The organism is Corynebacterium sp. CCUG 69979 (assembly GCF_024454095.1).
Classification (GTDB): Bacteria; Actinomycetota; Actinomycetes; order Mycobacteriales; family Mycobacteriaceae; genus Corynebacterium; species Corynebacterium genitalium.
In genome coordinates, this window is record NZ_JAGPZA010000018.1 from 1 (window position 1) to 42,940 (window position 42,940).

Consider the following 42,940-nt stretch of genomic DNA (forward strand, 5'->3'; position numbering starts at 1 on the left):
TAGCCGTGGCTTACCCCGACCGATTCGCAGACTACTTGTAAACCAAACCCCCACACACAAACAATCGGACACCCTCGATACGAAGGAAAGCGCTTATACCAGTCACTTTTGGCGGCTGTTACTGCTGAGGAGAAAGAAAGTACAGAGGTATCCTTCCTCTCCAAGGAAGAAACAAAGGCTTTAGAGTTCGCACCACCAGAGGATATCGAGAGGTACTTCTCCGATGTTGATATGGTTGTGAATGCAACTAACGATGACCAGCACCTTTCAGTCCTGAAGATTCTCCAACATACTAAATGTTTCATCTTATCCGAAAAACCGTTGGCAGCTCCTGGAGAAAGAATCCCCGAAGGATTAAATGAAAAATGGAGCACGGATAATACCTTTGCTCTCAATTGTATTGAACGCTACTCTGCAGCAGCTACAGAAGTAAAGCAGAAGATTAGCGAATCGGGATTAACCGTAAATCGGATTGATTTTATCTGGGCAAAGAACAGGTTCGATGATCCTCGCCCGACGGTGGGAGTGGTTTCAGAAATTATTCACCCGCTTGATTTATGCTGCTACCTATCAGGCAGTGACACCGCTAATTTGCAGCTCCTAGACGCATCGATTGTTGGGTCTAATTACGGTTCACCGAGCAAAGTCCTGCCGGAAACCGCCCAAGTTACTTTCTGCTTGGCAGATACTATTGTGACCGGTTCTGCTAGCTTTGGATACTCCAGTAGGATGCGGAAAGTAAATATAATAGCCTCTTCAACCGATGGCGAGCGTGAATACTTTGAATTAACTTTTGATGATCCTCGATGGGACTACGATCATCTATCTCATTGGTCCTCCGCAGGATCTAAGGCTTGCAAAACCACCGTTTATGAACCCACCCTAGGCAACTATCCGGAGGGCTGCGACAAGCTGGTTCGTTTCTGGAAGGAATTATTGACAAACGAAAGGAACCCGCGCTTTACGACATGGCGTGAAGCTTTAGATCTTCACCAATTTTTGACAGAAATTAGCAGGTACCAGAAGGGGGCTGTACTCTACCCGTCTGGGCCCCAAAGGTTTCAACTTGACAGAAGTAGTTCCGAAAGATTGGGATAGCCATTAACTATTCTGGCGGAAACCTTGGCCGACTGACCTTTTCGCTAACGCAATACCCTCAGCCTGGCGCTCACGGATAATGGCCCGCTCAAACTTCGCAAACGAACCAAAATGCCGAGCATTGGATCCGCACGCGGATCCGTGGTGCCTTTCGCAAACGTGAGATTCTAATGAAGAAAAGTAACAGTCACGCCCGTGTCGGTAAGTTCATCAACCATACCGCGCGAATCCGTGTGCGCGGTGGAAACTATTGCTGACAACAGCCTGACAGAATCGTTTAGCGTCACGCGCAAGCGTGAAGTACTGCGCGCTCGGAACGTCTAATCCAATCATGTGCTACCAAGGAGGTTTCCAATGGTGCATGCGCTACAGTACGCACCGGCGACACTCTTAGTGCGACTTTGAACCTCGATGATTTCAAAGCCCTCACTTCGGTAACGTTGGAGCAAAATCAATCCTATAATCCATCCTCGCCTTTATAAAAGGGAATAAACTGAAGTGACATCATAGGGCACACTCCACAACTGCACCTGCGGGAAAATTATCTTTTAGGCCACTGGCGGACGGCCGGGATGGACACCTTCTGCAAAACCAGCTTCGTAGAGGAGATCGAGCACCTCGACCCCAGCTAGGTAGGCTTCAATTTCCTGCGCGTACAGCGGGAAAAGACCCAAGAAGTGGACTGTCTCACCGCCGAACTGTGTCTTGAGCAGGTCGAACTCAGTATCCAGGGAAACCGCGCCACCGAGAACGAATCCAGAGAAGTCACTGCCCGGATAGGTTTCCTCCAGGGACTCACCCCACTGGGAAGAGGAGCCGTACGACAACCACGAGTTCGTGCTCCGGGGCAAGCGCGCAGTCATCTTCAGCAAGTCTAGCGGCCATGAGATCCCTTCTCGCCCTTCATTCGCACTCGACGTGACCTCATCTAGGGGCCAGTCACCCGGCAGAGTCATGATCAACTCAATGCGATCGAAGTCTTCTCTGCCCTGAGGCATCTCCATCTTGTGCCAGCTCATACCGGACGTGACCAGTGTCCATAATGGACGCTCTTCGGTGGGCCGCCAGCAGTAGATGTGGACCGGTTGCCCGTCCAGTCCGAGTATTTCGTGGTAGCCCCAGTAGTCCTCACCGAGGACGGGGGTGAAGCGCGAAGCGACGAGGTCGTCGGGATTGAACTCTTGTCCTGCAATGTTGTCCATGGCTGGGGTCCTTCTGTGTGTGAATTCAGGGGTCAGGGAGAGTTACCAGCCGTCCTCGCCTGCTTCGACCTTGCTGTCAATCAGCGCGCGGATCGGCTCGTTGTACCACTCCTCCAAGATCTCGGCTTCCGCCAGGCGCATGGCTTGTCCGTGGCAACGACCAGTGACTTCACCCGGTATCCACGGGTTGCCACCGTTTTCTTCGCGCGAAGTGATCATCGCAGCGCTCGCAGGCTGCTTCGTTTGCGTCCTCGAAAGCGGCTTGAATCGTTTCCTCATCGGTAGGTCGACCAAGTTCCTCGTGTGCCGCACGAATCGTTTCTGGGAGAATCATTGTGGGCCTTTCTCAGCGTGGCGGTGTCAGCGTCAATATGGCAGGTGTTGTGGGGTGGTGCTAGGTAATGAGCTGTTTCCTGCCCCGATCCGCTGCACAGGGTCGAATTCAAACAGGGGACTTAGCGGTTGATCGGGGTCGGCTCGATCTTCCACACCTCGTTCGCGTAGTCGCGGATGGTGCGGTCGGAGGAGAAGCGGCCGGACTCGCAGATGTTGATCCAGCACATGCGTGCCCAGTGCAGCGGGTCCGCGTAGTACTCGGCTGCCATGCGGTCGCGGGTCTCCTTGTAAGAGTCAAAGTCACCGAGGACGTAGTACGGATCGGCGGTGTTCCAACCGCCGTCGATAAGCAGGGAGTCGCGCAGGTCGGCGAACATACCGGTGCCGGAGTCATCGAGGGTGCCGTCGGTAAGCGCATCGATCGCACGCTTGATGGCGGGGTTGTTCTCGTAGACCTCCTGGGGCTGGTAGTTCTCCTTGAGCTCCGGCAGCTCCTCCTCGCGTGCGCCGAAGATGTAGGCGTTGTCCTCGCCGACGGAATCGACGATCTCCACGTTCGCGCCGTCCATGGTGCCCAGGGTCAACGCACCGTTCATCATGAACTTCATGTTGGAGGTACCGGAAGCTTCCTTACCGGCGGTGGAGATCTGCTCGGAGACGTCGGTGGCAGGAATGATCTGCTCTGCCGGGGAGACGTTGTAGTTCTCCACGAACACAACGCGCAGGAACTCGGAGACCTCCGGGTCGTTGTTGACTAGGTCGCCGATGGCGTTGATGAGTTTGATGATGCCCTTGGCGCGGTCATAACCGGGTGCTGCCTTCGCACCGAAGATGAAGGTGCGCTTGGGCACGTCACGCTCACCGTCGTGCTTGATGCGGAAGTACAGGTCCAGGATGTAGAGCGCGTTGAGCAGCTGGCGCTTGTACTCGTGCAGGCGCTTGATCTGGGTGTCGTAGACGGACTCGGGATCGATCTCCACGTGCTCGTGGACGCGGACCCAGTCGGCAAAGTCGCGCTTGTTGGAGGACTTGATCGCGCGCAGTTCCTTCATCACTGCGTCATCGTCAGCGTAGCGGCGCAACTCCTTGAGCTTGTCCATGTCGGTGACCCATGCGTCAGAACCGACGAGACGGTCCAGCAACTCCGACAGACGCGGGTTGCACATGCGCAGCCAACGGCGCGGGGTGACGCCGTTGGTCTTGTTGTTGAACTTCTCCGGGTACAGCTCGTGCCAGTAACCCAGGGTGTCGCGTTTGATGATCTCGGTGTGGATCGCGGCGACACCGTTGATGGAGTACGCGGCGTAGCAGGCGATCCACGCCATGTGCACCTTGTTGTCGTGCACGGGCGAGTATTGGTGAATCGTGTCGGGAGAAAGCTGGCGGGACGCCATGTCCTCGCGGTAGCGGCGGTCGATCTCCACAACGATCTCCCACACGCGGCCGAAGAGCTGCTGGAAGATGGATACATCCCAGGTCTCCAGGGCCTCCTGGAGGACAGTGTGGTTGGTGTAGGCGAACGTGTTGGTGACAACGTCCCAGGCATCTTCCCAGGTCATGCCGTGGTCATCGAGCAGAATGCGCATGAGCTCCGGGATGCCCAGCACCGGGTGGGTGTCGTTGAGCTGCACGGAGTTGTAGTCGGCAAAACCGCGCAGGTCGTCCCCGTGGTGCTCGATGTAGTTGTCCACCATCTCCTGCAGCGAGGCGGAGACGAAGAAGTACTGCTGGCGCACGCGCAGCACCTTGCCGTCGTAGGTGGTGTCGTTCGGGTAGAGCACGCGGGTCAGGTCGTGCACGGCCTCGCGCTCGAGGATGGCGTCAGAGAAGCGCTGGGAGTTGAATGCGTCGTAGTCGAACTCGCTCATCGGGGAGGCGTCCCACAGGCGCAAGGTGCCTACGTTGTCGGTGCCGTACCCGGTGATGGGCATGTCGTAGGGGATGGCACGGACGTGCATGTCGTCGAATTTGACGATGCGCTGCTGCGTGCCGCGGCGGACCGCGAACGGGTGGAAGCTCTCGCGCCACGCGTCCGGGTGCTCTTTCTGGAAGCCGTCGACGATTTCCTGGCGGAACAGGCCGTAGCGGTAGAGGATGCCGTAGCCGGTGACCGGGTAGTCCTGCGCGGCGGCAGAGTCGAGGAAGCACGCAGCCAGGCGGCCCAGGCCGCCGTTGCCCAGCGCGGCGTCGTGCTCAGCTTCGAGCACATCGAGGAAGTCGTGGTCATTCTCTGCTGCTGCGCGCTTCGCATCGTCCACCAGCCCAAGGTTGGTCAGGTTGTTCAGCAGCGCGCGACCCATGAGGAACTCTGCGGAGAAGTACGCCTGCTGGCGGGTGGCAGAGTACGCCTCGCGAGTAGCCTCCCACTTGTCGCCGATGTTCTCGATGACGGCCAGGGACAGGCCGGTCCAGAACTTCTTGCGGGATGCGGAGTCGGGGGCGGAACCAGAGACCGAGCGGACGTGGCCTCCAACAGTGTCAACGAATGCGGGCGGATGTGCTGGCATGTTCATTGCGGTGTTTACCTCAGTTATTCATCTGGTTTCATCAGGGTGCGCTTTCGTGCGCCTGCCACTGTACCGAGATTGCGGATACTGGGTGCCGCCCCAACTAGTGCACCCGCGCAACATCAGACGACATCGACCAGCACCGAGCAGCATCGGGTAATCCCGAGCAACGCAGGGCTACTGCAGCACTGGGTTGTAGCGCAACGCGTTGCGCACGGGCGAGCATTCTGTGGCGATGCGCAGCCTGTCGGCGAGTCGTCCCTCTTCACGCAACCGGTAGAGGTTGCTCACCATGCGGTCGCGGATATCGTAGGGGGACAAGGTGTTCACGTAGACTTTGGTGCCGCCTTCGAAGCCGGCCAGGGTGGATACACGCCATTTCAGGTTGATGTGCCACGGCATGGGCATGTCCAGGTCGATGGGTTTGTGGTGCCACTCTTCGTTGCTGGGCACTTCGGGGCCGGTCGCTGCGTGGGCGGCGTGAATGAGGTCGGACATCCCGCGCACCTCGTCTGCTGTTTGCAGCCACGGTTCCGGGGTCGCGGACTTGGAGTAAATGTTCATGGTGGGGTAGCGGTGGCCGATGCCCGCCGTCATCACTGCGTGATCGTTCTCCGCGATGATGAGGTTGTGGTAGCTGGCGTAGTTGATGCCCCACTCGTTGTAAATGTTGGGGTTCTGGCGCAGTTTGTCTATCTCAAAGTCGGCTTGCACACCGCGTTCGTCGATCGCAACGAGCTGCTTGTGCAGATGGTCGAACGAGGCACCGGCAGGAGCGAGCCAGTTTTGGAAGACGGACACGTACGGCGCGTAGCGGTTGCGTTCATAGAGGTCGCGCAAGGAATCGATGGTGAACGCAATGAACGCGTGGTGCTCGTCGGGCGTCAGGGTGCCGGAGGACGCGAGCTGGGAAGAGTCCTGCGCGCCGTCGACAAAGTGGCGGCTGCCGATGATCACGTCGTGTCCGCCGCCGAAGTAGGCGGGCACGTGCGCGAGCAATTCCTCTTCGGTCAGGTTGTCGTCGTGGCCGCCGGCTTTCAGGCGCATGCGCACGACGTCGAAGACGTGGTGGCGCCCGGCATCGTCGGCGAGGTAGCGCTCCATGTGGTCTTCGCGGGAGGTGTCCATGTGGAAGCCGTAGTTCTTCGCCCAGTAGTCGTAGGAGACGATCTCGAAGAGGTTAGGCACGCGGCGGAACATCGGCTGCGTGTCGTCTAATTCATGCGGCAACAGGTCGCGGAGGATCTCCCACCCGCCGTCGCGCTGGACAATGCGGGATTTCTCCGGCGGGGTCTTCAGCTTACGGTCCGCGCAGAAATTGCAGGAGTCGGTGAAGTCGTGCGGCTCCAGGGAGTGCGGTTCTTGCTTGGGTACGGCCAGCGGCCGGTTGCCGCGCCCCGGCACCGTCCACACCTGGGTGCCCGAGAACGGGTTGTACTGTTTGATGGTTCCGTCCGCCATGTGGCTGATCGGGTCGCGGTGAGTCATGCTCCTCAAGGCTATTAGCTAGTCTGTTTTCATGCCTGCTATTCAGTTTGACGTGCTTGTTCCCGACGATTCCGCCGCGCGCGAAGTGGGGGAGGCATTCACGCGTGCGGTGGAGATTTTGGTGCGGCGCGGCAAGCTTAGCGACGGCTCCGTCCGCCACACCGGCACACCCGACCTCCACGGGGACACCCTTGAGCAGCTGCGCGGCGCCTACCGCGAAGAGCGTGGGGAAGAGCCGGACGGGGCAGTCGTGCACCGCTACGTCATTGAGGCCGACGGGGCTAGTTCCATCAACAGCCTGGCCATGGGCTTGTCGCGCGTACTCACCCCGAAGGCGGATTTGCCGAAGGATTCGGTGGCGCTGGAGCGCCAGATGGACTTCGAGCTTCCGGCTGTCTATCCCTGGGCCGTGGAAGTGTTGAGGTAATCCACCGCGGCCTGGGCGCCGGCGCGAATGAGTTGATTGCGAACGTCCTCCTCGGACTCGCCGGGCTCACCGATCTCCACCGTGATCACATCGTCCGGCAGCTCTTCTTCGAAGCCGCCCGCGATGACTGCGACGGTAGCACCGGTGCCCTCGGCGAGCTCGGCGACGACGGAGACCACCTTGCCGCCCGCGGACTGCTCGTCGTATGTGCCCTCGCCGGTGACTACGAGGTTAGCCCCAGCGATCTTCTCCTTGAGGCCGTAGGAAGAGGCGACGGTGCGGGCACCGGAGACGACGTGGACGTGCTCGTCGTTGCCGTGCAGGAACCGCGACAGCCACGTGATGCCCACGGGCAGCGCGCCGGCGGCACCATAGCCGAGCTGGTCCGGGTCGATGCCGGCGAACTCGCAGAAGTGGTGCAACGCGGCGTCGACACGCTCGATGTCTTCGTCGCTGGCACCCTTCTGTGGACCGAAGATGCGGGCAGCGCCACGTGGGCCGGTTGCGGGGAACTCGGAGTCCGCCAAGAGCACCCAGTCCACAGACGCTGCCGGAATGTTCAGCTGCGCGGTGTCGATGTCGTGGAGGTCGCCCAAGTTCCCGCCGCCGTGGCGCAGGGGATGCCCGTTGGCATCCATCGGGTTGGCGCCTAGGGCAACGAGGATGCCGGTGCCACCGTCGATCGTGGCAGATCCGCCCATGCCCAGCACGATCGTTTTCGCGCCGCGGCTCTGCGCGTCAGCGATGAGGACCCCAGTGCCGTAGGTGTCGCCAGTGAGTGGGACAGGCTTGTCCTTGACAGCGGGTAGGCCTGTTGCTGCCGAGACGTCGATGTACGCGGTTTCCTCCGCGGCGTTGTAGACGTAGCTCGCCTCGGTGAGACGTCCAGCGGCATCGGTGGTGGGGAGAGTGACCACGGTGCCGTCGAAAAGCGAAGAAGTGCCTTCGCCCCCGTCCGCCATAGGCATGTGCTCAATGTCACAGTCGATGATGACGGACCGGATTCCTTCCGCAATCCATTCCGCAGCGTCGGCGGCAGAGGCCGTGCCCTTGAACGAGTCTGGGGCGACGATGACGCGGATGGTCCGCGCATCTGGCTGAAAATTAGCAGGTAGTCCCGCGTTGCCTTCGTCGTCGTTACGCGGGCCGAGGGCGGGGTAGGAGTGCGTCATCGAGGTCCTTTGTTCTTTGCTCATCCAGCTGGGTGTTGCCGGACGCGGTAGGTTCATTGCTGCTAGTTCACCGAAGACGATAGCAACGGGATGGCAGGAAAGAAGCGCGGTCGGCCGAGGCGGGACTATAGTGCTTACCTGTCAACCGTTAGAAAAGGAAAGGATCCAGCATGGCTAACTACGACGATGAAATGTCCGGTTACTACGACAAGCTGCTCCGCCGCAACGCCGGCGAACCCGAGTTCCACCAGGCAGTCGCTGAAGTCCTCGACTCCCTGAAGATCGTCCTGCAGAAGGATCCTCACTACAACGACTACGGCCTCATCGAGCGCCTCTGCGAGCCGGAACGCCAGATCATCTTCCGCGTGCCGTGGGTCACTGACTCCGGCGAGGTACGCGTTAACCGCGGCTTCCGCGTCCAGTTCAACTCCGCACTGGGACCTTACAAAGGCGGCCTACGCTTCCACCCGAGCGTGAACCTCGGCATCATCAAATTCCTCGGCTTCGAGCAGATCTTCAAGAACTCCCTGACCGGCCTGCCCATCGGCGGCGGCAAGGGCGGCTCCGACTTTGACCCGAAGGGCAAGTCCGAGCAGGAGATCATGCGTTTCTGCCAGTCCTTCATGACAGAGCTGCACCGCCATATCGGTGAGTACCGCGATGTTCCGGCGGGTGACATCGGTGTCGGCGGCCGCGAGGTCGGCTACCTATTTGGCCAGTACCGCCGCCTTTCTAACGAGCACGAGTCCGGTGTCCTCACCGGCAAAGGCCTGACATGGGGCGGCTCCCTGGTCCGCACCGAGGCCACCGGCTACGGCGTTGTCTACATCACCAACGAGGCCATGAAGCACAACGGTGACTCCTTTGACGGAGCTAAGGTCATCGTCTCTGGCTCCGGCAACGTAGCCACCTACGCCATCCAGAAGGCGCAGGAGCTTGGCGCCACCGTCATCGGTTTCTCCGACTCGTCCGGCTGGGTGGAGACGCCGAACGGTGTCAACCTTGAGCTGCTCCGTGAGATCAAGGAAGTCCGCCGCGGCCGCGTTGACGAGTACTGCAAGGAGGCAGAAGGTACCTTCCACTCCGACGGCTCCATCTGGGACCTGTCCGCCGATGTCGCTCTGCCGTGCGCAACCCAGAACGAGCTCGACGGCGATCACGCCCAAAAACTCGTGGACAACGGCGTGAAGTACGTCGCCGAGGGCGCGAACATGCCGTCCACTGCCGATGCCATTGAGGTCTTCCGCAAGTCCGGCACCCACTTCATTCCGGGCAAGGCCGCTAACGCCGGCGGCGTGGCAACCTCCGCCCTGGAGATGCAGCAGAACGCCTCCCGTGACTCCTGGTCCTTCGACTACACCGACGAGCGTCTCAAGCGCATCATGGAGAACATCTTCCGCAACGTTTCCGACACCGCGGCAGAGTACGACCACGAAGGTGACTACGTTGTCGGCTCCAACATCGCCGGCTTCAAGAAGGTCGCCGACGCTATGCTTGCTCAGGGCGTTATCTAGCCTGATCTAGGCTGCGCCACCTGCAACACACCGCCCCGGCCTGCCGGGGCTTTAGTGTTTCTACCAGTACTTTAGAAGTCATGTACCGCGTATTTGAAGCATTGGATGAGTTGGTCACCACTGTCGAGCAGGCTTACGGCGTGCCCATGACATCGAACTGCATGGTTCCCCGTAACGAAGTGCTCGCGCTGCTTGACGACATCCGCAACGCCCTCCCCGTCGAAGTCGACGATGCACAAGACGTCCTGGACAAGCAGGACGAGATTCTCCGCGGCGCTGAGGAGCGCGCAGACGAGATGATTGTCGAGGCCGAAGATCAGGCTCAGCGCCTCGTCTCCGATGCCCACAACGAGTCCGAGTCGATGCTGGGTGAGGCGCAGCAGCGCGCCACCATGCTCGTTGCCACCGCCGAAGACGACGCGAACACGCTCGTCGACCGCGCACGCGAGGAGGCCGACACAACGGTCGACCGCGCCCGCCGCGAGTCCGAGCGCCTGATCGCCGACGGTAACGAGTCCTACGAGCGTTCCGTCGCCGAAGGCCGCGAAGAACAGCAGCGTCTTGTTTCCGAAGCTGAGGTCACCCGCCGCGCCGACGAGGAAGCGCACCGTATCGTCGAAACCGCCCACACCGAGTCCAACCGCCTGCGCACTGAGTGCGATGAGTACGTCGACTCCAAGTTGGGTGAGTTCGAGGAAACGTTGACCAGTGTGCTGCGCACCGTCTCCTCTGACCGTTCCGCTCTGCGCCACGGCGCCGGAGCATCCGGCCGCGCTACGCACGCCGACGGGTACGCTCGTTACGACCGTGAGCGCGCTGAGCGTCCAGAGCGCCCCGACCGTGCCGATCGCGCCCGTCGCCCGCGCTCGAACTAACGCATCACGGCCCCTGCCACCTGCTCTGCCTGAATCTGTCGCGGGGGCGGGGACGCGGTAGGCTTGTGCGCGTTATGGCTACGAATCCGTTTGTCTTCGATGTAGCCGACGTCCTGCGCGGCGACGGCCTTCCGAAAACTCTCACTTATACCGGCCCATCCCCTTCACGCATCGGTCCCGAGATGATCGCCATCCCGGAAGGCGCCGAAGTTGAGGTGGAGGCAACGATCACGCCACTGGGCAGTGGCGTGATCGTTGATGCTACAGCGACCGCTCAGCTCCAAGGCCAGTGCGTTCGCTGCCTGCGTCCCCTCACCCCGACCGAGACCCTGACCGTCTCCCAGGTCTTTTCCGGTGGCGACGACTTCATCACCGGCGACGCTGAGGATGACGCGGATGCCGGCTCCGGCGACGATGTGCCCCGCATTGTGGACGACACAGTTGATTTGGAACAGGCGTTTGTCGACGAAGCAGGCCTGAACCTGCCGTTCAACCCCACCTGCCAGCCGGAGTGCCCGGAAGATTCCGAGGTTCCCGCGCCCGACGGTATCTCCGAAGAAGAGACGGACCGCGTCGACCCGCGCTGGGCCGGTTTGGAGAAGTTCCTCGGCGACGGGGACAGCGGGAGCAAATAGTGCCGCGGGCGAAGAAGAACAAGATCTCGGGTTCTCAGGCGTGGGCTGAGGCGTTCGCGGGAATCGATCACGCTTCACTGCTCGAGCGTCTCGGTGTTGACGTTGAGCCTGATCTGCTGAAACTGGCGCTGACTCACCGGTCTTTCGCGAATGAGCACGGGACCCTACCGAACAACGAGCGTCTCGAGTTCGTTGGTGACGCCGTGCTGGGCCTCACGATTGCCAACGAGCTGTTCGACCGTTTCCCGTCCCGGCCGGAGTCTGACCTGTCGCCCATGCGCGCCCGCATCGTCTCGCGCTACGGGTTGGCGGATGTTGCTCGCAGCATCGACCTCGGCGCACACGTCCTTTTGGGGAAAGGCGAGGAAGCCACCGGTGGCCGCAAGAAGGACTCGATCTTGGCGGACACGACCGAGGCTGTGCTGGGTGCGATCTACCGGCAGCACGGCTTTGATGTGACCCGCGACGTGATTACCCGGCTCTTCGACGACAAGATCGAGAACGCGCATTGGATCCAGGACTGGAAGACGGAGCTGCAAGAACGCGTCGCAGAGCTCGGCGGCAACCCGCCCGTCTACACCGCCACGGCCAAGGGGCCGGAGCACGAGCAGATCTTCACCGCCGAAGTCGCCATCGACGGGGTTCGCCGTGGCGTAGGCCGCGGCCAGAACAAGAAGACAGCGGAGCAGAACTCGGCCCGCGAGGCATTCTTCTTCCTCAAGGAGCACCCTGAAGCTGTCGCGCTGAGGCAGAAGTAAATGCCCGAACTCCCCGAAGTCGAGGTGGTCCGGCGGGGGTTGGACACGCACATCGTCGGCAGCACCTTCGACACCGTCGAGGTGCTTCACCCGCGCGCTGTGCGCGGCAACGATGTCGATCTCACGGAGATCCTGCCTGGCCTGAGTGTCACGGGCACAGGTAGGCGCGGCAAGTTCATGTGGCTCGAGCTTTCCGACGGCGCCGCGGTCATGGTCCACCTCCGCATGTCCGGCCAGATGATCGTCGGGGAACCAGGGCTCGTCGACAGCCCTCATCTGCGCATCCGCGCGCTCATGCACGGCGTGGGTTCCGCGCCATTCGAGCTCGACTTCATTGACCAGCGCACATTCGGGTCCTGGCAGTATACGCAGCTTATCGACGGCATCCCCGCCGCCATCCCGCATATCGCCCCGGACCCGTTCGAGACGGATTTTGACCCAGTGGCTACCGCCCGTGCGATCCGGAAGAAGAACGTGGCCATTAAGACGGTTTTGCTGGACCAGTCGGTGGTCAGCGGCATCGGTTCTATTTATGCCGACGAGGCGATGTGGGCTGCATGGATCAAACCCACCCGCAAGGGGCGCGCCCTACGGCAGCGCGACGCAGTCCGGTTGCTGGAGGAATCTCGCGCCGTGATGGCCCGCGCGCTCCAGGCAGGCGGAACGAGCTTCGATTCGCTCTACGTCAACGTCAACGGCGCCTCCGGTTACTTCTCCCGATCCTTGAATGCGTACGGGCAGGCGGACGAGCCGTGCGCCCGCTGCGGTACCCCCATCGCCCGGACCGTGGTCAATGGCCGATCCAGTTATTTTTGCCCGGTCTGCCAGGTGCTTTAGGCACTGCTCCAAGTAACCGTTACGTCGATGGGGCGGGTTGCCGATAAACTCCCCGGCATGGAAACCGCCTTAAACGTTGTTGACGGCACCATCAACGACATTCTCTGGACATACATCGTCCCATTCTTCCTGGTGCTGGGTGGGCTGTACTTCGGCCTGCGCACGATCTTCGTGCAGATTCGGTCTTTGCCGGACATGTTCAAAGCCATTACCGAGTCCCCAAAGGGCAAGGACCGGGAAGGGCGCGACCTGGATGAGGAATACGGCGGGCTCTCCGCGTTCAAGTCCTTCACCATCTCTGCTGCCTCCCGTGTGGGCACCGGCAACGTCGCCGGTGTTGCCCTGGCTATCTCTGTCGGCGGTCCCGGCGCTGTGTTCTGGATGTGGATGCTCGCCCTTCTCGGCGGAGCGACGGCGTTCGTTGAGTCGACGCTTGCCCAGCTGTGGAAGACCAAGGACGAGGACGGCAACTACCACGGTGGTCCGGCCTACTACATGACCCGCGGTCTCGGCTGGGCACCGCTGGCCACGATCTTTTCCGTCTTTCTCGCGTTGACCTACGGGTTCGTCTACAACGCCATCCAGACCAACTCGATCGTTGAGGCAGTCGGCGGTTCTTTGGGCACCGACTCCCTTGTGATGAAGGGCGTTGTCGCAGCCGTTATCGCGGCGCTGACGGCAGTGGTCATTTTCGGCGGTGTCACGCGCATCGCTAACTGGACCCAGGTCATCGTGCCGTTCATGGCCGGCGCATACATCATCATGGGTGTCACCGTCGTTGTGTTGAACATCGGCGAGGTCCCTGGCATGGTCAGCCTCATCGTGGGCCACGCCCTCGGCTTCCAGCAGGTTGCTGGTGCCACGGTCGGCTTAGCGCTCATGCAGGGCATGCGCCGCGGCTTGTTCTCCAACGAGGCCGGCATGGGCTCCGCCCCGAACGCCGCTGCGACTGCAACCGTGTCCCACCCGGTCAAGCAGGGCCTAGTGCAAACGCTCGGCGTGTACTTTGACACCCTCATCGTCTGTTCCATCACGGCCTTCGTCGTGCTGCTCGGCCCGGCGGTGAGTTACGGAAAAGACGACATCCAGGGCGCCGCGTTGACCCAGTCCGCGCTGGCTGATTCCGTCGGTGCATGGGGCGCCCACGCGATCACATTCATCCTGTTCTTCCTGGCGTTCTCCTCCGTGCTGGGCAACTACTACCTTGCACAGGCCAATGTGGAGTACCTGACGGAGAACAAGACCGTCATGCTCGTCTTCCGCCTTGTGGTGATTGGCTTCGTCATCTTCGGTGCATTCGGCTCCGTGCCGCTCGTGTGGGCGCTCGGCGACACCATGGCTGGTCTGCTGGCCGTCTTCAACATCGCGGCAATTGTTCCGCTTGGCGGAGTGGCCATCAAGCTGCTGAAGAACTTCAACGAGCAACGCCAGCAGGGCATGGATCCGGTCTTCCACCGCGACATGCTGCCTGAGGTGAAGAACGTCGAGTTCTGGGACGGCTCCGACCCAGTCACCCGCCGCAGCATCGAAGATCGTGTCACCGCACGCGATGCACGCCGCTCTGGCGAAAGCAACGACGAGGGCGGGCTGACAGAAGCACGCTAATCTGGTCTGCATGGCAGACACACGCATGACAGCCCACGTTCACGGACACGTCCAAGGCGTGGGCTTTCGCTATTGGGTGAAATCCCAGGCGAAGAAGCACAACATCACCGGTTACGCGAAGAACCTCGAAGATGGCCGCGTGGAGGTTGTGGCTGAGGGGGAAGAGGCGGACGTCGATAAGCTTCTGGCGCTGTTGCGCGAAGACCCGTCGACGGCCGACCGCCCGGGGAACGTGACTCACGTGGAGGCGCAGCACAGTGAGCCGAAGGGCGCGCAGGGTTTTGAGGAGCGGTAGGTACTCCGTCAACTAACTGTCGACTAGAATCACCCGAATGCACCTCAGTTCGTTGACGCTTAAAGGATTCAAGTCCTTCGCGTCGTCGACGACGATGAAATTCGAGCCGGGCATCTGCGCGGTCGTTGGCCCGAACGGTTCTGGCAAGTCGAACGTGGTCGATGCGCTGGCGTGGGTGATGGGGGAGCAGGGGGCCAAGAATCTCCGCGGCGGGAAGATGGAGGACGTCATCTTCGCTGGTGCTGGCGAGCGCAAGCAGCTCGGCCGCGCGGAGGTGACGCTGACGTTCGACAACTCGGACCGCAAGCTGCCAATCGAGTACACGCAGGTGGCCATCACCCGCCGCATGTTCCGCGATGGCGCGTCGGAGTATGAGATCAACGGCTCCAAGGCTCGCCTGATGGATATTCAGGAGCTGCTGTCGGACTCAGGCATTGGCCGCGAGATGCACATCATCGTCGGCCAGGGCAAGCTCAATGAGATTCTCGAGTCGCGCCCGGAGGACCGCCGCGCGTTCATCGAGGAAGCTGCCGGTGTGCTCAAGCACCGCCGCCGCAAGGAGAAAGCACAGCGCAAGCTGACGGGCATGCAGGCGAACCTGGACCGCCTCACCGACCTCACCGACGAGCTGGGCAAGCAGCTCAAGCCGTTGGCGCGCCAAGCTGAAGCCGCGCAGCGGGCGGCGACAGTCCAGGCGGATCTGCGCGACGCTCGCCTGAAAATCGCAGGCCACAGGGTTGTCACTCTTCGCGCGTCGCTTATCGACGCCACTCGCGCAGCCGAACTCCACGCCCAGAAAGTCCGGGACGTCACCGCCGAGTTGGAAGACGCCGAAGGGCACCAGCAGACAGTAGAAGAAAACCAGGCACGCGCGACGGCCGCTGCTGACGCTGCGCAACAGCTCTGGTTCGGCCTGTCGTCGCTGGCAGAGCGAACGTCGGCGACACTGCGCATTGCCTCCGAACGCGCCCGTCATGCTGACGAGATTGTGGACTACCGCGGCCAGGATCCGAAGAAACTGATCGCGCTCGCCGAGCGGGCGGAGGAAGACCATGCCGCGAAACAGGCCGCGCACGACAAGGCCCAGGCTGCATTGAACGCTGTGCTGTCCGAAGTCGCGGAACTGAAGGAGAAAGCCGCCGCGGCCGAAGCTGAGCACAAAGCCCAAGTCAGGGCGATTGCTGACCGGCGTGAAGGCGTAGTCCGCCTGCTCGCCCAGGAGGAAAGCCAAGCAGGAGCGGTTGAGTCCGCCCAGCAAGAAGTGGAAAGGCTTGCGGCAGCGGCGGAGGAGACGCGCCAGCAGGCCCGCAATGCGGAGGAGCAGGCGGCTCAAGCTGCTGAGAAGCTGGCGTCCGTCGACAGTGAGCGGGAACCTCTCGTCCAGGCGCACACCCGCGCCGGGGCGGAAGCCGATGCGGCGGAGAAGCGCCTCGACCAGCTCCGTGAGGAGCAAAAACAGCGTGAGAAGACTGTCTACTCTCTATCTGCACGCATCTCCACACTCGCTGAAACCGCCCCGGTCGCCGACGCGGCCGATGTCTTAGGCCAAGGTTTCGCCCCGTTGGCCGACTGGGTCAAGGCAGAAGCAGGGTTGGAGAAAGCCTTGGCAGCGGCGCTCGGCCCGCACGCTGAGGCTCTCGCTGGCGAGGTCGGCGAGGAGGTTGCAAGTGAGCTCGGTCAGGCGACGCGCACAGTGGTGGTGGACACCCAGGCCGGTGGCCGCTCCTGGCGTCTCGACGGTGCACCCCCAGCCGGTACGACCTGGCTGCTCGATCACGTGACACTGGCACCGGAGATCACCGGCCCTGTCACGCGCGTGCTTGTCGATGTCATTCTGGCCAAGAATGTCACCTCCGCCCGTGCTGCGGTGCAGGATGATCCGCGCCTGCGTGCCGTGACGGCGGGCGGCACCGTCGTCGGTGAGGGCTGGATCGCGGCCGGATCCGGTGGTGCGTCGTCGGTTGAGGTCGCCGCCCAGATAGAACAAGCGACAGCGGAACTGGAACGCGCTCAGGCTGCGCTCGATGAGCTCTCCGGCACCCTTGAGGGCGCGAAGATCGCTGCGGAGGAAGCCCGGGTCGCAGCCGCCTCAGCGAAAGCTGCGCTCAAGGAGCATGACGCCCACGCCGCCTCGTGGAAACGCGACCAGCTGCGCCTGACCAGTCAGGCGCAGCAGGCGCGGCAGCAGCATGAGCGCGCCGCCAAACAAGCCACCGAGGCAGAAATCCGGCTCGCTGACCGGGTGAAGCACCTTGCGGAGACCCGCGACCGGCTATCCCGGGTCGAGCAGCCCGACACCGACGAAGAGGCAGATTCTACTGCCCGCGACGAGGCTGCTGCGCAATTAGCGGACGCCCGATCCCGCGAAATGGAAGCCACACTGGCCGCCCGTTCCGCCCAACAGGCGGTGGAGCAGGTTGCGGGCCGGGGCGCTGCGCTGCGTCGTCAAGCGGAAAGCGAACAGCAAGCCAAAGCACGTCATGAGGCGGCAATGGCGCGGAAGCGAGCCCAGGCACAGCTCGCGCAGACCGTGGCAGCGCACGCCGAAACGCTGCAGGAACGCATCGCCGACGCGCTCAACCGCGCGACCGAACAGCGCGACGAGCTCACCTCCCAGGTCAAGCAGCTCACCGTCGCGCAGTCACAGGCGCGCGACAAAGTCAGCGCGTTGCGCCAGCAACTGAGCCGGCTTGGTGACACCGCGCACGCCGCTGACATCGCCCGTGAGCAGGCGCAGGTGCGCATTTCCGAGGCGGAGGAGAAGATCGTCGAGCAGCTCGGCATCGCCATCGACGATCTTCTCGAGGGGTACACGCCCGGCGAAGACTTCGACAAGGATGCCGAAACCAAGCGCCTCAAGCAGGCCGAGAAGGATCTCGCCGCGTTAGGCAAGGTCAACCCGCTGGCGCTGGAAGAGTACAAGGCGATGGAGGAGCGGTACAGCTTCCTGTCCACCCAGCTCGCTGATGTCGTCCAGGCGCGGAAAGATCTCACCGGGGTGATCGATGACGTCGATAAGCAAATCCTGCAGCTGTTCACCGACGCGTGGCACGACGTGGAACGCGAATTCCCCCGCGTATTCCAGACGCTGTTTCCCGGCGGTGAAGCGCGCCTGTTGCTGACCGACCCGTCGGACATGCTCGCCACCGGGATCGAGATCGAGGCGCGTCCCCCGGGCAAGAAGGTCAAACGGCTCTCGCTGCTCTCCGGCGGGGAGAAGTCACTCACGGCGTTGGCGATGCTCGTGGCCATTTTCCGTGCCCGCCCGAGCCCGTTCTACGTGTTGGACGAGGTCGAAGCAGCGCTTGACGACGTCAACCTTCGCCGCCTGATCGCCCTCCTTGAGGAGCTCCGCGAGGACTCGCAGCTCATTGTGATCACCCACCAGAAGCCAACGATGGATGTCGCGAACGTGCTCTACGGCGTGACCATGCGTGGCGACGGTGTGACCCGCGTGATCTCCCAGCGCATGAGCCCCTCACCGCAGCCGCAGGAGTAGGGTGCCGTCCCGCCCGCCGTGATCTGGTGGCACTATGGGGGCCATGATGAATTCAACCGTTCTGTGGATCATTGTCGCCGTCATCGTGGTGCTGCTCATCATCGTGGGCATCATCGTGGTGGTAGGCAACAACCGCAAGAAGTCCAAGACCGTCTCCTTCGACAAAGTGGAGCCGGAGGAGCCGAAGGAACTCACCCAGCAGGAGAAGTCCGGTAACTACCAGGCAAAAGGCGGCTTCAACTTCGCTCCGGCGGGTGCGGCGACCGCGGAGAAAGAGCCCGTGCGTGTCGACGAGCCCTTGAACACGCCGACACCCGCCGAGCCTGAGCCGGCAGCTGTTGAGGCCAGCGCTGAGCCTGATGCTGTGGTGGATGTTGACGGTGATCCGGTCGCCGACGACGACATCGTCGAGGTCGACGAGCCTGTCGAGGTCGAGGAGCCGGTTGAGGAAGAGCTGGTTGAGGACGAACTGCTTGATGACGCACCGGCCGAGGCTGTTGATCCGGACGGTTTGAGCGTGGGTAAGCCACTCGGGGCGATGTCCGACGATCCGGAAGCTGGTGCGGCTGATGATGCAGCTGAGGATGCCGTGTCTGCCCAGGTGCACGACGACGCAGCCGATGTTGCCGAGCCGGCTGCCCCGGTCAACCAGACCCCGGAGGAGGAAGCAGAAGAAGCGGCTGAAATCGCCCGCACCACTGCGGATGTGGCTGAGGAAGCCCGTGCGCAGACCCCGGTGCCCGGAGGCGAACCTGCCCCTCAGCAGCAGCCAGTGGATGACATTGCCCCGGCAGCTGGCCGCATCGGCCGTTTGCGCGGTCGCCTGTCGCGCTCCCAGAACGCCATCGGTCAGGGCCTGCTGGGCATTCTCACCGCCGGTGATCTGGACGAGGACGCGTGGGAGGAAATCGAAGACACCCTCATCATGGCGGACCTCGGTGCAGAGCTGACCATGAAGGTGACGGAGAATCTGCGCGAGAAGATCGCTGAGCGCGGTGTGGCCTCTGAGGAAGAAGCTCGCGCCATGCTGCGTGAGACCCTCATCGAGGCAGGCCGTCCCGAGCTGGACCGCTCCATCAAGGCGATGCCGAACGAGGGCAAGCCCGCCGTCATTCTCGTCGTGGGTGTGAACGGCACCGGCAAGACCACTGCGACGGGCAAGCTTGCCCGCGTGCTCATCTCCATGGGCCACCGCGTTGTGCTGGGCGCGGCCGATACCTTCCGTGCTGCAGCCGCCGACCAGCTTGAGACCTGGGGTCGCCGTGTCGGTGCGTCCACGGTCCGTGGTGCTGAGGGTGCTGACCCCGCCGCAGTTGCTTTCGACGCCGTGAAGACCGGCGTGGAGGAGCAGGCTGACGTGGTCATCGTCGACACCGCCGGGCGCCTGCACACCTCGACCGGCCTGATGGATCAGCTGGGCAAGGTCAAGCGCGTCGTCGAGAAGAAGTCTCAGGTCGATGAGGTGCTGCTCGTCCTCGACGCGACGGTGGGGCAGAACGGCCTGACGCAAGCTCGCGTGTTCAAGGACGTTGTGGAGATCACCGGTGTAGTGCTGACCAAACTCGACGGCACCGCCAAGGGCGGTATCGTCTTCCAGGTGCAGGAAGAACTCGGCGTGCCGGTCAAGCTCGTCGGCCTCGGCGAGGGCGCGGACGATCTCGCACCGTTCGAGGTGGAGGGCTTTGTCGACGCGCTGCTGGGCACGTCCAAATAGCAATGTGATTTAGGTGGTGGGTAGCAGCTAGGCTGTACCCACCACTTTTTTCGTTTGCTACGAGGGAGCTTTTTCGTGTTCGAGTCATTGTCAGACCGCTTGCAAACAGCGCTGAAAGGTCTGCGGGGCAAGGGCAAACTCACGGAAGAGGACATTAACGCCACCGCCCGTGAGATCCGCATCGCGCTGCTTGAGGCCGATGTCTCCCTGACCGTCGTCCGCGCCTTCATCAAGCGGGTCAAGGAGCGCGCACTCGGTGCCGACGTTTCTGAGGCGCTCAACCCGGCGCAGCAAGTGATCAAGATCGTCGACGAGGAACTGACCAACATCCTCGGCGGCGAGACGCGCCGCCTCAACCTGGCGAAGAACCCGCCGACTGTGATCATGCTGGCCGGTCTGCAAGGTGCCGGTAAGACCACCTTGGCCGGCAAGCTCGCACTGCACTTGAAGAAGCAAGGGCACGCCCCGATGCTTGTGGCCTGCGACTTGCAGCGCCCTGGTGCTGTCCAGCAGCTGCAGATCGTCGGCGAGCGCGCCGGGGTGCGTACTTTCGCGCCGGACCCGGGTACCTCGCTGGATTCCTCGGAACACGAAATGGGCATCTCCCACGGCGATCCGGTTGCCGTGGCCCAGGCGAGTATCGACGAAGCCCGCCGCACGAACGCCGACGTGGTCATCATCGATACCGCCGGCCGGCTGGGTATTGACGAAACCCTGATGACCCAGGCCCGCAATATCCGCAACGCGGTCAACCCGGACGAAGTCCTCTTCGTCATCGATGCCATGATCGGCCAGGACGCGGTGACCACCGCGCAAGCCTTCGCTGACGGTGTGGACTTCACCGGTGTCGTGCTGACCAAGCTCGACGGTGACGCCCGTGGTGGTGCAGCACTGTCGATCCGTGAGGTGACGGGCAAGCCGATCCTGTTTGCGTCGACAGGCGAAAAGCTCGAAGACTTCGATGTGTTCCACCCGGACCGCATGTCCAGCCGCATCCTCGGCATGGGTGACCTGCTCTCCCTGATCGAGCAGGCAGAGACCATGATGGACCAGCAGAAGGCGGAAGAAGCCGCCATGAAGCTGGGGTCCGGCGAACTGACGCTGGAGGACTTCCTGGATCAGCTGCTGATGATCCGCCGCATGGGGCCGATCGGCAACCTGCTGAAAATGATGCCCGGCGGCAAGCAAATGAACGACATGGCTGACATGGTCGACGAGAAGCAGCTCGACCGCATCCAGGCCATCATCCGCGGTATGACCCCGCAGGAGCGTGAGGACCCGAAGATCCTCAACGCTTCCAGGCGCAAGCGGATTGCTAACGGTTCCGGAGTCACCGTCGCTGACGTCAACCAGCTGGTGGAGCGCTTCTTCGAGGCGAAGAAGATGATGAGCAAGATGGCTAACCAGTTCGGCATGTCCGGAATGCCCGGCATGCCGGGGATGCCTGGCATGGGCGGCGGCCGGTCCGCGACGAAGAAGCAGCCGAAGGGCCGCAAGAACAAGAAGGGCAAGCGCAAGCCGCCGAAGAAGCAGAACGGGCCGAAGATGCCGCCGATGGGCGGAGCGCCCGGTGCCCCGGCAGCCCCCGCCGGTCCTGGTGGAATGCCGGGGATGCCCGGGATGGACGGCCTCGATCCGGCTGAGCTGAAGAAGATTCAGGAGCAGCTGCCTCCCGGCATGGACGGGCTGGACCTGGGCAACCTGAACAACATGGACATGAACGAGATGATGAAGCGCATGGGCGGCATGCCCGGAATGGGAGGCATGCCCGGCATGGGCGGCGGCTTCCCGGGCTTCGGGGGGAAGAAAAGGAAATAAGGTCCGAGAGTTACTCGGACCCGGAATACTGCTCGAGCTTATAAGCCGATCTGCATGTTTCTCACCAGGGCTTTCACGTGAGCAGTATTACGGAAAACCCCGAGTAGTATTCCGGTGTCGCGCGTTAGTTGAAGATCAATTTGCCCGGTTCTCCCGGCGCGGGGTTGTTCGGGTCCGCGGGTGCGTAGGGTCCGTTGGGGTGAGCCTCGCCGGTAGGGTCCCCGTCGTCGGTGGCAGGGTCAGCATTCTCCGGTGCAGGCGGCGTGGTCGGGCTGCTTTCGCCGGTGGCTTCAGTGGCATCGGTGGCATCGGTGGCATCGGTGGCATCGGTGCCGCCGTTGTGCGGAATCTCCAGGGCGTCGAAGATCTCTCTGAGCTTCTCCCACACCAGCGGGGTGGTGGTTCGCGCGTAGGCGTTGGAGATGTGGTTCTGATCGCGGTAGACGTAAAGGTTGCCGATGATCGGCGGGCACAATGTATCGTCGCAGAACCAGTCTGACGTATCCAGGGACCACTGCTGGTTCTCCGGGAAGAGGAACGCCTCGCCCGGGTCTTCGAATCCGTAGACGGTTTTGCGGACAGTCGAGCAGGCTTCCATGGAGTTGCCGGCCACGAGGCACTCGTTGGGGTCCATGTGCTCGCCCTCGCGGCTGAATACCCACGGGTTGTCGCGAATGCCCAGGAAGGGGATGCCGTTTAGGCGCAGGGTGTCCCACACATTCGCGTAGGCGGGCGGAACGAGATCGGGGCCGACACTGCCTTCGCCGGCCCGGCCGGCCGGGCGGGTCGAAGTGGATACAGTCAGGTCCGGGTCGAGGTCGATGATCTCTTGGAAGGCTTGCTGGGACCACTGAGCGCACACTTCAGAGACGGTGTCCAGGTCGTCGAGGACCAGCGGGCACTCTTGACGCATGTACGGTACGACCTTGAACCCGTGCTCGCGCCCGAGGATGTCGAGGGGGATGACCCAGGGCTCCGAGTGGGAGCCGCCGAAAAGAACCACGGTGGTGTCGGCTTCGGTGTCGCCGTAAACGCAATGCTCGCCAGGCATCATGTCGGCTGGCTGGTCCATCCAGATCAAGCAGCCGTCATCAACGGTCGGCGGGAACATGTCAGCGATCAAGGTGGGGTCCGGTTCTGCTTGGGCCTCCGGTACATCGGCGCCGAAACGCGCCATCACGCCCGGGTAGGTGGCCGCGTCCAGGACGCCTTCGGCGTTGTCCACTTGGCGGGCAAAGACCGGCTGAATCGCCAGCAGACCTGCCAACAGTAGAGCGATGACGGCGCCGCCGGCGGCGCGGAGGCGGCCAGGAAGCGTCGTCAAGCTTGCTTTGGCGCGTTGAACGGGCTTGTCCGTCGTCTTAGGGCGCTTGGCGTGCTGGCGCAACGGGTCTTCGACCAAGCTGTAGGTCAGGTGCGCGAGCGCGAGCGACAGGCCGATGACGAGGATGCCCAAAGCGATCGACGGCGTGTCGCGTTCCGATCTCACCGTGAACAGAATGAGCAGCGGCCAGTGCCACAAGTAGAGGGAGTAGGCCACCTTGCCCAACCACTTCATCGGGGAGGACGCCAGTACGCGGGCGACAGCGTGATCCGGCCCAGCGACGACGACCAGAGCTGCACCCAGCAGCGGGAGCAGCGCGGCGGGGCCGGGGAATGCCAGCGAGGTGGAGATGACAAAGCCGGTGATCGTGATCATCACTAGGCCGAGACCCGCTGCGAACGAGCGGAGGCGTGCCGGGATGACGTCGGCGAAGGGAATCATGGCCAGCAGTGCACCGAAGCTCAGCTCCCACAGGCGGGAGGGGAAGGCGTAGTAGTTCTCCGGCGTGCCGACGAGCCCGTGCCGCGACGCGTAGGCAAAGGACGCGATAGTGACCAGTGAGAGCACGACAATGGCGCCGCGGCGCAGTCGCTTAACACCGATATGTGCGCGGGTAGCCAACAGCGCCACGATGATGCCGGCCGCGATGGCGAAGAGGTAGAACTGCCCCTGCACACTCATAGACCACAGGTGCTGCAGCGGGGATGTCTCCGAACCCGCGGCGGCATAGGCGGCGTCTTGCGCAGCGAGCTCGTAGTTCTGGTAGTACAACACGGACGCGGTGAACTGCTGAGTCAGCTCCAGGCTGAGCAATTCCGGCGTGAAATACTTGATCCCCAGGTAGGTCGCGGATAGCACCACCGCCAGCGCTGGCAGAAGACGCCGTGCGGTGCGCCACAACGGCCACCATGGGTTGAGCGACGGGTTCGGGCGGACTGCATAGCGCAGCTGCGCACCCATGAAGAAATAACCGGACAGCAGCAGGAAGACATCCACACCACCGGAAACGCGCCCGACGAAGACGTGGAAGACTACGACTAAGGCGATGGCAAACCCGCGCAGGCCGTCAAGGTCGTTGCGGTACGTCAGCCTAGGCAAGGGGGTTTGCCCCTGCTCGCGTGGCTTCTGTGTGCTTACCGTGGTAGTCATGCAATCTTGTCCGGCGTGTCTCGCTCGTATGTTTTGTTGATCCCCGCAGACCTTACCGCGCTTTCCCTGTAAACCTCATAGCCCACGCCTCTTTTGGCGTATAGGCCAGCAGCGGGTAGGGTGATTCGAGCTGCGTAAGCGCCGACCCCGGTAGTGCCAGTACAGCACACAACCGGCCGGCCAGTCACACGCAGGGAAATCTAAGGGTTGAACCGGTCCGCCAATAAGCGGCGGATGTCTGCACTGCCCAGTGACCGTAAGGAAGTACTTAAACATGGCTGTCAAGATCAAGCTGCAGCGCGTGGGCAAGATCCGCAATGCCCAGTACCGTGTTGTCGTTGCCGATGCCCGCACCCGCCGCGATGGTCAGGTCATCGAGAACATCGGTATCTACCACCCGAAAGAAGAGCCGTCGCTCATCCGCATCGATTCCGAGCGTGCACAGTACTGGCTCGGCGTCGGCGCACAGCCGACGGAGCCGGTTGCGGCTCTGCTCAAGGTGACCGGCGACTGGCAGAAGCACAAGGGCCTCGACGGTGCAGAGGGCACCCTCAAGGTTGCTGATGAGAAGCCGTCCAAGCTCGACCTGTTCAACCAGGCTCTTGAGGAAGCTGCTGGCGGCCCGACCGCTGAGGCCATCACCGAGAAGCGCAAGAAGGCTAAGGAAGAGGCAGAGGCTAAGGCTGCTGCTGAGGCCGCCGCTGAAGCTGAGGCTGCAGAGGCAGCTGAGGCTGAGGCTGAGTCCGATGACGCTGCTGAGGACGCACCGGCTGAAGAGGCTGAGGCCGAAGAGAACTAGTCGCCATCCCGCGAACCTCTCTGGGCTAGGACCTGGGGAGGTTTTCTCATGCCCGGAAGGAGATCGCGGTAGCCTGAGCTGCATGGAAATCAGGATTGGCAGGGTAGTGAAATCTCATGGTGTCCGCGGTGAGGTGGTTGTGGAGCCACTCGCGGACGACGAGGACATTCATTTCGCTCAAGGCGAGGTGCTCCACGGCCGACAGGCCGGCAAGGAGCGAGACCTGACCGTCACATCGGTGCGTCCGCATCAGAAGCGCCTGCTGGTCACGTTCGAGGAGGTTGCGGACCGCACTGCCGCAGAATCTCTGCGCGGCATGCAGTTCTTCGCCGAGCCGCTCGAGCGCGACGAGGACTCCGACGAGTACTACGACCACGAGCTCATCGGTCTGAAAGTGCTCCTTGACCATGCCGGAGGCACGCACATCGGCGAGGTCACGGGCGTGATGACCATGCCCAACCGCAAACTCCTCGAAGTGGATTACCACGGCAAAGAAGTGCTGGTGCCGTTCGTGATGGACATCGTGCCGGAGATCGACCTGGATGAGGGCTACCTGGTGATTACTCCGCCGGAGGGTCTGTTGGAGCTGTGAGCATGAGACTGGACATCATCACGATCTTCCCCGAGTACCTCGACCCGCTGCGCCACGCGCTGCTGGGCAAAGCGATCGAGCGGGGGATCCTCTCCGTCGGCGTGCACAATCTGCGCGACTGGGCCACCGGCAACCACAAAGCGGTGGACGATTCGCCGCTCGGTGGCGGCCCCGGCATGGTGATGCTCCCGGAAGTGTGGGGCCAAGCGCTCGATCACGTGGCGCAGCTTCCGCTTATCGACGGCAGCGCCCCCCAACTCCATTCCGCCACCCCGCACCGCAACGACAAAGCGCGCCATGACGACGTCGCCGCTGTGGCGCCGCGGCCGTACCAGGAAGAGAGGGATTGCCGGGCGGGCGAGGATCCAGAAGCGCCCTTGCTGCTCGTACCCACGCCCGCCGGGGTGCCGTTCACCCAGGCGGATGCACGGGCGTGGTCGCGCGAAGAGCACATTGTTATCGCCTGCGGGCGCTATGAAGGCATTGACCAACGTGTGTTCATGGACGCCGCGCAGCGCTACCGGGTGCGGGAGGTCTCCATCGGCGACTACGTGCTCATCGGTGGGGAAGTGGCGGCATTGGTCATCGCTGAGGCCGTGACGCGACTCATTCCCGGTGTGCTGGGCAACACCGAGAGCCACGAGGAAGACAGTTTCTCTGACGGCCTAGTCGAGGGACCTTCCTACACTAAGCCGCGTCAGTGGCGGGGACTCTCGGCACCGGAGGTGTTGCTGTCGGGGGACCACGGCAAGATCGCCCGGTGGCGCCGTGATGAGGCTTTGCGCAGGACGCAGCAGGTGCGGCCGGAACTCGTCGATAAGCTGCGCGCAGAAGGTGGGCTGGATGGAGATGACCTATTCACGCTCGATGCGCGGGATGTCTCCACCGACATCGCGGTGATCATGAATGCGGTCGCGTGGGAAAAGTCCCAGGGCAAAGTGGCGAAGAAGCTGCGCCGGGCGGGATTCATGGATGCCGCCGTGACAGTGGAGCTGCAGGATCAGATGTGTGTGGTGGACAATGCCGTCGTCACGCAATATTTGCAGGCTGAAGACGGCCCGCTGCTCGATCCGGTGTACCGCGTTGTTGTGGAGGGCCGCACGGCGCTGCCGCTGAAGGACGCGACTCAGGCCGTGGTCAACGCACTTCCCGGTGTCCAGTACTGGTACGGAACGACGACGGAGAAAACCGCACGGCGATTTGGGTGAACCCCTGGTGGTGTGCTTGAATATTCGGGTCATGTAGCCGACACGAACCAGCCGAGCGCCTTGCATAGGGAAGAGCCGCTAGGGTCCTCTGTCCAAATCTGAAAAGGAACATTCGTTATGTCTAACGGCATTATCGACAAGGTCGACGCAGGCCAGCTGCGCGATGACATCCCCGACTTCCGTCCCGGTGACACCCTGGGTGTCCACGTGAAGGTTATTGAGGGCAACGTTACCCGTACCCAGCTCTTCGAGGGCTTCGTGGTCCGCCGCCAGGGTTCTGGTATCCGCGAGACCTTCACTGTCCGCAAGATCTCCTTCGGCATCGGTGTGGAGCGTACCTTCCCGGTTCACTCCCCGAACATCGACCACATCGAGGTTGTCCGCCGCGGCCGTGTCCGCCGCGCGAAGCTGTACTACATGCGCGATTTGCGCGGTAAGGCAGCGCGCATCAAGGAGCGCCGCTAAGCTCCTGCCGTGCGAAACGCCCTCACCTGGTGGTGGGGGCGTTTGGATTTCCTGGTGCTAAGGTGATTGCCCGTGACCCACAACCCTGATCCCCGGTCTTCCCGCCGAACCGCCCCGTGGCCCGAACTTCCGCAGCAGTCCGGTAGTCCTGTGACGGCGCGGTACCAGCCCCGCCCTTCTGGTGAGCCGAAGAAGGCACCGAAGGACGACAAGGCCACGATGCCGTGGTACGTGGAGATCCCCATGGTGGTCGTGCTGACGCTGGGATTGATCTTCCTGCTCCAGACGTTTGTGGGACGCGTTTACCTGATTCCGTCGGCGTCGATGGAACCGACGCTGCACGGCTGTGAGGGCTGCAACGGTGACCGCATCTTCGTAGAGAAGGTCTCCTATTACTTCTCCGACCCGGAGCCGGGCGACATTGTGGTCTTCGAGGGCACTGACTCCTGGAACACCAATTACGTGTCTAACCGCTCGGACAACCCGATTGTGGCTGGGCTGCAGCAGCTCGGTTCGTACGTGGGCTTGGTCGCCCCCGACGAGAACGATTTGGTCAAGCGCATTGTCGCAACCGGTGGCCAGACCGTGTCGTGCCAGGCGGGAGACCCTGCTGTGATGGTTGACGACGAGCCGATTGACCAGTCCTACATTCTTCAGCCCCACGCGAACCCGATCATCGGTGATGAGGCTTCAGAGGCCTGCGGTGGAAGCTTCTTCGGGCCGCTGACAGTGCCGGACGATCATGTCTTCGTCATGGGCGATAACCGCACGAACTCGCTCGACTCCCGCGCCCACATGGGCGACCAGTTCCAGGGAACGATTCCGGAGGAGAACATCCGCGGCAAAGTCTCCTTCATCATTCTGCCGCTGACGCGCATTGGGTCTGTGAACAACCAGGACATTCAGCCGCAGCAGCAGTAGCGTGAGGCGACTCAAGCAGTTGCGCACGTATGAAGTCGCGCTGAGCAAAGCGGGCTTGGGGCCTGTCGCAGGTATCGACGAAGCCGGCCGCGGCGCATGCTTCGGCCCTGTCACTATCGCCGCGTGCGTGCTGCCCGACAAGCCCATTCCAGCGCTCGACGGTCTGACGGATTCCAAGAAGCTCACGCCTGCCAAAAGGGCAGTGCTTTACGACGCTATCCTCACCTCCTCGGACGCCCACTGCGTCGTGCATATCCCAGCCGCGGAGGTGGATCGGCGCGGTATCCACAACGCCAACCTTGACGGCGCGCGCATGGCCGTAGCGGGTCTCGGACTTACTCCGGGTTTCACGCTTGTCGACGCATTCCGCGTCCCGGGTCTTACCATGCCCCAGTTGCCGATCATCGGCGGGGACTACACCGCCCGCTGCATCGCCGCGGCGAGCGTGCTGGCGAAAGTCAGCCGCGACCGGCTCATCACGAAGATGGCGGAGACTTTCCCCGACTACGGTCTGGAGGGGCACAAGGGGTACGGCACGGCGGTGCACATGGATGCGGTGCGCCGTCACGGTGCGAGCGCGGAGCATCGCTACACTTATGCCAACGTTGCAGCTGCCCACGAGATGTACATGAGGAGCCGGACACAATGAGTGCTGAGGAACTGGACAACTACGAAGCAGAGGTGGAGCTGTCCCTCTACCGCGAGTACCGCGACGTGGTCAGCCAGTTCTCCTACGTGGTCGAGACAGACCGCCGCTTCTACCTGGCCAACGCCGTGGAGCTGATCCCGCACACCGAGGGCAAGGATGTCTACTACGAGGTCCGCATGTCAGACGCGTGGGTCTGGGACATGTACCGTGCGGTCCGTTTCGTCCGCTACGTCCGCGTGATTACCTACAAGGACGTCAACATCGAGGAGCTGGATAAGCCGGAGATGGTCATTCCTGAGTGACCCCTTTTCTAGCTCTGGCCGCTAATAGGACCTGTGGATAACGGTGGTTATCCACAGGTTTTGTCGTTCTCGGATGTTTCTCTCCCCCTGACGGAACCGATCGAGGTTCTCCGGTAGTCCAACGAAGTAGATCGTTTCAGCACGACTCTTCACACAGGTTCTGGACAACAGGGGGATACATGACTGCGGGCATCACGCCACGCGACCAGTACATGCTGGGAGCACTGGGGGAGACAGAGGTAGCCACCCGCTACGAACAAGCGGGGTACATCATCGTGGCGCGCAACTACCGCTGTCGCGATGGGGAGATAGACATTATCGCCATGGCCACAGACGGCACGACTGTGTTCGTGGAGGTGAAGACGCGGCGCGGCACGAGTTTCGGGGGTGCTGAGTCCGTGACCGCGCGCAAGTTGGCGCGTATGCGGAAGGCGGCGTCGCAGTGGCTTGCGGATAAGCCGTTCACGCAGGTGCGGTTCGACGTTGTCGAAGTGCTTTTCGACGGTCACGACTGCCACACCCGCCTCTACCAAGGAGTCGACGATGGCTCTTGCTAGCACCTACTCCGCCACCGTCGAAGGCGTGACGGCGCATTCCGTCACCGTGGAGGCCAACGTCGGTCCCGGCTTGCCGGGGATGCACATTGTCGGCCTCGGGGACAAAGCTGTGGGGGAGTCCCGCGACCGGATCCGTACTGCGGTGGCCAATTCGGGCTTGCCGTGGCCGCGGACAAAGATCATGGTCTCCCTGTCGCCGGCGAACTTGCCGAAAGCCGGCTCGCAGTTCGACCTTCCCATCGCCTTGGCCGTTTTGGCCAGCATGAATCCGGTGATTGAGCGCCGCCTCAGAAGCTGTCTGGTGGTAGGTGAACTGGGTCTGAGCGGCCAGCTCAGGCGTGTGGACGGCATTTTGCAGATCATCCTCGATGCCCTCCACGCCGGCCCGCACCGGGCCATTGAGCACATTGTCATCCCCGCCGGCAATGCCCAGGAGGCGGCGCTGGTCGGCCACCCCAGCGTGCGCGTTGCGCACAGTCTCACCGAAGCATGGCAGTGGCTCGCGGGTGAGCGGGACTTGCCCGGACTCGAGAAGATCGACCACGTTGTCCGCACGATCCCGGTTCCTGACTTCCGGGACGTTGTGGGGCAAGACCAGGAACGTCGAGCCTTCGAGATTGCTGCCGCCGGGGCGCATCACATCCTCATGATCGGCGCGCCGGGTTCCGGCAAATCCATGTTGGCTGAGCGTCTACCGTCGATCCTGCCCGAGCTCACCTCGAAGCAAGTCGTCGAGGCCACCGCGATTCATTCCATTTCCGGGGAGTCGAGTGGTGAGGTGATAGGGCAAGCTCCCTTTGTGGCGCCGCATCCGTCGTTAAGCAAGGCAGCGTTGATTGGCGGCGGTTCCGGCATTCCGCGACCTGGTGCCGTGAGCCACGCGCATCATGGCGTGCTGTTTCTCGACGAAGTAAGCGAGATCCCCGCCGACACCCTCGACGGGCTGCGCGTGCCGCTGGAAAAGGGGGAAGTTCGGCTTACCCGGGCGCGCCGAGAGGTGGTGTATCCGGCGAGCTTTCAGCTGGTCATGGCGGCGAATCCATGTCGTTGCGGGGTGGGCGTGCCGGAGAAGTGCACCTGCCGCCCGACCGAGCGGGTGAATTATCTGCGTAACGTGTCGGGGCCGCTACGCGACCGCATCGACATCTCGCTCAGGACGTCCTCGGTCGGGGCGGTGGTGGGCAGGGCCGACAACGAACCGTCCGAAGCCATCGCGCAGCGAGTGCTGGCGGCGCGTGACCGCGCCAAGCACCGGTGGGAGAAAGCAGGCGTGCGCGCGGCAACCAATTCGCGCGTTGCGGGGGCGACATTGCGGCGGCACTTTCTGGCGGATGACGCCGGCATGGCGGTGATTGAGGGTGCCTTGGCGAATGGCGACATCACGCAGCGGGGAGTCGACCGGATCCTGCGTCTGTCGTGGACCATCGCCGATCTCGCGGGCGCGGAGCGGCCGAGCCTGGAGCACGTTTTCGATGCGCTGGAACTGCGCGCATCCAAGGAGAGGGGAGTACTGGTATGAGTGCATCGAAACTTGAGTCGTGGGCATATTTGAACCGGGTCGTGGAGGGGCCCAACCGCCACTTGCTCGCGCACTTGGGTGCCGGGCGCGATGCCGACGAGCTTGCCCGCGGCATCCGCACCCGTGCGAGTTGGCTGGGGGAGCTGGGTCCCGCGACAGAATCGCGCTACACCTGGGACCGTCCCGCCGAAGATCTGGAGGAGGCCGCGCAGCACGGATACTCGTTGATCACCCCGGAGCATCCGGAGTGGCCCGCCGATGAGATCGCAGCGTCATTCGGCAGCGCGTTGAGCAAGCAGGAGCGGGGCCTGGGCCCGGCTGCTGGTGAAGAGCCCCTCCCGCCTGAGGGGTATCCACCGCACTCCTTGTGGGCGCGGGGCAATACGAACCTGGCGCAGTTGTTCGCACAGTCGGTGGGGATCGTCGGCACGCGAGCGGCGAGCGCCTACGGCCACCATGCAACCGCCGACTTGTGTACCGGCCTTGCGCGGCATAGGTACACGATCGTGTCCGGCGGGGCACTGGGTATTGACACCGTCGCCCACGAGACCGCGTTGAACAACCAGGCGTTGACCGTTGTTGTGGCCGCGTGCGGGCCGGGGCAAATTTACCCGAAGCGTAACACCAAACTGTTTGACCGGATCGCGGCTGAGGGCGGTGCCATTGTCACCGAGTACCCGCCGGGAATGACTCCGGACCGGCACCGATTCCTGACTCGAAACCGGCTCGTGGCGGCGTTGACTCAAGGGTCGATCGTCGTCGAGGCTGCGTTCCGGTCAGGCGCCCTAAATACGCTGAAATGGGTCAAAACGTACAACCGTGTACCCCTCGCAGTGCCGGGGCCAATCCTGGGGCCGGGCTCGCTGGGAACGAATCTGGCCATCAGAAACGACAGGGCTGACATGGTGCTCAGTGCCGACGATGCGCACCAGCAGCTCGGCGCGATCGGCTCCACTGATGTCGATGGACAGTTGGAGATCGACTTCGAGGCAGACGCGATCCAGAAGCTCTCCCGCAACGAGCTGCGCGTCTACGACTCGCTGCCAGTGGCCGGAGCGGGTGGAATAGACGCCGAGGCCGTTGCCCAGGCGAGCGGGTTCACAATCGCCCTCGCAGTTCACTTGCTTATGGACCTGCACAAGAAAGGGCTCGTGGTCAGGAAAGGGAAGATGTGGGAAAGGAGTGAGAGCTAGACGGCAGCGCGGCACTTTCGCGTGTGAAGCGCCGCGCTGGCTGCTGCATTTTCGTGCCGTCCACGCGTCAAGTAACACCAGCACCAGCAGTAACATCTGAAATGGGTGTATGTAGGGCCGATTTCAACGGCACGAAAATGCGAAAAATCTTATGGGTTGAGCACCGCTAGAAGTTAAACCATCTGACCGGCGAGACCGTGTGCTCGGTCAGGCGTATGCGTGGATGTCCCGGTGAGCACGAGGTGCGCCCATATACTTCCACTGAAGATGAGAAGTAGAGTTCCGGAGGTTGGGCGATGGCGCACTTAGAAGAGGCCATCGATGACTTCGCTGACCACGCGCTGCTTGTCAAAGGCCGCTCCGAGGCGACAGTCAGGGGCTACCGCAGCGACCTGCGCACCTTGGCCGAGGTTGCTCCGACCTTCGACGATTTCACCCTCATCGCCCTGCGCGGGTGGCTCGCCGACGCGATGCGGCAGGGCCTTGCGCGCTCCACAATGGCGCGGCGTACCGCCGCAGCGCGAAGCTTTTCGACGTGGGCGTACGAGCGCGGCTACCTTGACTCAGATGTCGCAGCACGGCTGGTGACACCCCAGATCAACCGTCACCTGCCTGACGTGGTGACGCCATCGCGGGCGGGCGAGCTCGTCGAGGCGGAAATCAATCCTGACGCCGACGGGCCAGAAGCTGCGCGCGACCGGGCCATGCTTGAGTTGATGTACGCGACAGGCATGCGCGTGGCGGAGCTGACGGGACTCGATGTGGATGATGTCGATACCAAGCAAGGGCTTGCCCGGGTCACCGGGAAGGGAAACAAACAGCGGGTTGTGCCGTTTGGGGAGCGTGCCACTTCAGCCATCGAGGAATGGAAGACCCGCCGTGCAGAGTTGGTGGGGGAGAAGAGCGGGCACGCGCTGTTTCTCGGCTCCCGGGGCGGGCGGATCGACCAGCGGCAAGTCCGGCGCGTGGTGGAACGCGCCGCGCAGCGCACCGGTGACACGGATCTGAGCCCCCACGCCCTGCGGCACAGTGCGGCAACGCACATGCTCGAAGGCGGGGCGGACCTGCGTGTGGTGCAGGAGTTGCTGGGGCACTCGTCGCTGCAGACGACGCAGATCTACACGCACGTTTCCGCGCAGCGGCTTAAGAACGTGTACGACCAGGCACACCCGCGGGCATGACATGCTGACCGTCGACAGGTTTGAGCCGGATCGGCGGCGCATCCAGCAAGCTCAGCGGGTTGATATAGGAGTCTTTACCGGTGCGCGCACCCCAGTGCAGGCCGGCATGGTCTGCCATGGGCTGGGCCATTCTACCGATCGGCTGGCCTTCGCGGACGTGGTCGCCGACCTTCACGGTGGCATGGACAGGCTGATAGGTGGTGCGGATTCCGTCGGGGTGGTCGATGGAGACCGTCGGCACGCCGACGACAAGACCGGTGAAAGCGACCACTCCCTCTCCAGCGGCGAGGATGTCTTGGCCGGTGCGAGCAGCTAGGTCGACGCCGCGGTGGCCGGGCAGCCAATTCTTCTCCGGGATGTCGGCGCTGCGGGTCACACCCGTGGCGTGCGGGGTACCTGTTGTCGGGTCGACATAGGCGGCGGCTGGGGCGGCAGTGGCGATGCCCGTCGCAATCGTCATGAGCATCACAAGCGCGGTTAACAGGGGTGAAGCGGTGCGGGTGTTCATGGGGTTCAGTGTGGCGGGGATGGTGGGAGGATGCGTCGCTAAGCGAAATGCCTTGTGGAAAACGCCGACTTATCCACAGTCCCGGTTCGTCCGCGCGCCGTGAATTGGCGCATACGCTGGAACGATGTAGACTCCACTACTAGCAGTGTGCCCTGCGGGGTGTGCTGACTACGCGCGATGAAAATGCCTGGTAGGGCCCTTGCGTCAAGGGCCTTGCGCAACACAGGTGCTGCAACCCGCAACGGTCCCACGAACATGAACACACGGGCGGTTCCCTGCCCGGTGAAATTTTTGTGGGCGTGGGTGTGGCTCGTCGCTAGGGTGCGGGCAAAACCCGCACAACAGACAAGTAACCGAACACGATTAACTCCCAAGGAGACATTCCCATGGCAGTCGTAACCATGCGTGAACTCCTCGACGCCGGTGTGCACTTCGGCCACCAGACGCGTCGTTGGAACCCGAAGATGCGTCGTTTCATCTTCACCGACCGCAACGGCATCTACATCATCGACCTGCAGCAGACGCTGACCTACATCGACGAGGCATACGAGTTTGTCAAGGAGACCGTCGCACACGGCGGCACCATCCTCTTCGTCGGCACCAAGAAGCAAGCTCAGGAGCCTGTCCAGGAAGAAGCTGACCGCGTGGGCATGCCGTACGTCAACCACCGCTGGCTCGGTGGCATGCTGACGAACTTCCAGACCGTGTCCAAGCGCCTTGCCCGCATGAAGGAGCTGCAGGCCATGGACGCAGCCGAGGACGGCTACGCTGGCCGCGGCAAGAAGGAAATCCTCATGCTCAACCGCGAGCGCACCAAGCTCGAGCGCGTGCTGGGCGGCATTTCCGACATGACCAAGACCCCGTCCGCTCTGTGGATCGTGGACACCAACAAGGAGCACATCGCTGTCGCCGAGGCAGAGAAGCTGCGCATCCCTGTTGTTGCCATCCTGGACACCAACTGCGACCCGGACACCGTCAACTACCCGATCCCGGGCAACGATGACGCGATCCGTTCCGTGAAGCTGCTCACCCACATCGTGGGCGAGGCTGTTGTTGCTGGTAAGCAGCAGCGCGAAGAGCGCCAGCTGGCGAAGGCCCGCGAGGCTGCTGGTGACGCTCCGGCAGCTGGCACCACCCAGGACGCCGGCATCGCCGAGGTCCAGGCTGAGGCTCCGGCAAACGCTTCCGGTGAGAACGTTGCTGAGGCTGTCGCAGACGTGGAGGCTACCGAGACCGCTGCGCCGCAGGGCACCCCGGCAACCCCGGCCGCTCAGGAGGCAGACGCTGCTTCCGCTCCGGCGCAGGAGGCTGCGGCTGAGGCTGTGGAGAACGTCGACAACCCGAACAACGACGTCGACCCGGTCTAAAACACGTGACGCCGCGAATGTGACCCCCGCGCCCGCTGTGCGCCCTGTGAGCAAAAAGCTTCAACAGGGCGCGGGACGCGGGGGTTTGTCGTGGTGTAAGACAGCTCCGGCAAACTCTCTGTGAGTCCACTACGCTGTCTAACGAACTACACAAAGAACAAAGATCCAATAACGAGGAGGCTCGCCCCACTATGGCGAACTACACCGCTGCAGACGTGAAGAAGCTGCGCGAAACCACCGGTTCCGGCATGCTCGACTGCAAGAAGGCCCTGGAAGAGGCTGGCGGAGACTTTGATAAGGCCGTTGAGATCCTGCGCGTCAAGGGTGCGAAGGACGTGGGCAAGCGCGCTGAGCGCAATGCCCTGGAGGGCTTGGTCGCTGTCTCCGGCAACACCATCGTTGAGATCAACTCCGAGACCGACTTCGTTGCTAAGAACGACGAGTTCAAGCAGATCGCCGACCAGATTGCTCAGGGCGCTGCCGCAGTGAAGGCGAACTCCCCGGAGGAGCTGGCCAACGCTGATGTCAACGGCCAGCCGGCATCCGAGGTGCTGCAGAACCTGTCAGCGAAGATCGGTGAGAAGCTCGAGCTGCGCCGCGCCGCCACCATTGAGGGCGACAACGTGGAGACCTACCTGCACCAGAAGGCTGCGGACCTGCCGCCTGCAGTGGGCGTGCTCGTCGCGTACACCGGCGACAACGCTGAGGCTGCTCACCAGGTCGCTCTGCAGATCGCAGCGATGAAGGCTCGCTACCTGGACAAGGACTCCGTCCCGGCTGAGGTCGTGGAGAAGGAGCGCGCAGTCCAGGAAGAGATCACCCGCAACGAGGGCAAGCCGGAAGCTGCCATCGAGAAGATCGTCGAGGGCCGCCTGGGCGGCTTCTTCAAGGATGTCGCTCTGCTGGAGCAGCCGTCCCTCGCCGACTCCAAAAAGACTGTCAGCCAGTTCGCTGAGGAGTCCGGGATCACTGTGACCGACTTCGTCCGCTTCGAGGTAGGCCAGCAGTAAGCTGACGCTTTCCACGCACCCCGGTGTCGTCGCTTATCGACGGCACCGGGGTGTTGCCCTTCTTGCCTGGATAGCGAGTACACTGGGTCGCCGGAATAGACCATCCCTGTCGAAGCCAGTCGAACCCAGTCGAAGGAGCTCTCGGTGACCGACCCGATCAACGAAGATCACGTCCAGTCTCGCCGCGGATACAACCGCGTCATGCTCAAGCTGGGAGGTGAGATGTTCGGCGGCGGCAAGGTCGGCATCGACCCGGATGTGGTGGAGAACGTGGCCCGCCAGATCGCCGATATTGCTCAGAGCGGCACCGAGGTGGCGGTGGTCATCGGTGGCGGTAACTTCTTCCGCGGTGCGGAATTGCAGCAGCGCGGCATGGACCGCGCCCGCTCCGACTACATGGGCATGCTGGGCACGGTGATGAACTGCTTGGCGCTGCAGGACTTCTTGCAGCAGCTGGGCGTGGACTGCCGTGTGCAGACCGCCATTAACATGGCGCAGATCGCGGAGCCGTACCTGCCGCTGCGCGCATCCCGCCACCTGGAGAAGGGTCGCGTGGTCATCTTCGGTGCAGGGATGGGTATGCCGTACTTCTCCACCGACACGACTGCTGCTCAGCGCGCCCTCGAGATCGGGTGTGAGGTACTCCTCATGGCTAAGGCTGTCGACGGCGTGTACTCCGACGACCCGCGCACCAACCCGGACGCGGAACTCTACACCGAGATCACCCCGCGCGAGGCGATCGAGAAGGGTCTCAAGGTCGCCGACGCCACCGCGTTCAGCCTGTGCATGGACAACAACATGCCCATCTTGGTGTTCAACCTCCTCAAAGAGGGCAATATTGCGCGTGCTGTCGCCGGTGAGCGCATCGGCACCCTCGTCCAGTAGGCGGCCCGGTAATTGCTAGTTGGAGCCGCCCTCGGTGTCGGGTCAGTTGTTCCTGCCCAGACTGCGGTGAACGCCCGGCTGCGTAGCAGCATCGGCGCACCGATCCCGGCATCGCTCATTTCCTTCTTCGTCGCGCTGTGCTGCGCCGCGGCGGTGGCCCTTGCCGTTTCCGGGCCGAACGTCGATTTTGCGGCGGCTGCCGCGCAGCCGTGGTGGGTGTGGATCGGCGGCGCTATGGGCGTGGTTTTCCTCACCGGCAGCGTGGTTTTGTTCCCCATGCTGGGCGCGGTGGAAACGATCATCATCCCGATCCTGGGGCAAGTGATCATGGCCCTGGTCATCGACCACTTCGGGCTGTATAACTCTCCCCAAAACGAGGCGACGTTCTGGCGCGTGCTCGGGGCGTTCGTCGTGGTGGCTGGCATTGTGACTGTTCATGTCCTGGGCACCCCCGGTTCGCAGCCGGGGCTCGGGGAGGGACGCGCTGACGCCGGTGCCGCCTGGGGATGGCGCGCCTTCGGAGTGCTCATGGGCATGTGCTCGGCTACGCAGACCGCCGTCAACGGCCACCTGGGCACTGTGCTGGGCAGTTCATTGCAGGCCGGCACGATCAGCTTGTTCGTCGGTGTTGTCCTGCTGCTTTTGCTCAGCATGCTCGAACCGACCTCCCGCAAAGCCCTGCTCACCGGGATTGAGCCCGGGCCGTGGTGGATGTGGCTCGGGGGTGTCTTCGGCGCGATCTTCGTCGTGGGCATGGCCACGCTCGCACCCATCTTGGGCACCGGAACGACGGTCATTGCTCAGCTGGCCGGCGCGATTATTTGCGGCCAGGTCATTGAGGCGCTCGGGTTGTTCGGCTCGGCCCGCACGCGCATCAACGGTGCGCGTATCGGGGGGCTTGTCCTCGTCTTCGCCGGCGTGGCGATGGTCAGACTCCTCTAGCCGCCTTCCATTCCTGCCACACGTCTTCGACTTCTGCGGCGAGCGCGAGCACCTCGCTGTCGCTGGCAGTAATACCGCCGATGTGGATGGGCCCGACAGCAATCGCCGGCCCGCCAGTGAGGTTGAAAAGAGAGCACCACGGCGACCACGCAGTCTGCGCGGCGAAGCTCTCCGCTGGGCTCATCGCGGAAAAGTGACCCACCGGCGGGGGATCTGTAGCGACGGTCGGGGTGAGCAGCACATCCACACCCCACTCACGCTGCAATGCCTGCGACAATCCGGCAATATGGCGCTGACCCTCCGCGAGCTGCGCGGCAGTCACGGCGATACCTTGCTCCTTCAACCAGGAAATGTAGGCACTGTCCAGCGGGTCCACCTTCACGAACGCCTGCTGGATACGGCGGGTGAAGTGCGTAAACGTCTCTGCGGCCGCCTGATACGGGTGGAGCTTAACGACGTCGCAGCTGCCCCCGAGCACCTCCGCCGCCTGCTCAACGACTGCTATTCGGTCGGGGCTGACCACCGATTCAGTGGAGAAGAGGGGAGTGGTGAGGAGGCCGACGCGCAGGCGTCGATAAGCATTGGGCGCGTTGTGCAAGAACTGCTGGTCCGCGACTGTCGCTGTGATGAAGCCGTCGGTGGACACGGTCTTGCTGGTACCCGCGGGCTTGAAACCGACAACCTCGCATGCGGCGGCCGGAACGCGCAAAGAGCCGCCCGCGTCGCTGCCGTGCGCCGCGCGGTGCAGGCCCTCGGCGACGACGACAGCAGCCCCGGTGGATGACCCGCCTGGAGTCGCGCCCGGATAGGCAGGTGAAGTGAGCACAGGAACGTCGGGACGCTCGGCATAGATCGTGGCGCCAAGCTCGGAGGTGGCTGTCTTGCCGTTGATCGTCGCGCCCTCGCGCTGGAGAGCAGCTAAAAAGGGGCTGGTGGTCCCCGCAACGTATGTGCGCTGCGGGTTTCCGCCGGTGGTGGGCATGCCTGCGACATCGGACAGATCTTTAGCAGGGATGACCCAGCCGCTCAAGCGGCCCGTAGTTACGGGCTGCGGATCCGGGGCAAGATACGCGAAGGCGGGGTGCATAGTGTTCTACAGTCTATGACGGTAGCTGGCACTGCTAAGTTGGTAGAGAACACAATCTGGATCAGTGAAGGATGAACCCATGATCGATGACGTATTGCTCGACGCTGAAGAGCGCATGACCAACTCCGTGGAGCACACCCGTGGCGAGCTGGTGACCATCCGCACGGGCCGCGCGAACCCGGCGATGTTCAACAGCGTCATGGCGGAGTTCTACGGCGCACCCACGCCGATCAACCAGATGGCCACCATCTCCGTGCCGGAGCCGCGCATGCTGCTGATCAAGCCGTACGACCCGTCCACCATGGGTGAGATTGAAAACGCCATCCGTAACTCTGACCTGGGTGTCAACCCGACGGACGACGGCCAGGTCATCCGTGTGACCATCCCGCAGCTGACGGAGGAGCGTCGCCGTGACCTGGTCAAGCAGGCTAAGGGCAAAGGCGAAGACGGCAAGATTGCAATCCGCAACGTCCGCCGCTCCGGCATGGATGCTCTGAAGAAGATCCAGAAGGACGGCGACGCCGGCGAGGACGAAGTCTCCGCTGCGGAGAAAGAGCTGGACAAGACCACTGCCAAGTACGTCGACATGATCGACGACCTGGTGAACAAGAAGGAAGCAGAACTGCTCGAGGTATAAGCCTGTGACAGACAGCGAGGCACCAGCAGCCGGCCATTCACGCCGGGTGCATTTGCCGAAGCCGAAGAACTCCGCAGGCCGTAACCTCCCCGCCGCCATCGCGACGGGTCTCGCGCTGATCGCCCTCGTGCTGGTGGCCACATGGGTGGGTCCCGTGATGTGGTACCCCGTGGTGTGTCTCGCCATGGCGTTGGCCATGTGGGAGGTGCTCACGCGCCTGCGCGAGCACGGTTTCGGGGTGTACAGGTTCACCATCATCGTGCTCGGTTTGAGCATGGTCGTGTCCACCTGGCCGTTCGGGTACCCGGGCCTGCTGGCCACGTTCACGGTCAGTGCGCTGGCCATCATGTTCTCCCGTCTGTTCTTCCACGGGAGGAACACTCCGCCGCAGAACTACGTCCGCGATACTGCGGTGAGCATTTTCGTGCTCGTGTGGATCGGGCTGTTTGGCTCCTTCGCCGCGATGATTTCCCGGCTGGAGTCAGGGGATGTCACCGGTAGCCATTTCATCCTCACATTCATCGCGTGTGTGGTGGCGAACGACGTGGGTGGCTACGTCGCTGGAGTTCTGTTCGGCTCCCATCCCATGGCACCGGCCGTCAGCCCCAAGAAGTCCTGGGAAGGCTTTGCGGGTTCAGTGCTGTTTGGCGCGGTGACAGGCGTGTTGACGGGCATGTTCATGCTGGCGAGCCCGTGGTGGACGGGACTCATCTTTGGCGTGGGGACCGTGCTCTGCGCCACCATGGGCGACCTGGTGGAAAGCCAGTTCAAGCGTGAGCTGGGCATCAAGGACATGTCGGGGCTTTTGCCCGGCCATGGCGGCATGATGGACCGCGTCGATGGCATTCTGCCGGCCGCCGCTGCGACGTGGCTGCTGATGAGTGTCGTGGTGATCTAACGGCCGTCTCACCCGTGCCTCTGGTTGCTATTCGCTAACTGCGCTATCCCGTGCCACAATGGGGCACGTCATGAGTGATTTTCCAAAGATCCAGTTGCTGTCGCCCAAGCGCGGCATGCCGCCGAAGCACTTCGCCGACCTGAGCGAGGAAGAGCGGATTGAAGCGCTCGGTGAACTCGGCCTGCCTAAGTTCCGCGCCGATCAGATCGCGCGCCACTACTACGGCCGCTTCGAGGCGGACCCGTCCACGATGACGGATTTGCCCGCCGCGCAGCGCGAGCTGGTCAAGGATTCCCTGTTCCCGCGTCTGCTCACCCCGGTGCGCAAGGTGGAGACCGACAACGGCGACACCACCAAGACGCTGTGGCGCTTGCACGACGGCATTCTTCTGGAGTCCGTCTTGATGCGCTATCCGGGCCGCGCCACCCTGTGCATCTCGTCGCAGGCAGGGTGCGGCATGGCGTGCCCGTTCTGCGCGACCGGCCAGGGCGGCCTCGACCGCAATCTGTCCACTGCGGAGATCGTCGACCAGGTCCGTGAAGCCGCCGCGATGATGGAGGCCGAAGGTTCCCGCCTGACCAACGTCGTGTTCATGGGCATGGGCGAGCCGCTGGCCAACTACAACCGCGTTGTGTCCGCGGTGCGCCAGATTGTCAGCCCGGCCCCGCACGGCTTCGGCATTTCCCAGCGCAACGTGACGGTGTCCACGGTCGGTCTCGCCCCGGCGATCCGCAAGCTTGCCGACGAAGGCCTGTCCGTCACTCTCGCCGTGTCCCTCCACACGCCCGACGATGAACTGCGCGACGAACTCGTCCCGATGAACAACCGCTTCACCGTTCAGGATGTGCTGGACGCCGCCCGCTACTACGCGGACCAGACCGGACGCCGTGTGTCGATTGAGTACGCGCTCATCCGCGACATCAACGACCATGACTTCCGCGCGGACATGCTGGGCCAGAAGCTTCACGACGCGCTCGGCCCCCTCGTCCACGTCAACCTCATCCCGCTCAACCCGACCCCAGGGTCGAAGTGGGACGCCTCCCCGCGCGAGCGCCAGGACGAGTTTGTCCGCCGCGTCATTGCCCAAGGCGTCACCTGCACGGTCCGCGACACCAAGGGGCAAGAGATCGCAGCCGCATGTGGCCAGCTGGCTGCCGATGAGAAGCAGGCGGGGGCATAGGGTATCTACCGCGTCGGAGTCATCACAGTGAAGTGCTGATCATTTCGGGGGTCTTCAACCTCATCAATGGCTGCGATAGCGAGATCAGACGCGGTGATGCTGGAGGTCCCGGTGGCGTCTAGCAGCAGAGTATCGGTTCCACGCTCGTAGGTGCCTGTGCGCTCCCCGTCCATGAACAAGGCCGGCGGACTGAGGTAAGTCCAGTTTGTGTACGAGTGGCTGAGGCAGGTTTCAAACTGCTGCAGGCTAGCGCGGGCGATAGCTTGCCACTCCGACGGAACGAACTGCGGGTCATCGACCACTCTCGTGTTTCTCAAGTTCGGTGACCACAAGGGAGCAGATCCCCCGATGATCAAAACACGAGTGTTGTTCTGCTGAGCTGCGTCAAGAAGACTGAGTGTCAGGTCCGCGATCTGCGACTCCATACCTTCTCGGGTCCTGACAGCGCACACGCAGGCATCTACGGGTTTGAGTACTTCCGCAAGGGATTCGGTTTCAGCGATATCCAGGGCGTGTGGCCTGATTAAAGGAGTGCCAGTTGCTTTGGGGCGCCGCGAGATTGCAATCACCTCGTGTGAGCGTACAGCTGCTTCCTGTGCAATAGCGCTACCCGCCATTCCGGTGCCTCCAAGAACCGCTATCTTCATTTCGTTGCCTTTCTGATTTGTCCAGTGCGTGGAGGGGAGAGCTGCCCGGCTGCCATGGCGACGGAGGGTGTCCGATTGTTTGTGTGTGGGGGTTTGGTTTACAAGTAGTCTGCGAATCGGTCGGGGTAAGCCACGGCTAG

39 protein-coding genes are annotated in these 42,940 nt (G+C 62.7%); 30 read left to right on the forward strand and 9 right to left on the reverse strand.

Going from position 1 to position 42,940, the window contains the following annotated elements; all coding sequences use genetic code 11:
* The first annotated feature begins 108 nt into the window (after window positions 1–108).
* The gene (locus tag KBX18_RS09625) at window positions 109–1,098 is read left to right on the forward strand and encodes a hypothetical protein (RefSeq protein WP_255995833.1); all 990 of its coding nucleotides are present in this window, start codon (window positions 109–111) and stop codon (window positions 1,096–1,098) included.
* Between the two features lie 548 nt (window positions 1,099–1,646).
* On the opposite strand, the gene KBX18_RS09630 is transcribed toward KBX18_RS09625, so the two are convergent.
* The 4 genes from KBX18_RS09630 to KBX18_RS09645 form a co-directional block, all read right to left on the reverse strand.
* Entirely contained in the window at window positions 1,647–2,300 is a 654-nt protein-coding gene (locus KBX18_RS09630; protein WP_255995834.1) for a suppressor of fused domain protein, read from the reverse strand.
* A gap of 42 nt (window positions 2,301–2,342) precedes the next feature.
* Window positions 2,343–2,519 (reverse strand): hypothetical protein, encoded by a 177-nt coding sequence (locus tag KBX18_RS09635; RefSeq protein ID WP_156774824.1) that lies wholly within the window; start codon window positions 2,517–2,519, stop codon window positions 2,343–2,345.
* Between the two features lie 236 nt (window positions 2,520–2,755).
* Window positions 2,756–5,149, reverse strand: coding sequence for a glycogen/starch/alpha-glucan phosphorylase (locus KBX18_RS09640; protein WP_255995835.1), 2,394 nt, complete (start codon window positions 5,147–5,149; stop codon window positions 2,756–2,758).
* A 171-nt stretch (window positions 5,150–5,320) separates the two neighbouring features.
* A complete protein-coding gene (locus tag KBX18_RS09645) occupies window positions 5,321–6,631 on the reverse strand; it encodes a DUF4921 family protein (protein WP_005289658.1) in 1,311 nt (436 codons plus the stop codon).
* Window positions 6,632–6,662: 31 nt separating this feature from the next.
* Between KBX18_RS09645 and KBX18_RS09650 the strand changes: the two genes are divergently transcribed.
* Entirely contained in the window at window positions 6,663–7,058 is a 396-nt protein-coding gene (locus KBX18_RS09650) for a hypothetical protein (RefSeq protein WP_255995836.1), read from the forward strand.
* Here KBX18_RS09650 and KBX18_RS09655 read toward each other — a convergent pair.
* Window positions 7,028–8,254, reverse strand: coding sequence for a glycerate kinase (locus KBX18_RS09655; RefSeq protein ID WP_255995837.1), 1,227 nt, complete (start codon window positions 8,252–8,254; stop codon window positions 7,028–7,030). The two genes, KBX18_RS09650 and KBX18_RS09655, sit on opposite strands and share 31 nt — an antisense overlap.
* Window positions 8,255–8,400: 146 nt before the next feature.
* Between KBX18_RS09655 and gdhA the strand changes: the two genes are divergently transcribed.
* The 10 genes from gdhA to ffh all read left to right on the forward strand — a co-directional run bounded on the left by gdhA (window position 8,401) and on the right by ffh (window position 21,780).
* Window positions 8,401–9,744, forward strand: a complete 1,344-nt coding sequence (gene gdhA / locus KBX18_RS09660) for an NADP-specific glutamate dehydrogenase (RefSeq protein WP_255995838.1) — start codon at window positions 8,401–8,403, stop codon at window positions 9,742–9,744.
* An 80-nt stretch (window positions 9,745–9,824) separates the two neighbouring features.
* The gene (locus KBX18_RS09665) at window positions 9,825–10,619 is read left to right on the forward strand and encodes a DivIVA domain-containing protein (protein WP_255995839.1); all 795 of its coding nucleotides are present in this window, start codon (window positions 9,825–9,827) and stop codon (window positions 10,617–10,619) included.
* Window positions 10,620–10,693: 74 nt separating this feature from the next.
* The gene (locus KBX18_RS09670) at window positions 10,694–11,254 is read left to right on the forward strand and encodes a DUF177 domain-containing protein (RefSeq protein ID WP_255995840.1); all 561 of its coding nucleotides are present in this window, start codon (window positions 10,694–10,696) and stop codon (window positions 11,252–11,254) included.
* A complete protein-coding gene (rnc, locus tag KBX18_RS09675) occupies window positions 11,254–12,012 on the forward strand; it encodes a ribonuclease III (protein WP_005289664.1) in 759 nt (252 codons plus the stop codon). The genes KBX18_RS09670 and rnc overlap by 1 nt, the downstream gene beginning before the upstream one ends.
* The gene (mutM, locus tag KBX18_RS09680; protein ID WP_005289665.1) at window positions 12,013–12,849 is read left to right on the forward strand and encodes a bifunctional DNA-formamidopyrimidine glycosylase/DNA-(apurinic or apyrimidinic site) lyase; all 837 of its coding nucleotides are present in this window, start codon (window positions 12,013–12,015) and stop codon (window positions 12,847–12,849) included.
* Between the two features lie 57 nt (window positions 12,850–12,906).
* Window positions 12,907–14,454, forward strand: coding sequence for a sodium:alanine symporter family protein (locus tag KBX18_RS09685; protein WP_255995841.1), 1,548 nt, complete (start codon window positions 12,907–12,909; stop codon window positions 14,452–14,454).
* 10 nt (window positions 14,455–14,464) lie between these two features.
* Window positions 14,465–14,749, forward strand: coding sequence for an acylphosphatase (locus KBX18_RS09690; RefSeq protein WP_040423615.1), 285 nt, complete (start codon window positions 14,465–14,467; stop codon window positions 14,747–14,749).
* Window positions 14,750–14,786: 37 nt separating this feature from the next.
* On the forward strand, window positions 14,787–18,248 hold the full coding sequence (gene smc / locus KBX18_RS09695) for a chromosome segregation protein SMC (RefSeq protein WP_255995842.1): 3,462 nt from the start codon (window positions 14,787–14,789) through the stop codon (window positions 18,246–18,248).
* Between the two features lie 34 nt (window positions 18,249–18,282).
* Window positions 18,283–19,962, forward strand: a complete 1,680-nt coding sequence (gene ftsY, locus KBX18_RS09700; RefSeq protein WP_370687245.1) for a signal recognition particle-docking protein FtsY — start codon at window positions 18,283–18,285, stop codon at window positions 19,960–19,962.
* A 75-nt stretch (window positions 19,963–20,037) separates the two neighbouring features.
* A complete protein-coding gene (gene ffh / locus KBX18_RS09705; RefSeq protein ID WP_255995843.1) occupies window positions 20,038–21,780 on the forward strand; it encodes a signal recognition particle protein in 1,743 nt (580 codons plus the stop codon).
* Between the two features lie 124 nt (window positions 21,781–21,904).
* Here the strand turns inward: ffh and KBX18_RS09710 are convergent, their stop codons facing one another.
* Window positions 21,905–24,253 (reverse strand): acyltransferase family protein, encoded by a 2,349-nt coding sequence (locus KBX18_RS09710; RefSeq protein WP_255995844.1) that lies wholly within the window; start codon window positions 24,251–24,253, stop codon window positions 21,905–21,907.
* 274 nt (window positions 24,254–24,527) lie between these two features.
* Here KBX18_RS09710 and rpsP point away from each other — a divergent pair, with 274 nt between their 5' ends.
* The 11 genes from rpsP (at window position 24,528) to KBX18_RS09765 (ending at window position 33,639) form a co-directional block, all read left to right on the forward strand.
* Window positions 24,528–25,052 carry a 30S ribosomal protein S16 gene (gene rpsP / locus KBX18_RS09715; protein ID WP_255995845.1) on the forward strand — a complete coding sequence of 175 codons (525 nt, stop codon included), beginning with the start codon at window positions 24,528–24,530 and terminating at the stop codon, window positions 25,050–25,052.
* An 82-nt stretch (window positions 25,053–25,134) separates the two neighbouring features.
* Window positions 25,135–25,644, forward strand: a complete 510-nt coding sequence (gene rimM / locus KBX18_RS09720; RefSeq protein ID WP_255995846.1) for a ribosome maturation factor RimM — start codon at window positions 25,135–25,137, stop codon at window positions 25,642–25,644.
* Window positions 25,645–25,646: 2 nt separating this feature from the next.
* A complete protein-coding gene (gene trmD / locus KBX18_RS09725; RefSeq protein WP_255995847.1) occupies window positions 25,647–26,852 on the forward strand; it encodes a tRNA (guanosine(37)-N1)-methyltransferase TrmD in 1,206 nt (401 codons plus the stop codon).
* A 117-nt stretch (window positions 26,853–26,969) separates the two neighbouring features.
* Window positions 26,970–27,317: a 50S ribosomal protein L19 gene (rplS, locus tag KBX18_RS09730; protein ID WP_005289675.1), complete on the forward strand. Its 348-nt coding sequence runs from the start codon at window positions 26,970–26,972 to the stop codon at window positions 27,315–27,317.
* Between the two features lie 219 nt (window positions 27,318–27,536).
* The gene (lepB, locus tag KBX18_RS09735) at window positions 27,537–28,238 is read left to right on the forward strand and encodes a signal peptidase I (RefSeq protein ID WP_083770353.1); all 702 of its coding nucleotides are present in this window, start codon (window positions 27,537–27,539) and stop codon (window positions 28,236–28,238) included.
* 1 nt (window position 28,239) lies between these two features.
* On the forward strand, window positions 28,240–28,887 hold the full coding sequence (locus tag KBX18_RS09740; RefSeq protein ID WP_255995848.1) for a ribonuclease HII: 648 nt from the start codon (window positions 28,240–28,242) through the stop codon (window positions 28,885–28,887).
* Complete coding sequence (locus tag KBX18_RS09745) at window positions 28,884–29,189, forward strand: DUF2469 domain-containing protein (protein WP_005289678.1); 306 nt, start codon at window positions 28,884–28,886, stop codon at window positions 29,187–29,189. The genes KBX18_RS09740 and KBX18_RS09745 overlap by 4 nt, the downstream gene beginning before the upstream one ends.
* Window positions 29,190–29,368: 179 nt before the next feature.
* Window positions 29,369–29,746 carry a YraN family protein gene (locus KBX18_RS09750; RefSeq protein ID WP_255995849.1) on the forward strand — a complete coding sequence of 126 codons (378 nt, stop codon included), beginning with the start codon at window positions 29,369–29,371 and terminating at the stop codon, window positions 29,744–29,746.
* Window positions 29,733–31,265, forward strand: a complete 1,533-nt coding sequence (locus KBX18_RS09755) for a YifB family Mg chelatase-like AAA ATPase (RefSeq protein WP_255995850.1) — start codon at window positions 29,733–29,735, stop codon at window positions 31,263–31,265. The genes KBX18_RS09750 and KBX18_RS09755 overlap by 14 nt, the downstream gene beginning before the upstream one ends.
* Window positions 31,262–32,458 (forward strand): DNA-processing protein DprA, encoded by a 1,197-nt coding sequence (gene dprA / locus KBX18_RS09760; RefSeq protein ID WP_255995851.1) that lies wholly within the window; start codon window positions 31,262–31,264, stop codon window positions 32,456–32,458. Before KBX18_RS09755 ends, dprA begins: the two co-directional genes overlap by 4 nt.
* Window positions 32,459–32,754: 296 nt before the next feature.
* Window positions 32,755–33,639, forward strand: coding sequence for a tyrosine recombinase XerC (locus tag KBX18_RS09765; protein WP_255995852.1), 885 nt, complete (start codon window positions 32,755–32,757; stop codon window positions 33,637–33,639).
* Here the strand turns inward: KBX18_RS09765 and KBX18_RS09770 are convergent.
* Entirely contained in the window at window positions 33,602–34,147 is a 546-nt protein-coding gene (locus KBX18_RS09770) for a M23 family metallopeptidase (protein WP_255995853.1), read from the reverse strand. The two genes, KBX18_RS09765 and KBX18_RS09770, sit on opposite strands and share 38 nt — an antisense overlap.
* Before the next feature lie 386 nt (window positions 34,148–34,533).
* On the opposite strand from KBX18_RS09770, the gene rpsB reads away from it, so the two are divergent.
* The 4 genes from rpsB (at window position 34,534) to KBX18_RS09790 (ending at window position 38,351) form a co-directional block, all read left to right on the forward strand.
* A complete protein-coding gene (rpsB, locus tag KBX18_RS09775) occupies window positions 34,534–35,514 on the forward strand; it encodes a 30S ribosomal protein S2 (protein ID WP_255995854.1) in 981 nt (326 codons plus the stop codon).
* Between the two features lie 191 nt (window positions 35,515–35,705).
* Window positions 35,706–36,524, forward strand: a complete 819-nt coding sequence (gene tsf / locus KBX18_RS09780) for a translation elongation factor Ts (protein ID WP_255995855.1) — start codon at window positions 35,706–35,708, stop codon at window positions 36,522–36,524.
* 201 nt (window positions 36,525–36,725) lie between these two features.
* On the forward strand, window positions 36,726–37,409 hold the full coding sequence (pyrH, locus tag KBX18_RS09785) for a UMP kinase (RefSeq protein ID WP_232210339.1): 684 nt from the start codon (window positions 36,726–36,728) through the stop codon (window positions 37,407–37,409).
* A 12-nt stretch (window positions 37,410–37,421) separates the two neighbouring features.
* A complete protein-coding gene (locus tag KBX18_RS09790; RefSeq protein WP_255995856.1) occupies window positions 37,422–38,351 on the forward strand; it encodes a DMT family transporter in 930 nt (309 codons plus the stop codon).
* Here the strand turns inward: KBX18_RS09790 and KBX18_RS09795 are convergent.
* The gene (locus tag KBX18_RS09795) at window positions 38,338–39,438 is read right to left on the reverse strand and encodes an amidase (RefSeq protein ID WP_005289690.1); all 1,101 of its coding nucleotides are present in this window, start codon (window positions 39,436–39,438) and stop codon (window positions 38,338–38,340) included. The two genes, KBX18_RS09790 and KBX18_RS09795, sit on opposite strands and share 14 nt — an antisense overlap.
* Window positions 39,439–39,517: 79 nt before the next feature.
* On the opposite strand from KBX18_RS09795, the gene frr reads away from it, so the two are divergent.
* From frr to rlmN, 3 genes are all read left to right on the forward strand, one after another.
* On the forward strand, window positions 39,518–40,075 hold the full coding sequence (frr, locus tag KBX18_RS09800; RefSeq protein ID WP_005289691.1) for a ribosome recycling factor: 558 nt from the start codon (window positions 39,518–39,520) through the stop codon (window positions 40,073–40,075).
* Window positions 40,076–40,079: 4 nt separating this feature from the next.
* Window positions 40,080–40,973, forward strand: a complete 894-nt coding sequence (locus KBX18_RS09805) for a phosphatidate cytidylyltransferase (protein WP_005289692.1) — start codon at window positions 40,080–40,082, stop codon at window positions 40,971–40,973.
* A 70-nt stretch (window positions 40,974–41,043) separates the two neighbouring features.
* Window positions 41,044–42,153: a 23S rRNA (adenine(2503)-C(2))-methyltransferase RlmN gene (gene rlmN, locus KBX18_RS09810; RefSeq protein WP_255995857.1), complete on the forward strand. Its 1,110-nt coding sequence runs from the start codon at window positions 41,044–41,046 to the stop codon at window positions 42,151–42,153.
* A 5-nt stretch (window positions 42,154–42,158) separates the two neighbouring features.
* Here rlmN and KBX18_RS09815 read toward each other — a convergent pair whose 3' ends face one another.
* Entirely contained in the window at window positions 42,159–42,800 is a 642-nt protein-coding gene (locus tag KBX18_RS09815) for an NAD(P)-dependent oxidoreductase (protein WP_255995861.1), read from the reverse strand.
* Between the last annotated feature and the right edge of the window lie 140 nt (window positions 42,801–42,940).

What these genes read in the sequence shown, in the direction of transcription:
- dprA (WP_255995851.1), top strand. Translation starts at nt 31,262, where the DNA reads ATGAGTGCATCGAAACTTGAGTCGTGGGCATATTTGAACCGGGTCGTG.
- KBX18_RS09755 (WP_255995850.1), top strand. Translation starts at nt 29,733, where the DNA reads ATGGCTCTTGCTAGCACCTACTCCGCCACCGTCGAAGGCGTGACGGCG.
- rlmN (WP_255995857.1), top strand. Translation starts at nt 41,044, where the DNA reads ATGAGTGATTTTCCAAAGATCCAGTTGCTGTCGCCCAAGCGCGGCATG.
- KBX18_RS09745 (WP_005289678.1), top strand. Translation starts at nt 28,884, where the DNA reads ATGAGTGCTGAGGAACTGGACAACTACGAAGCAGAGGTGGAGCTGTCC.
- KBX18_RS09670 (WP_255995840.1), top strand. Translation starts at nt 10,694, where the DNA reads ATGGCTACGAATCCGTTTGTCTTCGATGTAGCCGACGTCCTGCGCGGC.
- KBX18_RS09765 (WP_255995852.1), top strand. Translation starts at nt 32,755, where the DNA reads ATGGCGCACTTAGAAGAGGCCATCGATGACTTCGCTGACCACGCGCTG.
- KBX18_RS09655 (WP_255995837.1), bottom strand. Translation starts at nt 8,254, where the DNA reads ATGAGCAAAGAACAAAGGACCTCGATGACGCACTCCTACCCCGCCCTC.
- KBX18_RS09650 (WP_255995836.1), top strand. Translation starts at nt 6,663, where the DNA reads ATGCCTGCTATTCAGTTTGACGTGCTTGTTCCCGACGATTCCGCCGCG.
- rpsP (WP_255995845.1), top strand. Translation starts at nt 24,528, where the DNA reads ATGGCTGTCAAGATCAAGCTGCAGCGCGTGGGCAAGATCCGCAATGCC.
- pyrH (WP_232210339.1), top strand. Translation starts at nt 36,726, where the DNA reads ATGCTCAAGCTGGGAGGTGAGATGTTCGGCGGCGGCAAGGTCGGCATC.
- gdhA (WP_255995838.1), top strand. Translation starts at nt 8,401, where the DNA reads ATGGCTAACTACGACGATGAAATGTCCGGTTACTACGACAAGCTGCTC.
- KBX18_RS09645 (WP_005289658.1), bottom strand. Translation starts at nt 6,631, where the DNA reads ATGACTCACCGCGACCCGATCAGCCACATGGCGGACGGAACCATCAAA.
- rplS (WP_005289675.1), top strand. Translation starts at nt 26,970, where the DNA reads ATGTCTAACGGCATTATCGACAAGGTCGACGCAGGCCAGCTGCGCGAT.
- KBX18_RS09795 (WP_005289690.1), bottom strand. Translation starts at nt 39,438, where the DNA reads ATGCACCCCGCCTTCGCGTATCTTGCCCCGGATCCGCAGCCCGTAACT.
- trmD (WP_255995847.1), top strand. Translation starts at nt 25,647, where the DNA reads ATGAGACTGGACATCATCACGATCTTCCCCGAGTACCTCGACCCGCTG.
- KBX18_RS09640 (WP_255995835.1), bottom strand. Translation starts at nt 5,149, where the DNA reads ATGAACATGCCAGCACATCCGCCCGCATTCGTTGACACTGTTGGAGGC.
- KBX18_RS09690 (WP_040423615.1), top strand. Translation starts at nt 14,465, where the DNA reads ATGGCAGACACACGCATGACAGCCCACGTTCACGGACACGTCCAAGGC.
- KBX18_RS09685 (WP_255995841.1), top strand. Translation starts at nt 12,907, where the DNA reads ATGGAAACCGCCTTAAACGTTGTTGACGGCACCATCAACGACATTCTC.
- smc (WP_255995842.1), top strand. Translation starts at nt 14,787, where the DNA reads ATGCACCTCAGTTCGTTGACGCTTAAAGGATTCAAGTCCTTCGCGTCG.
- ftsY (WP_370687245.1), top strand. Translation starts at nt 18,283, where the DNA reads ATGGGGGCCATGATGAATTCAACCGTTCTGTGGATCATTGTCGCCGTC.
- KBX18_RS09635 (WP_156774824.1), bottom strand. Translation starts at nt 2,519, where the DNA reads ATGATCACTTCGCGCGAAGAAAACGGTGGCAACCCGTGGATACCGGGT.
- mutM (WP_005289665.1), top strand. Translation starts at nt 12,013, where the DNA reads ATGCCCGAACTCCCCGAAGTCGAGGTGGTCCGGCGGGGGTTGGACACG.
- KBX18_RS09750 (WP_255995849.1), top strand. Translation starts at nt 29,369, where the DNA reads ATGACTGCGGGCATCACGCCACGCGACCAGTACATGCTGGGAGCACTG.
- KBX18_RS09665 (WP_255995839.1), top strand. Translation starts at nt 9,825, where the DNA reads ATGTACCGCGTATTTGAAGCATTGGATGAGTTGGTCACCACTGTCGAG.
- KBX18_RS09630 (WP_255995834.1), bottom strand. Translation starts at nt 2,300, where the DNA reads ATGGACAACATTGCAGGACAAGAGTTCAATCCCGACGACCTCGTCGCT.
- tsf (WP_255995855.1), top strand. Translation starts at nt 35,706, where the DNA reads ATGGCGAACTACACCGCTGCAGACGTGAAGAAGCTGCGCGAAACCACC.
- KBX18_RS09710 (WP_255995844.1), bottom strand. Translation starts at nt 24,253, where the DNA reads ATGACTACCACGGTAAGCACACAGAAGCCACGCGAGCAGGGGCAAACC.
- KBX18_RS09770 (WP_255995853.1), bottom strand. Translation starts at nt 34,147, where the DNA reads ATGAACACCCGCACCGCTTCACCCCTGTTAACCGCGCTTGTGATGCTC.
- frr (WP_005289691.1), top strand. Translation starts at nt 39,518, where the DNA reads ATGATCGATGACGTATTGCTCGACGCTGAAGAGCGCATGACCAACTCC.
- rpsB (WP_255995854.1), top strand. Translation starts at nt 34,534, where the DNA reads ATGGCAGTCGTAACCATGCGTGAACTCCTCGACGCCGGTGTGCACTTC.
- rimM (WP_255995846.1), top strand. Translation starts at nt 25,135, where the DNA reads ATGGAAATCAGGATTGGCAGGGTAGTGAAATCTCATGGTGTCCGCGGT.
- KBX18_RS09815 (WP_255995861.1), bottom strand. Translation starts at nt 42,800, where the DNA reads ATGAAGATAGCGGTTCTTGGAGGCACCGGAATGGCGGGTAGCGCTATT.
- lepB (WP_083770353.1), top strand. Translation starts at nt 27,537, where the DNA reads ATGCCGTGGTACGTGGAGATCCCCATGGTGGTCGTGCTGACGCTGGGA.